This window comes from Pseudothermotoga sp., from assembly GCF_031962025.1.
Lineage (GTDB): Bacteria > Thermotogota > Thermotogae > Thermotogales > DSM-5069 > Pseudothermotoga_B.
Genome location: NZ_JAVRKW010000001.1, coordinates 55,329 through 112,999, shown reverse-complemented (window position 1 = coordinate 112,999; position 57,671 = coordinate 55,329). Strand labels below are relative to the sequence as shown.

The window sequence follows — 57,671 nt, the reverse complement described above, 5'->3', positions numbered from 1 at the left end:
CTCGGCGCTTGCGGCATCGAAAGAGGTCAGGATTCCCGTCTATGTGATTGACAGCAGACTTGCGTCCGCAGCGATGCCACTGCTTGCACGGCGTGCGAGGGAACTTGAGGCAAAAGGACTGAGCACAAAACAGATTTACGAAACACTCATAAAAGATGTTGAGCAGACTAAATACAAAGCGATCTTTTACGTGTCGAATTTCGATTTTCTGGTAAAAGGTGGAAGGGTTTCAAGGATGCAGGGGTTCTTCGGCTCTTTACTCAACATACACGTCGGTGTGTGGATTGATCCTGAGGGAAGACTCGTTCCTTTTGAGAAAGCAAGAGGCACCAAAAGAGCTCAGGAAATGCTGATTAAGAAAAGCCTGAGTTTAGTACCAGAGGGTTCGAAGATCAGAGTGATCATGGTCGATGCCGATGAAAGAGAAAGTACAAAAATCATGCTCGAAATGTTGAAAAAACACTATAATGTTCTGGATGCATCTTTCACAGAGATGGGAAAGGTCATTACAACACATGTGGGACCAGGGACCGCCGGTTTTGGTCTGGAGGTTGTTGAGTGAGACAGTTCATCTTAATCATAGTGTTGATCGCAATCGCAGGGCTTTTGGTTTTGGTTCTGTACTCAAAACAACCAAACCCAAAGATTACAATCTTTGAAGATGGTCAGACCAATTTTCGCAGCGGCATTGAAAGATACATCAGGGAAAATAACCTGAAAGTAGAACTCATAACAATTAGAGTAGACCAGCAAATCGATGAAATTGAAAAAAGTATGCGAAAATATTCCAACTGCTACGCCGTAGGTCCAAGGATCAGCACTGAAGCTATGGCTCTATTGCCATATCTTGATAAGTACCAGATCTTTGCAATAGCACCCTTAGTAACTTCTCCACAGGTCGTTGGAAAGAGCAGGTACTTTATGACTCTGAGCGTTACAGATGACATACAGGCAAAAGGATTAGTTGACCAACTGAACAGCGATTCGAGAAAAAACACCATCGTGATACTGGACAAAAACAACATCGTTTACAGTGAAAATCTTTTTAAAATAATGGTTCAGTATTCATCGACGCCCCTACATTGTTTGTACATAGATTCTGTGGATGAAATGCTGGATTTTGATTTTTCAAATTACGACTCTATAGTACTGGTTTTAGATGGAAGAGTAGCTGGTCTGGTGGCTCAATTGGCTATGAACAAAGGATTCAAAGGGATTATTTATGGTTCTGATTATGCTTACACAGATGCTCTGCTTTCAACAGGTGGTCTGGCGGTTGAGGGAATGATGATATACAATATACAGCCTTTTCGACTTTTCCCAGATGATGAAATCGGGTTTTATGGATCTTCAACAGGCAGGTAGTTATGATACTCTTATGGTTATATGGTCTTTGATCAAATCAAAGATAAAGACAAATGAAGCGTACAATTATCTTCAAAATAAGACATTCAATGGGGCAACAGGGAGTTTTACGGTTAAACCAGATTTATCCGTTTCAAGATCAACGAATTTCGTGACGGTAAAAAATGGACAATTTGTTGAAGAGGTGAAGAAATGAAGCTTGCGGTTGTAGCTCGCAGGTTGTCAAGATATGGGCTTTTTTTGATTCTAATTCTGGTTTTTGTTTTTGTAGTTGGTTTTGTGATAATTTCCGGAAACGTTCACAGGTACTACTCTCAAACTTATTTGCAGGCTGAAAAACGTTTGTTGGAGAACATAATCAATAATGTACTCAAGGGAAAGCAGCAGGTTGATATTCTGACAAGAACCCTGAGCCCTGATCTTGTAGATTTACAAACCGGTGTTGATCTCTCACGTGTACTGACTTACAAAAAATTACCCTGGCTTGTACCAGACTCCAAAGGCTTATTTCTTTCTGGAAACAGCGCCAAACTTCTACTCGAAAGCCACAATGGTTTGTTGTTCATCGAGATACCGCAGAGTTTCTTTAGCAGCTTTCTGACAAGTGAACTTGCAAGCGTGCTTTTAGTTACAGAACAGGGTGAAATCGTTCTGTCAACCCAGATGGAAATGGCAGGTGTTAACGTTGGTATCAAAAATAGATTTGTCAGATTGAACGGTCTTTCTGGATATCTATATCTGGAAGATCTTCCCATTATAAACGCAAAGGCAGCCGTTTTTATACCTTTTAAAAGTTATCTTGTTGTTTTGACACCATATATGATCATTTCACTGGTAGCGCTGATGGGTACGATTATATGGATGATCTTCTTTTCAAGGTTCGAAACCAAACTCATAGGTGCTACTGCTATGGTAGTGGACAACATAAATAAAAGCGCCGTAGAAATCCAGAAAAACAAAGAAGTGAATTACGTGCCCGTGAAAACCCGTATTGATGATTTGAACGAATTACAGGAATCTATCGCAAAACTTCTTGAGATACAGAAGGCTTCACAGGTTGAAATGCACGCAATGATGAACAGCCTGCAGGACACAGTCAATGAACTTGAAGAAATGCAAAGAACCCTTCAAGAAAGAAACACCCAGATAATATCCACTCTCGCTGAAGCTATTGAAATAAAAGATGCGAGCACATTTGGTCACTCCGGCAGAGTGGTCAGCCTCGCACTTGATTTGGCAAAAGAGCTGGGTATAACAGATCCCGCAGATCTGGAAGCAATAAAGTTTGGTGCCCTGCTGCATGATGTGGGGAAAATAGGGATACCTGAACACATACTGAACAAACCCGGCAGGCTCACCTTCGATGAGTTTGAAATAATGAAAAAACATCCGATATACGGTGAAAAGATCGTCAAGAACATATCTGGATGGGATTTAGTAGCAGATATCGTAAGACACCATCATGAGAATATAGATGGCTCAGGTTATCCAGATGGACTGACTGGCGACCAGATAAGTATACGAGCTCAAATAGTCTCTATGGTTGATGTTTTCACGGCATTAATTGAAGAAAGACCGTACAGACCTGCTCTAAGCCTTGACGAAGCACTGAGGATTATAGAAAAAGAAATGCTTGGAACAAAATTCCATCCGGATCTTTACAAGGCATTTTTGAATGTTGTGAAAAGAAGGCTTTCAGAACTTGGATTTTGATTTTTTTGAACTTGCACGACGGCATTTTTCGTGTTAATATTTATAAACAGGGGGCGAACGGTTTCGACGGGTTTGGGATCCCCCAGGAAGCGAGTCGAGGTCTCCACCTCCTCGTAAATAAGGTGGAATAAAAAAGAAGTGCCAACAACGAACTTGCACTTGCTGCTTAATAGATAAGCAGCCGTTCCTGCCGAGTTTGACTGGTGCTCGGACAGGGGCGTGATATAACCAGTCTATCCCCAAAGAATCTGCCTTCCGTTCTTTGGTGGGAAACCAAGGAAGGCTATAGTTCACAAGACCTGCCTGTGGGTATTGTGAACTGAATTGAAAACACAGGCTGCACTCGGAGACGCCTGGGGGTACTCATTCTCGGACGGGGGTTCGATTCCCCCCGCCTCCACCAGGATCATTCATACCTCAGCGCTTCGACAGGATTGAGTTTTGATGCTTTCATTGCCGGAAAGACTCCAAAGAACACGCCAACAGCTACCGAAACAGAAACGGCTATCAGTATCACAACAGGTGTGACAGCAGTTTGAATGGAACCTATAAGAGCTATTGCTCTGGAAAGAAGTATACCCACACCGACTCCGATGATTCCAGCAACCAGCGTCAGAATGATCGATTCAAGCAAAAACTGCGTGAGGATATGTGTTCTATTTGCACCAACTGCTTTTCTAACACCAATCTCCCTGGTTCTCTCTGCCACTGTGACAAGCATTATGTTCATTATTCCTATTCCACCAACTAACAGAGAAATTCCCGCAATACTGCCGAGCATGAAACTCAAAAGCGCCATCGTTTGATTGATTGTTTGTAACATCGCTTCCTGGCTGATTATCCTGTATTTCTCTGAATCCTGGAATCGCGAGTACAGAACAGAGTCAATCTGGGAAACAGCCTCAGCCGCAACCTCTTCTGATTGAGCCTGAGCAATTATAGAAGAAACATAACTTCTCTTAAAAAGACGATTTTCTGCCGAAGAGAATGGAACTAAGATTGATCTATCTGGGTTCAAGAAAAGTAACGTTCCACTTTTTTCAAGAACGCCGATTATCTTATAATTCTGTCGGATCGATTGACTTGATATTTTTATAGTCTTTCCGACTGCGTCGCCATCAGGGAAAAGCGTATCGGCTATCTCTTTACCAATCACTGCTACCCGTCTTCTGCCGTTTTCATCTTCCTGAGTGAAATACTCGCCCTCCTGCAGGTTTAAATTCATCATGTTGAAGATCTGCGGATAGACTGCCAGAATAGTGGAAAAGGTGTTCTGTCGTTCATATTGGACAATGAAATTACCCTGCTGAACAGGTGTAACGTACAAAACTGACGTACAAAACTGCTGGATTTTTTGAGCGTCGTCTTTTGTCAGCAGATCAGAAAGACTTGTTGATACGCGACCTCCCCTACCTCCAGTGAACCCCGGTGAAATCATGATCAGATTTGAACCGATGGCTGAGAGATTTTGCTTTATACTCCGACTGGTTCCTTCCGCCACGGAAACAACTGCTATTACGGCTGCAACACCTATGATTATGCCTATCATCGACAAGGCAGTCCTGAGCTTGTTTGCCGCAATGGATCTGAACGCTTCTTTAAGCATTTCCAACACTTGTTCTCACCTCTTGGGATACTATCTTTCCATCTCTCATGTGGATCACACGCTCGCCGTTTTCAGCCACTTCAGGATCGTGCGTTACGACGATTATGGTTAGACCATCTGAATGCAGATCTGAGAAGATTTTGAGTATTTCAGCCCCACTTTTACTGTCCAGATTCCCCGTTGGTTCATCGGCAAGAATAATCTGTGGTTTATTTGCAAGTGCTCTTGCTATTGCAACTCTTTGCATCTGCCCACCAGAAAGCTGTGTTGGCTTGTGCTCCATTCTTTCAGAAAGTCCGACCATTGCCAAAAGTTCCTTTGCTCTTTTTCGCCTGATTGCTCTTGGTACACCTGCGTAAATCATTGGAAGTTCTACATTTTCAAGTGCCGTCAAACGTGGTAAAAGGTTGAACTGTTGAAAGACAAAACCAATCATTTTGTTTCTCACCTTGGCAAGATCTCTATCACTGAGCTGTGAAACTTTCTGACCTGCTAAATAGATTTCACCGGAATCTGGTTTGTCAAGACATCCCATCAAGTGCATCAGCGTGGTCTTGCCACTTCCAGACGGACCCATGATCACCAGATATTCTCCGTTAAAAACACTCAATGTTACACCATCCACAGCTTTGACTATGTTATCTCCCATTTTATATGTTTTTCGGATATTCTCAACATTTATTATGACATCCATCTTTGCACCCGCTTTCCTATCGTCTAGGGATTGGTGCCGATCCACCCATTGGAATTACTATTCGCTGAGTATTGTTAGAAGAAGATGATGTTCTGTTTATGATAATCACTTCCCCTTCTTTCAAGCCGTCTAAGATCTCATATCCACTTGAGAATCTTTCTCCTACGGTAACCTGCCTTTTTTCAGTTTTGTCTGCGTTTTTCACCGTGACATAAGCCTTACCTGATTCATAAGTAATTGCACCGACTGGAACAACTATCACATTTGTCTTGCTCAAAACGGTTATTTCAGCCTCACAGCAAAGACCAGGTATTATTTTGTTCATCAATTCTTCCATTCTATTTGCACCAGCTCCCACAGATTTTGGAAAGATCAAGCTCAGTTTTATCGGAATTGTGACTATTCCACCTGAATTTTGTGCTTCACTTCCAACATATGTCACCTTTGCGGGAAATTTCACTCCTTCAAATGCTTCAAAGGTTAAAAAAGCTGTTTGACCAACTTTTACCTTTGAATAATCCATTTCTTCAACGGCAGCAGATACATACAGATTTTCAACATTCACGACTCTTGCCACTACATCGACAGCTGTTCCCTTTGAGACATAGTCGTTGACTTCAACATTCAATGCCGTCACTATACCACTCACTGGAGAGGTGATTTTACATCTATCAAGATCTCTTTTTGCGATTTCAAGCTCAAGTTGGCGCTGCTCAATGAGCAGTTTCGAGCCTGAATTTTTCGCCAGTTCATAATTTTGAAGTGCCTTTAAATAAGAAAGTCTATAGTCAGAATCATCCAGCTCTATCAACAAATCCCCAGCCTTTACCGTGTCACCTTCTTTGACGTATATCTTTTTGACAACTCCGCTCACCAGTGCCTGCACTTGGGCAGAACTCTCGGCTTTGATTGTTCCAGAAACAGTCACAGTATCAACCAAATTAGTCCTTTTTACTGTATACTCTGTTGAAGAAGTGGTGGCTGAAGATTGCTGCACATTTCTATTACAGGACCAGAGAAACAAAAATAAGATCGAAACAGATATCAGTATGTAGGTCGCAATGTTCTTTCTCATCTCAGTTACCTCCCGCGATTTGAACAAGATCAACACCAAGCGTCTGGAGTAAATTGATCTTAGCGATCAACAGATTGTAATTTGCCTTGAAAAGCTCTGTTTCAGCATCATTCAGATCTAATTTTGCACTCTCAAGATCACTTTCTGATACGAAAGAAGAAGCATTCAGGGTATTTTCATACTCCATCTTTTTCAGTTGTAAATTGAGTTCGGCTACTTTTTTCGATGATTCAGCAATTCTTATCGAAAGAAAAGCTTTTCGCACGGCTTTTCTCAAGTTATCTATTTTTTCATCGAGTATGCGTTGCTCCAGTGAATATGAATCCTTGGCAGAATTGTATGCGTAATTTTTCTCTCCGCGGTCGAGTATGTTGTAGCCAAATCCAAAGCCGAGTGAGAAAGAATATCCGCTTTCCGAGTTCTTATCCTGTTTGACTGTGAATGAAAAAGTTGGATTTGGCAGCCATTCCTGATAAGCCCTTTCGTTTTTACGTTTTGCAATTTCAACTGCCATCAACTGGGCTTTCAAATCAAGCCGGTTCATAACGAGTTTCTCTGCTTGTTGCTCATCTGGCAGGCTGGCTGTAATCCTCTCAAGGCAGGCGATCATCGTATTAAGCGTATCAGTGGAATACCCCGTAAGAGCTCCTGTGAGATTCTGACTGATTTGATCAAGCTGATTTGTCATCTGGTAGATATTGCTCTGAACCTGCAGTATATCTTCTTTTGATGCAGTGCCAGCCTCGTACGCCTTTTGTAAAGAATTAAACTGATCTTCCAGAATCTTTATCTTCTGTTTTGTGATATCCAGTTTTCTTGTGTAATAATGATAATTGAAAACGTCATTTGCAAGATCCACAAAAACCTTGTTTCGTGCATCAGTCAAATCCCAGGCTGCAGAAGTGTATTCTTGCTGGTTCTGTAAGTCTGTAATATCCCATTTGGAGAAAAGTTCCCTTGAAATTCTCAAAGCCCAGCCGCTGTCGTCCCATTTTTCGCCTTCACTCGAGTAGGTCCAGCTATTTGAAATGGCAAAATCAAACCCCGCGATGTTCTGAAAAACGATGGAAATCGGAATAGACACTGTGTAATTCTCAAAATCTGTTGTAACAGACAATTTATCAGTACCCACATAAGGTATAAAGACATTCCTGGTTTTTGACAAATTGAACTCGGCGTTTTTGTACTTTATAACAGCAGAAAGATAAGAACTGTCTTTTTGAAGTTGCTCCTGCACAAGATCAAAAAAACCTGCGAATGACAAAAGTGGTATCAACAAAAACAAGATCAGAATTTTTTTCATGTTAGATCACCCGCCAAAGATAGAAGAGAGCAGTTGCTGATAATCCAGATTCGCATCAAGGTAGAGCGAACAGAGGTTTTTCAGAAAAGATTTTATGTAGCCGAGCAAGGTTTTTTGAGCTGTGAAGTAGGTGTTTCTGGCTTCAAGCAAATCTTTTTCAGAAGCGACACCCACCTTGTAGTTGTTCTCGGCACTCTCAAGCTGAGATTTTGCCACACTGACAGTCTCTCTCTGAGCCTGAATGGTCTTTTTGAGGTTCTCAGTTGTCAAAAGCAGTGACTGATAAGATTTTTTTGTGCTGTTTTGAGTGTTTTTGAGCTCATTTTGAGCTATTTTCAATACTCTTTCGTACTTGTTCTTTGTGTAAGCTGATGGATTCACAAGGCTATCATAATCCATCTGAGCCACATCGACATCGATCTGCGCAATTTGAATGGCAAGTGATTCTTCAAGCAATTTGTCAATCGAAGGTAGTTTCACATCGATGTTGATTGATGAAGGATCTATAATCTGCACATCTTTGCCTAAGAGAATCAGAAGGTCTTGCTTGGATTGATCCAGGCTCAATTTCGCTTCATCAAGGCTTGCCTGCGATCCAAGTCGAGTTGAGCTCGCACTTTGAAGATCCTGCAATGTCGCGGCTCCTGTTTTGTACAGCTCTTGAGTTTGTTTGAAATCAATCTCAGCTATCTGCAATTTGTTCTGAGCAATTTGAACTTGCAGGGTGTTCTCAAGCACGCCGATGTAAGCGTCAAAAAATTCATTGTAGAAACTCTTCATGGACTGGTTATAGGTCTGCTGGGCTTGAAGCCATGATTTTTGTGCGACAAGCTGCTGTCTTTTGTTTTTTGCTTCGATCATAGCCTTGTCGTAGTCGTTTTTTGCCTGCTCAAAATTCAGTACAGCCTTTAGATAAGTGACACTGTTTTGCTTTGCAAGTTCGATCACATCAACAATACCAGCGAACATGAGAACAACGGTTGAAACCAAAAACAGCACGAATACTTTTCTCACGATACAACCCTCCATTCTGTGTTGATTCAAATGGATTCTAAATCGTATTTGCCATTTAACTTTAAATTTTTAATAATTTTCTAATTTCTAAATCATCCTGCGCCCACCCTGCTGCCGCCAGACCCTCCACCTACTCTACCCCCACTTGAACCAGATCCACCAGAACTTGAAACAGCAGAAACTGCCATACTCCTGAAAGAAGAAAGATCAGCCATTAACATGGGTGAATAATAAACCTTCGAGGCTACGGGAGTTGATGGTGGTTCGGGGTACAGTTTTCTGAGGTTATTTACAACCTGTTTTGCCACACCAAGTGCAGTTGCATAGACTATGTAATCATCCCAGATGGCTATCGACTGGGGAGGATATGTCGACAGCGCGGAAAAGTCCGTTATGAATTTTTCAAAGTTTTTCCATCTCAAATAATACAGTAATCCATCTGAAGTCCAGCGTGAAAAAACTGTTTTTTTCATAAAAAGCACAACTGTTCCTATTACAATAGATGCTCCCATAAGCATCATCGAGTACCTTGAAACTATTTCATAACCTTCAGGAACCTTCGACAACCCAAGGATCACAAATATCGGAATGAGAATACCAAAAACGATGCCAAAAAATTTGGCTAAGGTGTTACCTGTGGTGATCAGATAATTTTTTCCAGCGGCTTGGTGGTACACACTGTCTCTCCATTTATTGATTGCTTTGAGAAATCTCTGCGCGTTGGCCTGATCTTTCAACAGCTTTTTGATGATCTTGAAATCAACAACACCGTCTTTTTCAAACATCCTGAAGGCTTCCAGAAGATCTTGATTTTCCCGATTGACTCTGACTATTTTCAAGCCGATAACTTCTTTTTTCTCATTTTCGAGCAGTTCAACATCGCCTTTTTTCACACAATTGAGTATCGCAGCGGCTATCGCATCATCGTCTGGATGCGAGCAGATCTTTTTGACGATGGCATTGACAACCTCTGGAGGATCGTTATAAGGAATCTCTCTTTCGTAAAGTGAATCGTACTGTATTGATTGCTCTTTACCAAATTTCCTGTATAGAACAACAGGAACAGCTATAACAAGAAACAGGTAGGCTATGCTTCCCGTTACAATCAACAGAGTCTTGATCGAATAAGATCGCTCGATGTCTTTTATCTGTGAAAGATTTATTGATTTCATCATGTATTGAGTACCTGTTCTGAGCAAATTTGGAAAGACAAACCTTCCTTCCACAAAGCAGTTTGCTGGAACGTTTCTGAACTCAGCCTCATAGATGTTCGGACTGATCATACTGCTCTTAACCTGAAGCCCCCACGGGTGATGGTAGACGATTGGTTTTGGGAATTTCTCTGGAAAACTCACACGAACCTTCAGAGATTGTGTTCGAACAGAGGTACCAGTACCTATGTATTTCACAAACAATTGCGTGAAGTCCTGTCCTTCTATGAGCAAATCTTCCAGGTGGTATGAAAATGCCACTTTTATAATCAAACCATCTTTTGGCACTGTGAGGTATTCATTCATGGATCTGCTGAAAATCAGCCTCAGGTTTATGCTGTTTTCGTTTTTCGTATCGTAAAATGGTCCTGTTTGCAACGGTGGCCCCTGAAGAATTTCAAAGTTGAAATTAGATATCCTGGTGGGTCTATCAAAATCTACAGCCCAGCTGACATATCGAAAAGGTTTTTTGAGTTTGTAGGTAACTGTTTCCACAACATCTGCAGAGCCATTTTCATTGACCAGTATCGAATATGTCCTTTCGGGTAGCTCAAAAATGGAAGATGTGAACCTGTCGACAAAGCTAACGATGATACCAAAAGTTGCTAAACCGAAGAAAAAGATCAGCAAAGCCGTTCTTATGAATTTTCCCACAGAGCACACCTCCTGTGTGCTCCAATGATACCACAGCTCAACTCAGTTCATCTAAAATCTGTTTTGCCTGCTCGTAAGTTAACTTACCACTTGCCACAAGGCGCAGAATTTTCTTTTCTATACCATCAGATCTCTCGGTTCTGTTTGTTGACCTGATATCCACATCGCCTGAAGCCGTGCTGACAGTTACTTTCATCCTGCCATCACCAAAAAGGTAATCTCTACCCTCGCGTGTATAGCCAACGTTGGTATTCAATTCACCGCTCGCTGTTCTCATAGTCAATCTCACATTCGGCACACCGACCGTTTCCATGGTCAAATCTCCGCTTGTGGTGCTCACAATCCATTCGCTGTTCTGGCACACCAGATTCTTTATGTTCAGATCTCCACTAACACTGGAAAAAACAAGCCTGGCAATTTTCGGCGAATCCATTGTGATATCCCCAGAAACGGTCTTTATCTGGCAGTCAGAAAATTCCACGCTGTCCATTGAAATGTCTCCTGAGACGGTCTTTACAGATAAAGCTTCACCTTTCATTGAATGTATCGTAACATCCGAGGAAACCCCACTGACCATCAGCTCTTTCAGCTCACAGGGCACCACGAGTTCCATGCTTTCCTGTGAGCTTTGCAGACCAAATATCACAGGACCGAGCAATGAGAAATGCTTATCCTTAGTGCTTATTATCAATGTATCATCTTTATACTCCAAGGAAGGTGGCTGCGATTGGTAAAGAATATAAGTGTCCGCCGACTGAGTGCCGAGTATTTTCACGTCGCTGTCCACGATTTTCACTATAAGCTTTCTGATCTTTGTAAAATCAATTGACTGTCTTTCCACCGTTCTCACCCCTTAAAAGCCCATGAAGATCACAATAACCCATATAACAACCAGTTCACCTGCAAGATACACGATGATGGGCACTATGTTCCCGATGATCAAAAACAGAGCATACAAACCCACAAAAAAAGCATACACGAGCGTAACGGACTTCACTTTCATCTGAAGGAGTTTTGAACCTATGTACATCAACAAAAGTGCTCCTATCACACCGGTTATGGCGAGCGCTATCTTCACTGCTCCCTCAACCTCCTGATTTTCTCGAGTGCCTCCTGTGCCGAAATCTCGCCTTTTTCAAGTTTGTCCAGTAGTTCATCAACCTGTTTCTCTTCCTCAACTTCCTGCGCTTCATAACCAAGTGTCTTGACGATCCCTTCCAGTCTTGATTTTGCAGTTGGGTATGATATTCCAAGCTCCTTTTGCAAATCACTCAAATTGCCTCTTACTTTGATAAAAATCCTCAGAAAATTCAACTGGTCTGGTGTGAGCCTGAAGAATTCTTCAAGTTCAAATTTACCCTTTATCACTGTATTACAGGATGGACAGCTCAGCTCTGTTACAACAAGATTCGATCCACAAATTGGACATTTTGAAATGACTCGAGCCATTGAAATCTCTCCTTTCAATTTTTTCAACTGTACTTGAATATATTTTATATTTCAATTCAATTTTAGTCAAGGTCATATTAAAGTAACAACAAACTTCTTCCTGCTGAGAATATCTCTGATAAAATCTTCTGGGAGGGATCTAAAATGTACAAAAAGGTACTGATAAAACTCAGCGGGGAGGTAATGTGCGGGGAAGGATCAAGGGGATTTGATCAGACCAACATAGATTATCTGGTAAAGCAAATATCTCAAGTTGTGGACTACGGTACGAATGTTGGAATTGTGATAGGCGCCGGGAATATATTCAGGGGTGAAGAGCTGTCAGAGATACCGCATTCACTGGCAGATCAGATAGGTATGCTCGGTACAGTAATAAACGGTCTGTATCTGAAAGGAGCTCTTGAAAAGCATGGCATCAAATGTGTCGTGGTTTCGCAAATATCTTCCTTACCATCGATCAGACCCATTCATTACGATGACATAAATCTCTATTTCGACGCAGGTTACGTTGTTATCTTTGCCGGTGGAACAAGTAATCCATTCTTTACAACAGACACAGCAGCAGCGCTTAGGGCTGTTGAAATGGGAGCATCTGTTTTGATAAAAGCAACGAAGGTTGACGGCGTTTACGACACCGATCCGAAAAAGAACAGTATAGCTCATAGATTTGAAAAAATCTCTTATCAGCAGGCAATAAAACTCGGGTTGAAAGTTATGGATATGGAAGCTTTTTCCATCTGCGGTAGATACAGACTTCCCATAATAGTTTTGAATTTCTTTCAAGATGGAGCTCTGTTAAAAGCTGTCCGTGGAGAAAATATTGGTAGTATCATATTACCTGATTGAGGAGGTGAACGGATGTACAACGAAATAGTTGATATCAAAGCAAGAGAAGTCCTTGATTCACGCGGTAATCCCACTGTTGAGGTCGAGGTTTTTCTTGAAGATGGAACCACATCTTCGGCAATAGTTCCTTCAGGAGCTTCAACCGGAAAATTTGAAGCACTGGAACTGAGAGACAAAGGAAACAGATATCTTGGTAAAGGTGTTCTCAATGCGGTAAAGAACGTCAACGAAACGATCGCGCCAAAAATCATAGGAATGAACGCTTACGATCAGGTTTCTATCGACAAGGTCATGATCGAACTCGATGGAACTGAAAACAAATCCAAGCTCGGTGCAAATGCGATCCTTGGTGTTTCAATGGCTGTGGCGCGCGCGGCAGCAGCAAGCCTTTATTTACCACTTTACAGATACCTGGGCGGTCCCAACGCAAAGGTCCTGCCTGTACCATTCATGAATGTGATCAACGGTGGAAAACATGCCGATAACAGTCTGGATATTCAGGAATTCATGATCGTCCCTGCAGGTGCACCGACCTTTGCCGAGGCACTCAGGTACGGGGCAGAGGTCTTCCACAATTTGAAGAAAATTCTGCACAATATGGGTCATGTAACTTCTGTGGGAGATGAAGGCGGATTTGCACCAAACCTGGCTTCGAATGAAGAAGCCATAAAAGTGCTAATAGAAGCTATCAAAGCGGCTGGCTATACCCCTGGAAAGGATATTTTCATCGCGCTCGACAGTGCCGCATCATCATTCTACAACTCTGATAAAAAGACTTATAGCATTGACAAATCCGAAAAAACCACCGATCAGTTGATTGACTACTACATTTACTTGGTAGAAAAATATCCAATCATCAGTTTAGAAGATCCACTGGACGAGGAAGACTGGGAAGGTTTCGCAAAACTCACATCCAAAATTGGCAAAAAGGTGCAGATCGTTGGAGATGACATATACGTCACCAACATAAAAAGACTCGAAAAAGGCGTACAGATGAAGGCATCAAATTCTATACTGATAAAACTCAATCAAATAGGTACTGTGACAGAGACACTTGACACAATCGAATACGCAAAACAACACGGAATGACCTGTGTCATCTCACACAGATCTGGAGAAACAGAGGACACTTTCATAGCAGATCTTGCGGTCGCAACAAACGCAGGTATGATCAAAACAGGTTCTCTGTCAAGAAGTGAAAGAATTGCCAAATACAACAGACTGCTCAGAATCGAAGAAGAACTCGATTTAGCTTCACAGTACAAAGGACTTGCTGCATTTTACAACCTTTACTGAGTAAGAATAGTGTTATAATCATAATCAATAAAATCAAGGCGCGGTTTAAGCCGCGCCTTATTTGACAGGTGATAGAATGGAAAACAGGAACAAGATCTCTTCAAAAGCTGCTTGGATTGGTGTGTTTGCAAACGCTATTTTAGCGGTAATGAAAATCTTTGTTGGATTGTTTTTCAAAAGTATGTCTGTACTTGCAGATGGAATCGACACATCAACCGATATCTTCACTTCTCTGGTGACACTGGTCTCGAGTAAGATATCAAACCGACCTCCTGATAAGACACATCCCTACGGTCACGAAAGGGTCGAAGCAATAGCGGCAAAGGTCGTTTCCTTTGTCATTTTCTACGCTGGAGCAAATTTGATGATCTCATCGATCAAAAGAATAATAATCGGCAAGCACAATTTGATCGTCGGTGTACTTCCATTGATCGTCTCACTCATCTCTGTAGCAGTGAAAACGTGGCTTTTCATCTACAAATACAGTGTAGGAAAAAGAATAGGAAGTTATGCATTCATTGCAGACGCACTGAACATGAGAAACGATATCCTCATTTCTTCAACGGTTTTTGTCGGTGTTATTCTGAACAAATTTGGTCTTCTGTGGGTAGACGGAATAGTAGCTTTGATCATATCCATAATGATCATAAGAACAGCATTTGAAATCTTCAAAGAGACGAGTTACGAATTAATGGACGGCATGACAAATTTTGATATTTACGATCAAATCTTCAAAGCTGTTAAAAAAGTACAGGGAGCTGTTAATCCTCATAAGGTTAGAGTGAGACAGGTCGGATACAAATACTTTGTCGATATGGACATAGAAGTCAGCGGAGGAATAACAGTTCAGCAGGGTCATGACATTGCAACTGCAGTTAAAAAAGCTATAATTGAACAAAACGATAGAATTGTCGATGTAATGGTCCATGTGGAGCCAATTGGAAATGTGGAGCACGAAGCATACGGATTATCACAGCATCAAATCACAGATGGGGGTGGAAAAGTTGATACTCAAAGGTGAAAAAATCATTCTAAGACCCGTTGAATTATCAGATATCGAACAACTTTTGAACATAAACGATCCAGAAGTCAGACAGAACTTACTGCTGGTTTTTCCATTAAACAGGATAAGAGAAGAAGAGTGGGTGAGAAGTCTTTATTCCAATCAAAAAGATGTGGTCTTTGCTGTGGTACCAACGAACGTAGAAAAATTGGTTGGCACAACTGGATTGCATCAGATCGATTGGGTCAACAGAGCGGCTGAATTTGGCATAGCAATAACAGACAAAAAGTACTGGAATACAGGACTTGGTACAGAAGCGACAAAGTTGACTCTGAAATACGCATTTGAATATCTCAACCTCAACAGAGTATCTTTAAGAGTGTACGAATACAACAAAAGAGCCATACATGTTTATGAAAAATGCGGATTTGTCCACGAAGGAAGATTGAGAAAAGCCAGATATCTGAACGGTCAGTATCACGATGTTTTAGTCATGAGTATACTCAGCGATGAGTATTTTCAGCGTTGACAAGTGTATTGACAATGGAATCAATTAAATCTTCATAGCTGGCACAATCCTGTGCCAGTACGTCTACTTCTACCAGAGATAAATTAAGCTGTTCTGCGACATTTTTAGCTGCCAAAGAATAAATATCCTTTTCGACCACCATGTAGCGAACTTTTTCTTTTTTCAGGATTGAAATTATTTCAGACAATTTCTTTGTTGTGATTCCCTCTTCATGACCAGTTTCAAGAGAAATAACTTGCTTAATACCAAATCGTTTTGCAAAATGTGTTAAAGCGGGATGCTGTTCAAAAATTGATTTGTTTCTGAGCACAGATGTTTTTTCATACCACTCAAAGGTTTTGGCAATGATCGTGTCGGCAAAGTTTTTCCAGTTCTGCTGATATATATCTGAATTCTGCGGTGCAATCTGAGAGAGCCTCTGGTATATAATGTGGGAAAAAATCACCGCATAAATTGGGTCAAGCCACAGATGCCTGTCTTCAGTAGCTATGTGCTCAAAAACATAATCTGAAAAGACCAGGGTTTTTGACCCAAAAAGCTCCTGAACCTTGCCTGCCCAGTCCTCAATTCCAGACAGAACTATCAAATCTGCCTTCTGAAGTAGATTCATATCGCTGATTTTCAATTCGTACAGATGCGGGTTGGTGTTGGACATGATGACCTTGATCTGAACATCCTCTGGACAGATGCTTTGAACTATCAATGCCAATGGTTTTATGGAGACAACTACTATCTGTGCAAGTGTAATGATTGGAATTAAGAACAAACACAAAATGAGCGCCTTTTTCACCTGGATGCCTCCAAAAATGCCTTCTGGTGGAGCCGATGGGACTTGAACCCACGACCTCTACCGTGCCATGGTAGCGCTCTCCCAAGCTGAGCTACGGCCCCAAAAATCAACCAATAACCAAAACTTAAAAAGACCAACTGTTTTGCTCTGGCGCTTATCTTGATACCTATTTTCACAACGCTGAAATCAATTTTATAAACCCTGCTACATTTTTAGTATAGCATCAAGAATGCCATTCAGTTGATTTTGAATGTGTTGCTTTTTATTTAAACCAATGTGTTGTTTTCACCGTGAACTCAAGTGCCAGGCTCATTCAAGACAAACAGTGCCGCATCACACATATTGCTCAAACAACACCAAAAAATCACAGTCTATTTGGTACCTCAGCATGTCCTTGTACCAGCTCAGTTCTAACTACATTGTCAATTACATTGTCAGTGGTGTTTTGGAAAAAACTGAGAACAGAGGTCATATGTTAATGTTTATGTAATGATATTTGAAATTGAAAGAAAAAAAGAGAAACAGGGTTATTTTAAAAGATATTTTAAGAAAAAGAAGAATTTTTATTGAAAACCAGGTACAAAAGCTGTTTTTACTTGTTATTTGTTATATACAAAACTTGACAAAATAAGATGAGCATGACATAAACAAGTTGAGGTTTAGATATAGTTTAATTGATTAAATAATATTGAATCAAAAGATTGGGTGGATTATGAGTAGCGTTCATAAGACTATCCAAATATTAGAGTTGATTTGTTCTGAGAAATCTGGAGTCACAGTTTCGCAGCTGGCTTCATTAACAGGTGAATCGCGACCGAATGTATGTTATTACCTTAAGATGCTTGAGAAAACACGTTACATCTATAAAGATTCCCATAGTGGTAGATACAAAGCATCGTATAGAATAGTAGACCTGGCAAGTAGAGTGCTTAGTAATAATGAACTATATGAGATTGCTTATCCAATACTTCTTAGGTTCAGCGAGGAGGCTCAGTTGACAGTTCATATGGCTGTGAAAGAGGGGGACATGGGTGTATGCATTTTAAAAGTGGGAAGCAGTAAGACAATGCCTTCAATTTCAAGAATAGGCGAGGCTTTCGATTTATATCCAACAGCTTTAGGCAAAGTTATCCTAGCATGGTTACCGGAAGCCGAACTCGATGATTACATTAGACGTATTGACCTTAAACCATATACGCCCTACACAGTAACGGATCCAGAAAAACTCAGAAACCAACTTAAAGAGATTCGGTCTCGAGGATATTCTATTGATCAACACGAACATAGAGTAGGCGTCAGAGGTTTGGGGGTTCCTGTTTTTGATTATACAAACAAGATCGTTGCTGCAATTAGTGTGCTTTTATTACCTTCACACACAGAAGAAGACATACGTGAAATAGCTTTGAAATTGCAAATAGTTGCGGATGAAATTTCTCAAAAACTGGGCTATCGTGCTAAACCCATTTCTGAGTCTTGAGTTTTAACCTCATCAGGAAAGGGGGGAATAATTTGTCAACAACAACCCTAAAAACTCTCGAGGACATCGAGGACTTTGTTCGTGGTTGTACTTTTTTTGGTACTGGTGGTGGAGGTAAACCAGCTGAGGGTATCCAACTACTGAAACAAGTACTAACTGCCAAAGGCTCGATTAGATGGCTTGATGTGAATGAAATCCCAGCAAATGGATATGCCGCATGCCCTTTTCTCATGGGATCCATAGCTCCCCTTACAGATAGTGCTATCAACCAGATGAAGGAATTAGGTTTAAACCAAGAAAGAAAAGCTACAGTTAATCTCTTGACAAAGGCGATTGAAGCACTTGAGAAGTACACAGGTACATCTATCTCTGTCATAGTACCAATCGAATTGGGAGGTGCCAACACACCTGCGGCTATTACAGCAGCAGCAGACCTCGATTTGGTTGTCGTCGATGGTGATTTCACAGGAAGGGCTATTCCAGAAATCGTTCAGACTACTCCATATTTACACGATAAAGAACCATGCCCAATAGCATCGTGGGATCAGTGGGGAAATGTATGTTACATTGAAAAGGCTCTCAATCCTATGGTTGCAGAACGCATCGGAAAGTATTTATCAGCGGCAGCATTTGGTGTAGCCGGTCAAGCTGGATACCTGATGCCTGTTGACGAAATGAAGAAAATATTGATTCGAGGGACCCTAACAGAGTGTCTGGAAGTAGGAAGATTGATAAGGGAAGAGAGGAGTTCAGGTAGGGATCCTCTGGAAAAACTCGTGGAGAAACTCAGAGGCAAGGTACTCTTTACCGGTAGGGTCGTGGAAAAACAGTGGGAAGACAGAGATGGTTATTACTGGGGATATCATGAAATCAGTGGAAACAACCATTTCAGAAATCACAAATTCAGAATATGGTTCAAGAACGAGAATCACATAAGTTGGCTGGATGACAAACCTTATGTAACTAGCCCCGATATGTTGATAGTAGTTACACATCCTGAATGTGAACCGTTGTATAATCCCGATATTCACGAAGGAATGAATGTAGCAGTTATCGGAGTCCCAGCTCGTAATGAATTTCTCAGCAAGAAAGGGTTAGAGGTTCTTGGCCCGAAACACTTTGGTTTCAACATCGACTACAAACCATTCGATCTGGTTACAGGGGGAAGATGATCCGCTGGATATTTTTTGAAAGGGAGGGATCGCGGTGAGACAACTGGTATGTCTGTTTACGGTAGGGTCCTTAGTGTTCCTATTAATGGCTGCCACGTGTTTTGGCCAATCTGATAGCATCATACGCACAACAGAAGATTGGCCAACGTATATCGATCCTGCTGTTGGAAGCGATTTCTCAGACTGTATAGCTATTGTCAATCTATACGATAGTCTCGTATTTCCCAACCCAGATGGGACTGTCAGACCGCATCTTGCAACGGATTGGGAAGTATCAGCAGATGGTTTGACCTGGACTTTTCACCTGAGAAAAGGTGTGAAATTCCATTCAGGCAATGAGCTGACAGCTGAAGATGTCGTTTTTTCTACCAAGAGATTGTTGACCATAGGTGAAGGATTTGCTTACCTGTTTGAACCCTTTATTGAAGATGTGAAAGCCCTTGATCGTTACACAGTTCAGTTTAAGCTGAAAAAACCATGTGGACCATTCCTTAGTATCCTTGTGAGATTATATATTCTAGAGAAAGATGAGGTGCTGAAACATATTCAACCCGGTCCATATGGTGAATATGGTGATTACGGTCGCAAGTGGTTACTTGAACATGATGCGGGAAGTGGTCCATACGCAGTCGTAGATGTCAAGATGGAAGAATATGTGCTGGCAAAGAAGTTTGCAGACTGGTGGGGTGGATGGGAAGCTAATGCTCCAGAATACTTCAAAGAAATGGCAACCGCAGACCCGGTCACCATAAGAACTATGGTTGCAAAGAAAGAGCTTGAGATAACTGACGAAATCCAACCCATGGAAAGTTATGAAGCTATGGCAAAAATGCCTGGAGTAGAGGTAATACGCTTCGTACCAGGTGGTATGAACCTTAATGTTATGATTCATACGCGGAAACCACCTACTGATGACATTCATTTCAGGAGAGCATTAGCATATGCAACTGATTATAAAACAGTTGCAGAAAAGATCTTTCCAGGTTCCCTTGTACCACGTGGTCCTGTGCCACAAACTTTACCGGGCCATGACCCGACGTTACAACCGGCTGAGTTTAACCTGGACAAAGCACGCGAAGAACTTAAGAAATCCAAATATTATGGACAACTTGATAAGTATCCCCTCTCTTTGTCCTGGTGTGCCGAAGTCCCAGAGGAAGAAAAAATTGCACTCATGCTGCAAGCAAATTTTGCAAAACTGGGTATCAAAGTTGAAATCACAAAGAAACCATTTGGTTCAATGATAGCTGATGCTCAAAATATTGAAACTACGCCACATCTCTCGATCATATTCGTGGCAGCTCATTACATGGAAGCCGGTGGAATGCTGGCCACACGCTATCATTCAAAATCCACCGGCACGTGGGAACAATGTGAATGGTTGCTCGATCCAGAGATAGACGCGATGATCGAGGATGCTTTGGCAACAATTGATACACAAAAGCGATATGAGAAATACTATGCTATTCAGAGAAAACTGGTTGATCTGTGTCCTACTATATGGTTGATAGATCGTGCGGAAACAAGAGCCTATCAGGCATCCTACGTTTACTGGCCTGTTGCAGACTGGCTGAAACAGGGTAAAAAAATCGCATTACCACTTGGTTACACTCTTTACGCACACGATATGAAAGTATTCCCGGAAAAGAGAAAGTAAGGATATTTTCATTTACCTGGATAGGGTTGGGCCCCTATCCAGGTTATGAAATCTAGCGGTGGTGAGTGTCATGTCCTTAGCAAAGTATTTCATCAAACGTCTGATTTACTCAGTGGGGGTTCTTCTAGGTGTTTCTGTTCTGATTTTCTTGATTTCCAACATTGTTCCTGGCGATCCCGCTCGTATGGCTCTGGGCCCAAGGGCTCCAGAATGGGCTGTTGAAGCATTGAGAAAGCAAATGAATCTTGACAAACCCCTGGTGGAAAGGTATTTTCTTTGGTTATCAAACTTATTGAAGGGTGACCTTGGTGAGTCATTGCGGTCGAGACGTTCAATAAAAGTAGATATCGCGGAATATCTACCGGCATCGCTTGAAATAATATGCCTTTCAGCGGTTTTCATGGCTATCATTGGAATCAATCTGGGAAGGTTGTCGGCAAGATTTGCCAAAACATGGTTGGATGGTGTGATCAGAATAATGTCTTACGTTGGAATAGTTACACCTGCTTTTGTCTGGGCAATTTTGTTCTCTCTAGTATTCTCATATATCATTCCGATTTTCCCAACTATTGGAAGGTTAAGTTCAAATCTAACTCCTCCTCCGAGAATCACTGGGATGTACACCATCGACGGTCTGCTAACAGGGCGGTTCCGCGTTGCTCTCGATGCACTATGGCACATTATCCTTCCTTCGTTAGCATTGGCTATGGGAGGAGCGGCACAAGCGGCAAGAATGACTAGAGCTAGCATGGTCGATAATGCCGAAAAAGATTACATTCTGGCAGCCAGGGCATATGGTATACCCGAAAAGTTGATCTACAAACGCCTTCTGTTGAAACCTTCGCTCGTAGCTCCTGTTTCGATAATGGCTCTTGATATCGCCGCATTACTCGGTAATGCTTTCCTGGTTGAACTGGTCTTTCTCTATCCTGGCTTCTCAAGATATGGTGTTGAGGCAATGTTGAACAAAGATCTTTTCGCAATCATAAGTGTAGTTTTAATCATAGGCATTGCTTATACTGTCGCAAATATCATCATAGATGTCATAATAGCATATCTTGATCCAAGAGTGAGATTTGGGGGGAGCAAAGTTGCGTGAAGGACATGCAATAGGGGAGTTAACCGTAGGTTCTGCATACAAAGAGAGATTGAAGCGTGCATGGTATCGCTTTTCGAGGAGTAAGCTTTCTGTTCTCGGCCTAGTTATGGTATTAACCATAGTATTCATTGCTGTATTTGCTCCTTTTGTAGCACCATTCCCTGAACACGCTGGCCCATTTGTGGATTTTGGAAACACCTGCAGACCACCAAGTCTGACCCATCCTTTTGGAACAGATGCTATGGGGCGCGACATACTAAGCAGAGTGTTTTTTGCCTTCAGAGGAGCATTAATAATGGGATCAGTAGTCCTTGCAATTGTTGTACCACTTGGGACAGTCGTTGGACTGATTGGTGGCTATTTTGAAGGAACTTGGTTCAGTACTGTTATTATGAGGATAACAGACGTGTTTTTGGCAGTACCACCTTTGGTTCTTGCTTTGGCGATTGCTGCTTTACTCAAACCGACACTGACAAATTCAATGATCGCGGTTTGTGTTTCCTGGTGGCCTTGGTATGCTAGGCTGGTATATGGAATGACAATTTCGATCAGAAATGAACCATTTATCAAAGCCACAGAATTGATTGGAATGAGTCGGCTCAAAATCATGTTTTCAGAAATACTGCCAAACCATCTTGGTTCTATCCTTACAAAGATGACACTCGATGTAGGATGGGTTATTCTTACTGGCGCCTCACTCAGCTTTGTCGGCCTTGGTGAACAACCACCAACTCCCGCACTCGGAACCATGGTTTCTGACGGTGCAAAATATTTGCCCACATACTGGTGGATATCCGTGTTCCCAGCCCTTATGATAGTAGTTATAATACTCGCTTTTAACCTACTGGGAGATGGAATCAGAGAAATGTTGACGTCGGGGGAGTGAGTGCATGACTATCGCTGATATTGCATTGAAGATTGAGAATTTGAGCGTTTCTTACAAGGTTTACAAAGGTATGTTGAAAGTTCTGGATAGAGTGAATCTGGAAGTCAAAAAGGGAGAAAAAGTTGGACTAGTCGGTGAGACTGGTTGCGGGAAGACTACCACATTGAAGGCTGTAATGGGAATCCTGGCGCATAATGCTATTCTGACCGATGGCAGAATAACAGCGAACGACAAAACCATATTGGAAGTGACGAGGTATCACGTGAGAAGAGAACCAGCTCGAAGAATAGCAATGGTATTTCAGGATCCAACAGCATCACTTAATCCTGTATTCACTATTGGCGAGCAATTGGAACTTGTGATAAAGTATGCCGCTGGCCGTACTGAAAAGACAGCACAAGCCGCTGTCAACGCGCTGCGGCTTGCACGTCTTCCTGATGCAGAGAGACTCTATTCTAATTTTCCATTCCAATTGAGCGGTGGTATGAGGCAACGCGTTTGTATTGCTATGGCACTTGCTGCGGAACCAAATATAATATTAGCCGATGAACCAACAACCAATCTGGATGTAACAATCCAAGACCAAGTGCTCAAGCTTATAAAGCATTTGTGTCAGGAACAACAACTTGCCCTAGTTCTTGTAACTCATTCTCTTGGAGTTGCTCGGGAAACATGTGACAGGATATATGTGATGTATGCTGGAACCATTGTCGAACATGCCGACAGTTATCAAATTTTTGAAGATCCATATCATCCCTATACGAAAGGATTGCTGACTTCACTGCCTAGGTTGACAGGTGAGGGTATAGCAGAAGGTATCAAAGGAAGAATTCCAGATTATTTGAATCCACCTCAAGGTTGTAGATTCGCTCCAAGGTGTGAATACGCAATGGATAAATGTTTTGTTGAGAAACCTCATTTCTATCAAGTTACAGACAATCACCAAGTTGCTTGTTTTCTTTACGAAGAGAGAAAGTGAAGAGGAGTGATGAATATAGTGCAAGTGATCTTACAAATTCAGAATCTCAAAAAGTATTTTCCAACCAAGAAAAAAGATATCTACGTGAAAGCCGTGGATGGTATAGATTTCAATGTAAACGAAAAGGATGTTTTTGCTTTAGTTGGTGAGTCAGGCTCAGGGAAAAGTACAACTGCATACACGATAGTTGGTATGTACGAGCCTACGGCGGGCAAAATTATTTATAAAGGGAAAGATATCAGTAGAATCCACTGGAAGCGCTCTGCAGATTTGAAGAGAGAAATTCAGATTGTTTTTCAGGATCCTGGAACATCTCTTAACCCAACTAAATCTATTGCCCAAATTGTTGCAGCGCCGATACTGGTTCATGATAGGATAAGCGGAAGAGAATTGAGAAAGAGAATTACAAAGTATATTGAAATGGTAGAACTGCCATTGGATTATCTTTACAAATTGCCCCGAGATATCGGGGGAGGAGAGAAACAGCTCGTTGCGATTGCACGAGCCCTTGCTTCCCAACCATCATTTATAATTCTCGATGAACCTACCTCTGCATTGGATGTTTCAATACAAGCCAAGATAATACGCACTCTTCTTAAACTAAAAGAAGAACTGGGATTAACATATCTTTTTATAACTCATGACCTCAGTTTGGTTCGAAATATATCAAATAGAATAGCAATCATGTATTTGGGCAAGATAATTGAACAAGGACCAACACTGGATGTGTTTGCCAAGCCCGCGCATCCATATACGCAAATGTTGCTATCTTCCATCCCTGTTGTAACAGAAGCCGAGGAGGATCTCAAGCCCAAGAAAATTCAGTCAACTGGTGAAATACCAAGTCCAGTAAACGTGCCTCCGGGCTGTTCTTTCCATACAAGATGCCCGTTCGCCTGGGAATTATGCAAACAGCGGGAGCCTGAAAATTATGAGATAACCTCTGACAGATTTGTGAAATGCCATTTATACTCAAAAGAAAAGGTAACTTCTCTGGGAGGAGTTTTGAATGGAAGTTAAAGATGCTATTTTCAGAAGAAGAAGTATACGTTCTTTCATAGACAAACCGGTGGAAAGTACCGTATTGCACGAAATCATGCTTGCTGGAATCTATGCTCCCTCTGCTGGTAATTTGCAACTATGGGAGTTTTATTGTTATCACAATCCTCATTCGATTGAACTCATAAGAAGTGTCTCACCGGGCATTCTAAGTAATCCCAAAGCAGTGATTTTGCTATGTCTGAATGAAGCAAAAATGGAAGCCCTCAAACTGAAAGAGTGGCATTTGAATTGTATTATGGACATTGCCATGGCATGCCAAAACATGATGTTGCGAGCTTTCGAGCTTGGACTTGGCACATGCCCTGTTAGCTCTTTTGATTCAGATTCACTTCGCGCTATTCTTCAACTTCCGGATGGTATAAAACCCGTGTTACTGGTTACTGTGGGGCATTATAAAGAATTGCCACCTCCCCCACCCAGAAATGAAGCTGTGATTCACATCGAAGCGGACGAGATCGAACAAAATGAGGAGGTTGATCTTCATAGACAGACTGTTCAATCGTTAATGGAATTGCTCGTTTTTCTGGTTACCTCAGCCAAAATTAGCTCGGTTGAACCATCGAATTATGGAATGATTAGACTCATGGAAGCAGCTCTCAAGGTGTGTGATTACCTGATTCGTATAAAGCACAACAATTTCCATATGTTAGAGGTGTACAGGAATGATCTGGAGAAAGCTGTTACATTGTGCTTTCATAACGAACCTGAATTCATGATTTATCTGGAAAGATTTCTCAATCAATATATTCATACTTATGCGAGGCAAGAAAGCCATGACTAACACACTGGGAGGTGTTTTCATGATGGATGTGTTTGAACTTGAGGTTGCAAAAGCAGCTTACACAGTAGTATCAGAGCTTTGCAGGGTAAAAGCAGGTGAATCTGTTCTCATAACAATCGATTCTGCAATGGATTTTAAACCAGCTGAAGAAACAGCTAAGGCTGCCGAAGCAATCGGGGCAAAAGTTATGGTGGCGTGGCACACTACACCGCGTGGCTATGGTAAGATAGCCGATGAACAGCTACCAGAATCCCTGAAAGCAGCCATTCCAGCTGCTGATGTCTGGATTGAGTACAACAATCAATGGTTACTCTACAATACCGCTTGGACGCAAGCAATGTCAAACGGACGCACACGGTATTTGTTCTTAGGGGGATTAGATCGCGAAAGGATTACTCGATGCATTGCTCGTGTGAATTTAACTCTTCAAGAGAAATTTCAAAACACGGTTGTTGAACTAACCAAGAAAGCACGAAAAATAAGAATTACCACACCAGCTGGTACGGATGTATCTTTTGAGAATGTACCTGGAAGGCCCGTAACAAATGAGTTACGCGCAGATGTGCCAGGACCCCATTTTCTGCTTGGACAGATTGGATGGGCACCACTTGAAGAAAGCATTAATGGAGTTATAGTCTTTGATGGTTCTTTCTCTGGTGGTGGAGAAGCTGATCTTGGCATACTTGCACATCCGATAGAGCTTGTAGTTAAACATGGGAAAATTGTTGAAATAAAAGGTCAGGAAGAAGCAAAATTCGTTAGAAGATGGCTTGAAAAGCTTCAAGATCCAAGAATGTATTACTTAGCTCACGTTTGTTATGGATTTAATCCTGGTGCGAAACTGAGTGGTTTGTGCACTGAGGACGAACGAGTTTGGGGATCAACTGAATGGGGATTTGGCTACCAGGGGCCAGCTTTTAAGGGAAAACTTGGTGAAGCCGTTTCTCATGCTGATGGAATATGCCTGAATTCAACTGTCTGGCTTGACGATCAACTGCTCCTTAATGAAGGAGAGGTTGTTCACCCAGACTTGGCTGATATAGCACGAGCAATGGGAAAATAAAAATTAAACAAGATGTTTTTATAGTATTTTCCTCACATACAGTGAGATTTTTAAAACTAAATAACAGATACTGTTAGTATCTTCCGATTTTCGTAAACTGCAAAATCCATATTTTATTTTTTCATGGTATATCCTGGTGACCAGGGAGTAACCCCTATATCCGCATAAGCTTCCCTCGGTGAAAGGGGAAGCCCACCCGCTTCAGGGATGGGAGGAGGTCACAGAGATCAGGTATTTCTTGCCTGTAAAACGATGGAGAGAACAAAAGAAGGCGCATGGAAAGAGCTGAACGAATCTCTGAAAAGACTTAACACCGACCATTTCGACCTCTATCAGTTCCATGCCGTGACCACACTGGACGAAGTGGAAGCCATCTTTTCACCGAATGGAGCTATAGAGGCCTTTTTGAAAGCAAAAAAAGAAAGATTGATAAGGTACATCGGTTTTTCTGCTCACAGCGAAGAAGCAGCACTTGCGATGTTAGAAAGATTCGATTTCGACACGGTGCTCTTTCCTCTGATTTGGGCAAGCTGGCTGGGAAAGGGATTCGGCAAAAAACTCCACGTTTCACACTCTCACTACCCGTCACCGCAGCGGTGAGCCCAAGTCACCAGGAATTCCTCTGGTGGATGTGTGATATCGTGGAAAATCAGGGAACAAAAACCTGTTTTCCCACTTGGTCATTCATGAATCATGTGGTGCATTATTCTCTCCAGCCTTCTTCTCACTCTGCCGTCCTCTTCACACCAGAAAGCAACAAACAGGGGCTGAAACTTGAGAGAATACCTCCTTGCAAACTCCCTCACCACATCCGGTCCCTTTAGCCTGATGCCAAACCTCACTCCATCGTACCTTCCATAGTTTCTCAGAAATCTGTCAAGGAGTTTTCTGTCGGATTCTTTCATCTCGATGTATCTCAGAGCAAATCTTTCCAGTTTCTCTCCTTTCATCCTTTCAAGGGCTTTCTTCACCACCTCTTTCCTTCCTTCAATGAAAGGATGAGCCTTCATTATTGAAACAACAAATTCCATGGTCTGGTGATCTTTTGCCATGAAATCAGCGAACGGTTCAATATCTTCAAGGAGTGTGTATGCTTTTTTGAGTCTTTCTTTCCTTGAAAGGAATTTTCTATCAAGAAGAGCCATGTAGGTGGAAAGAAAAAGGACTCGTTTCTGATGAAAGGGGAACTCTTTAAGCTTTTCTGACGACTCCTTGTATTTTCTTTCAATCTCCATCTTTATCCACTCGTTCCAGACAGGAAAGGGTACCCCTGTATCAACACCAGATGTCAACAGTCTTCTTATCGTATCTGCACGAATCATTTTTGTTTTTCCTTTCAATATATCCGAGATACCTTTGGAACTGAGAGTTTTTCCTTTCCAAGCGACCCTTTCAACATATCTTCTCAACTGACTTGTGTTCGGATAAGTTGATCTTGTGTAGTCCAACACAAATTTCCTCGCTTTTTTGAGCAGAGACAGATAATCCTCTGGTACAGAAAGCGAAACAATGATATGCGCAGTGCTGTGGATAGACGGTGAATCAATATCTTTTTCCACAACAAACAGAGTATCCAGCGCTCCAAAGAGATTTCCTGGTTCTTCTCTATAGTATCCAAGCCAGAAAACAGCTCCTTGAGAAAGGTCATAGGCAAGTCTTGGATGTTTTTCTTTAATATCCCATGCAAGATCGTTCAAGGAGGAAAAAATGCAGGTTGGGTGGGGAACCTCCCTGGATAGTCTGTAAGCCTGTATGTAATCATGTACCGCCTCAGAAAGTCTTCCAGAATCTGCTTCCCTTCTTGCCAGGGAAAGATATAAAAAAGAAAGTGTGGATTTTCTGTAATCGTTTTTCCACACCCTCACATTCCGCAGTGACTTCACTCCGCTTGCTTCAAAATTTATTAAAGTAACGATCACAGTGTCTCTTATTGATTTTGGCATTTTGGGGAGGTTTCTTTTCAGGTACCTGTACAGATTCATATCTAATTTGCCTGTATATTTTAAAAATGCTAGTTTGTTCGCCAAAAGAAAATATTTCGCTGCTTTGGATTTGCAGCTTTTCAAAATTTTATCTATTCTCTGGACTGCTTCTTTGAAGTTCCCTTTCCATGCAAGTTTCAGTATACAGAGAACCTCTCTGCACTCTTTTGAAAGGTTTTCTTCGCAAAGCATGTAATTCACTGCTGGAAGAGAAAAAGCACCGTACCTGAATGTCTCTTTCAAGCCCTCTATACTTTTCATCTTTACTCCCTCTGTTATAGTTATATCTCAAAAAATCAAATTGTTTCAAAGTCCATAAAATTTGGTGTTAGAAACGTTCTTCTAAAGAGGATCTCGGAACAGCCAAAACTTGAAAACCATATAAGGTTTGATAAAGTGATGACAGGTGATCAGAAATGCGAAAGGTTTTGATGATTATCCTTTCGATACTCGTCCTCCTGTCTGCAACCATTTTCGCTGACAAAGTGAAGACAGATAACGAAACACATTCCTGGAAAAGCGAGATTGCGGAACTGGTTCAGGTTGCACCCAAAAGCACAGTTGCTTGCGAGGTTACTTCCAAAGATTTAACTGTTGAAAACCAGGGTTTCTAACCCTTGTTCTGCATAAGAAGAGGTAGTTGAAGTAAAGGGAAAAGAAGGAAAAAAGATGGGTGGTTGCAAACGTGCCAGGCTATCATCCAACAAAATGCGTAAATACATTGAAATTTTTGGGAATAAAATTTTAACATAGAAAGGGGGTGAGCAAAGTGAAAATTCTACGAAAAGCCCTACAAATTAATAGCACTTCTGGTATCCATGAATGGGAATGTGCTCAGTTTACTGGTTTTTGCTGCTTAAGCGGCGCTTGTTGTAGATCTGTACTAACTGGATAATTACAAGAAAGGGGAGCACTCCCCCTTACCATTGTTTTTACTGAATCACTGTTGTCAAACAATCGAACTAAGGAGGGAAAATCTTGAACCTCAGGATTATCCGGAAGATTCTTCGCTTTTACTCTCTAATTCGAAAGCATTTTTTGGTGCTCATAGTTATAGGTGGCTTTCTTGCAACATCTTCTGTTGTGTTCGATTTCTTCATCCCTCTTCTTGTGCGAGATGTCATCGATGGACTGGCAGGACTGGAGCTGAGACTGAACACGATCTATCTTCTTGGATTTCTCTATGCATTGTCTTTCGTTCTTACGTACGCTGGAGACCAGATCTACCTGAAAGCAAAGTACAGAGCCGTAGCAGATCTGTCCAGTCGCATCTTCAGTCAGTCGTTTTTCTTTCCCTGGCAAAAGCTAAAACAACAGGGTTCTGCCTACTATGCCACTCTGATAAATCATCAACTCAACGACGCATTTTTCCTGCTTGATTACGGATTTTTCCAGAACGTCCTGGTGATAATACGTAGCGTATTCATACTGGCAACTGTTTTTGTGTGGAGTAAAGCCTTTTTTGGCCTGTTTGTGGCGAATGCTGTGATAGTCGGAATTTATCTGAACATCATCGGCAGAGTGACCGAGCGGCCGTACGCGCAGATGTATGAAACTTTACGTCGTGTAACGGGTTTCATCACCGAAACGTTTGAAAACATCCACGAAGTACTAGCCGGAGAAGCCCAAAAGAAACGTCAGAAAGAGTGCGAGACGATGTATCAGCAGGTGGCGGACACCGTTTTGAAAGCAGAACTTCCCCGCTCAAGATTCGATAAACTGATGGTGAACCTTCCAGAATATTTCACACGGCTCTTCATTCTCACCTATGGAGCATACCTTGTAATAGACGGGAAAATGACCGTGGGAACGATATGGGCACTGTGGACATACTTTTCTTTTGTAACGGCACCCCTGTACATGTTCAGAGAACTGGCTCGTGTCATAACACGAGTGTCGGCGAACCTCGATGCTGTACTTGATTACTTCGATGAAGTAAGACGAGCCGAAGAAACCTTCAAAAAGCGTGAAATAAAACCCGTTCCTGGAAGCCCTGTTTATGAACTGGTGGATGTTACCTTTGGCTTTGAGCCAGGAAAACCCATTTTAAGGCAGGTCAGCTTCACGATTCAACCCCGTGAAATCGTTGCCATAGTGGGTCTCTCTGGAGAAGGAAAGTCCACTCTGTTGAACATACTGCTTGGCCTGGAACAGAACTATGAAGGTGTGGTGAGATTCTTTGGAAACGATTTAAAGCAGGTAATGCCCTCGGCTGTTTTCGAACATGTCGCTTTTTATTCCCAGAACGTCGGTATATTCAACGATACCCTTGAAAACAACATAGTTCTTGGAAGAGAGAACGATGAGAAAAAACTCGAAAGAATCATAAGGGAACTTGGAATAGAACATCTGAGAGGAAGAAAACTGGGGGAAGGAGGAAGCTTCGCCTCAGGAGGAGAAAAACAGAGGATACAACTTGCCAGGATCTTCTATGCAGACAAATCTGTCGTTGTTCTGGATGAACCTCTCACGAATCTGGACACAATAACAGAAAAATTCTTACTGGAGAAATTGATAGAATTTTTGAAAGAAAAAACAGCCATCATGATATCGCACAAGCCCAATATCATTAGGGTTGCAAGTAAGATAATCTTCCTTGAAAATGGAAAAGTTTCTTCTATCGGAAGGTTCGAAGAGTTGATGCAAAACAACGCAACATTCAGAAGGATAATAGAAACGTACGTGAATGAATCAAAAAAGATCACTGATAAGGATGTCTGACCCAATTTTGAAGTTTTTCTAACCCAGGGGGAATGGGGGTTGTTCAATGAAAGGTATCTCTGACCTTATGTTTTCCTCTCACAGTCTTCGGATTTTCTCATTGCGTTATTCTCAATTCATGGAAAATGATTATACTGACAACGAGTGTAAGGACTGTATCTATTATGTAATGGTGTTCGTGAAAGGGTGAAATTGATATGAGAAGAGTGGTGGAAGTTGTCGGTATCAAAAAATCGTTCGGGAAGCTTCGGGTTCTTGATATGGTCGATTTTTACGCAGAAGAAGGAGACTTCAAAGTAATCGTTGGTGAAAACGGTTCAGGAAAGAGTACTCTGCTGAAGATCATGATAGGGTTTTTGCTTCGTATACCGTTGTGACCGATCGTTTCCATCATTTGCCGTCAGTCTGAACCCAAGACGCCCGCCTTTCATTCCACCTTTAAAAGGGTTGGCTTTCCCAGCGGGAGATCGTAAATTTCCTCTCTGACTCGACAGTTTGATTATTAATCAATATCTAGGGGGTTTATAAAAAACAAAAAGTCCGGACAAAGTGACCGGACTGAAAATCCACATATTGGTAAACAAAACTGGTGGCCAGGGGCGGAATCGAACCGTCGACACCTGGATTTTCAGTCCAGTGCTCTACCAACTGAGCTACCTGGCCACTCCTTTGGTGGGTGCGGCAGGACTCGAACCTACGGCCTTCTGCTCGTAAGGCAGACGCTCTTCCTCTGAGCTACGCACCCACCGTAGCAACCATTGATTATCCTATCATACGGCTCAATTTTTTTCAAGTCCCTTCACTTAACTGTTCTTGATTGAGTTGATCAAAGCTTTGAACAATGGATGTGGAGCGCCTACTTTTGTTTTCAATTCTGGATGATACTGTATTCCAATGAAATATGGATGATCTTCCAGTTCAATTGCCTCGATAAAATTTGACTGTGCACTTATAACAAGTTTGTTTCCTTCCTGACCCGGCAGTTTGAACAGTTCAGGATAATCATCGTAATTGACTTCATAGCGATGTCTGTGCCTTTCAGCTACCTGTTCAATCTCACCATATATCTGCCATAATCTGGTACCTTTCAAGATTTTCATGGATTGTGAACCGAGCCTCATTGTTCCACCAAGCTGCAAGATTTTTTTCTGTTCCTCCATGAGCGTTATAACCGGATAAGGTGTGTCTGGATCAAATTCCGTAGAGTTGGCATTTTTATAACCAAAAACATTTCTTGCAAATTCGATCACCATTAACTGCATACCCAGACAAATTCCAAGAATTGGTTTTTTGTACTCTCTTGCAAAATGAATTGCCCTTATTTTACCTTCTATGCCTCTTTTTCCAAATCCACCGGGTATTATCAAGGCATCGTAATCGCTAAGGGTTTCACATACCTGCTCCCAGTCCATCTCCTCGAGAATCTGCGCATCAACAATCGATGGTTTAACACACCCCGATAAGAAAACAGATTCGATGATGCTTTTATATGCATCATCAGTACCAAGATATTTTGCCACAAGTGCTATCTTGTAAGTTTTGAATGTTTTGGGATAATCCCATCTGAAATTCGATTCATCAAGGTTTATTTTCAATCTCATAGCCACTTTCCTGTGTACTTCGTAATTTTTCAGTATCTCAACAACAGAATAGACATTCGGCACATCAGGCAGATTTATCACCATGTCAATTGGCACTCCACCAAAGAGAGCTACCTTTTTGAGGCTGTCGCCATTCACGGGATTTTCAGATCTGATAACTATCATGTCTGGATTGATACCAGATCTTCGAAGCAGTTGAACCGATTGCTGTGTTGGTTTGGTTTTGAATTCATTTGAAGCTCTCAAATACGGCACGTATGTAACGTGTATGAACAAAAAATCATCTGAAGATTTTTCCAGTGCAAGCTCGCGAACACTCTCCAGGAACACTTCACTTTCTATGTCTCCAACTGTACCACCTATCTCGATGACATTTACCTCTCCTTCGAGCGACTCAATTCTTTTTTTGATCTCTCCTGTTACATGAGGGACTATCTGAACAGTTGAACCAAGGTAACCCCCTTCTCTTTCTCTCTGTACAACAGTTGAATAAATCTGTCCTGCCGTTATGTTGTTCTTTCTGCTCATATTTTCACCGAGGAATCGCTCGTAATGTCCGAGATCTAAATCTGCTTCATAGCCGTCTTCTGTTACAAACACCTCTCCGTGCTGATTGGGATTCATCGTTCCAGCATCCACATTCAGATACGGGTCTATCTTAAGAACATTTACCCTGACACCGCATTCTTTGAGTAATCTTGCAAGAGATGCAGAAAAAATACCTTTTCCGACACCACTCAGTACTCCACCGGTCACAACAACGTATTTTTTCAAGCGCTCACCTTCTTTTCAAAAGATGTTTGTAAGATCTCTTTCCCCTGCTTTTGTGAGAAATTCCATTAGCTCTTCCTTGGTTGGACTTGCACTGGAGGTGCCCTGTCTTGTGACGGAAATTGCCGAAGCCGCAACGGCGAGTTTTAAAGTGTCTCTCAATGAAAGTTTTTTCATTTTGCCTGCGATATACGCTGCGTTGAATGCATCTCCGGCACCCGTTGTGTCAATCACATCAACTTCGTATGCATCTATGTGAAGTGATGTTTTCTCAGAGAACAAACTGGCACCTTTCGATCCAAGTTTAACGACAACTTCTTCAACACCAAAAGACAAGAGTTTTTTGGCTGCCTTTTCTATGTCTGTTTCTTTCGTCATCTTGAAGAGTTCGAATTCATTTGGAGCTATCGTATCGGCATACGCAACTATCTCCAAGATGGACTCATCTACAAATCCTGCCGGATCGATGTAGACATATTTTCCATTGCGTTTCGACATTGTTATGACTTCCCGAACCGTATCGGCTGGTATACCAAATTGAATGAAGACCGCAGTTGATTTTTCCAGAAAAGTCCAATCTATCATCTCGGGATTCAGATAGCTATTTGCTCCCAGGATGTGGAACATCGTGTTTCTACCCTTTGACTCAACAACGACAAATGTCTTACCAATCTGAGCAGCACAGGATTTGATGAATGAAGTGTCAACACCAAATTTCTCCAGCTTTTTGAGAACATTCTGTGAGATGCTGTCAGTTCCCACACAGGCTATTAGATAGCTATCCACACCGAGTTTTGCAAGACCTATAGCGGTGTTTGCGCCTTTTCCGCCTATATCCACGAGCGTTTGCTGACACAGGTGATTTTCCCCTATCTGGAGTCGATCAATGTACAAAATCGTATCCACATTGACCTTCCCGAAAACTGCCACCTTTTCACTCATGTGCTCAGCTCCCTGTTTTTCTAATCATTTTGTAGTATAACTCAGCTGAAAAGATTTGAATCCAGTGCAAAACATTTTTCTGCAAAAGAAGAAAGATCTTCTTCAATTTTCATGTCACACATGTGATCAAAGCCAGTTTCACCTTTGTTTAAAATCACAACCTTTGCGCCTTTCATTTTTGCGATCAAAGGAAGCTGTGCCGCTGGATAGACAACAAGAGAGCTTCCAAGTACAATCATCAAGTCACACCTTGCTGCATATTCCTGCGCGCTATGAAGGGCTTTTTCATCTAAAGGTTCACCGAAAAAAACGATCTTTGGGCGAATCAAACCAGAACAACTACAAAACGGCACTTTTGAAGATTCAAGCATCTTTTTAATCGATGAAAGATCAAATTTTTTCGAACACTTGGTACAGTAATACTCATATACACTGCCGTGCAGTTCTATGACGTTTTTGCTTTTAGCTTTCTGGTGGAGACCATCTATATTTTGCGTGATTGTTGCTTTCAAGATGCCCTTTTGTTCAAGCTTTGCAAGCATGATGTGTGCCAAATTTGGTTTTACATCAGTCATCGGTAACAGGACTTCTTTACAGAACCTGTAGAATCCCTCTGGATCGCGCTGAAAATATTCTATATCGAAGATATCCTCGGGATACTTCGAATAAAGCCCAGTTGGACTTCGAAAATCAGGTATACCGCTTGGTGTACTGATCCCCGCACCAGTCAGGGCAACAGCATATTTGGAAGATCTGAGCAGTCCAAGAAAACGGTCTATCAATTTTCTCCACCTTTCCTGAAAACAACCTTTGGAAAAGCCATGGAAGCCTGGCTTGGTTGCCAGTAAATCTGGTTTGAAACAACCTTGGTGGGTGTTGGTTCTATGGTCAGTATCTGTGCATCGTGTGGAACAACAACTTTGATCTGAGAGTCGCTGACCGAATATATCGAAATATCTTTCAACGATGTGTCAACGACACCGTCTTGCACAAGTGCAGCGTTTGATAATCGGGCAATTTCGAGCACCTCGAGTATGCCAGATCTCTCGGTAATAGTCGAATTCATTGAGATCACATCTATCTGCCTTCCGATCTTTTTGCTGACTTCGTCAAAGTAACTCTTAAAGGTTGATACAGAAGCCTGCTGGTACTGATTGATATACTGCTGCTGCTTGGATTTATCTTTGAAAAACAGGCCAGCCGTTGCTGTGAATGTCGCCTGGCCTGTGTAATCGTATTCCATTTCACTCCTGTAATAAGCTATTTCAAAAGGTGGCTTTTGCGTAAGAGTTGTGACTAACTGTGTGACAATGAAAAACACTATGAATGCAATGAGTATATAAAACAACGTTTTCTGATTCACTGATTCTCCTCCCTTCTAAGATATGTTACCACAGGAGGAGAAATTAGTCGACCTGAACTATCACCTTAGTACCGGCTTTAATCTCTTTGAGCAATTGCAAACCTTCTTTTATCTTGCCGAACACATTCACCGCACTGGCTGGCCTTATTTTGTCATCGCTTATCGGTGTTTTACCAAAGAAAATGCATATAGCTTTGCCGGGTATCCAGAATGCAACGTCTCCTTCTTCTACCGTTTCTTTGCTGTTCTCATCCAATGCGAGTTTTACAGGTGTTTCGAAATAAATCTCGTCACCCCATCTGTTTATGATGCTTTTAATCGGTAAACACTTTTTGATCGCATCGATAGTTACTGGAGCTTTGTCTTCATAAAGTTCAGCCACAACTTCACACGTACCAAAGACAAACTTCAGACGCATCACACCACCTCCATTTATATATGGTATTGATTGTTCGCAATCTTGACAGAGGTGGTCTGGGTGTGTTCAAAGGGATGCTCCGAGTTTTTTACAAATCTCATGCGCTGTCTTAACAACTTCATTTGCAACGATATCGATGGCTTGTTGGCTGAAAGAACTAACAGCCCCTGTAACACTGATGCCTCCTATTACATTACCTGTGTAATCAAACACGGGTGCTCCAATACACATTATACCAGGCTCATTTTCCTCTCTGTCAACAGCATAACCTTTTTGCCTGACGATGGAAAGTTCCTTCTTCAGCAATTTCACATCGACTATCGTATGTTCGGTTTGCTTTTCAAGTTTCACTTTGGAAAAGTAATCTTCGAGCTCTTCTTCTGGAAGAAATGCCAGGATTGCTTTGCCAAAGCCGGTTGAGTAGAGCCTCATCTTCATACCTATTCGAGACACGGTCGGAATTGTTCGATCACTCTCTATTTTGTCAATGTACACTCCCTCATAACCACTTTTAAGGGCAAAATGAACGGTCATGCCGGTTTTTTCCATGAGATCCACTAAAAACGGATGGGCTATTTCCCTGACCTGCACATTCCTGAGGATTATACTGCCAAGTTCGACTATTTTGTAAGATGGCAGATATCTATGGCTGTGTGGTTCTTTGAAAACATAACCTGCCTGAACAAGGGTTTCAAGATGCTTGTACACAGCAGGAGAAGATATTTTCAGATGTTGTGCAATATCCTGGATTCGCGCACCATTTTTTCTCAGTATTATGAATTCCAGAATTTTCAAAGTCTTTTCAACAGATCCTATCGCCATTCATCTCACCACTCGCCCAGTTCCTTCACCTTTTGCCAGATTCTTCACCTCTTGCAGGGTCACCTGATTAAAATCGCCGACTATCGTGTGTTTCAAACAGGAAGCCGCAACGGCAAAGTTCAGAGCCTGTTCGGGTTCCATGTTGTTGATAATTCCATAGATTAAACCGGCTGCAAACGAATCACCTGCACCCACTCGATCAACAATGTGAACTGTATACTGTTTGCTGTGGTAAAAATTGTCACCATCCAGAAGGACACCCGACCAGCCGTTTATGTTTGCCACAATACTTTCTCTCAGACTTATGGCAACTTTTTTCAAACCAAAGGTATCTCTCAATCTGCGACACACCTGTTCATATCCCTTTAAGCTCAGTTTCCCTTCGACGATGTTTGAATCATCTGCACGAATTGCAAAAACTTTTTCTGCATCTTCCTCATTTGCAAAAAGTACGTCCACGTATTTAACAAGTTCAGTCATCACCTGTCTTGCTTTTTGCTCACTCCAGAGTTTCGCACGATAATTCAAATCACAAGAAACAGTTATGTTCCTTTCTTTTGCCTTTTGAAGAGCCTGTCTGCAGGATTGCACAAGATTATCTGAAAGTGCCGGTGTTATACCGGTAAAGTGAAACCAGATGGCATCTTTAAAAATCTCATCCCAATTGAAGTCTTCAGGTTTTGACAGCGCGAAAACAGAATTTGACCTGTCATATATCACTTTTGATGGCCTTTGGGAAAAACCCGTTTCGAGAAAATACAATCCCAACCTTCCATCGGCAAAGACAACATGAGAAGTGTCAACACCGTACTGCCTGAGAGTTCTCAGAGCTGCCTGACCCAACTCGTTATTGGGCAATTTAGTGACATAGGCGACATTTAAACCAAAATTTGCAAGTGAAACGGCTACATTTGCCTCGGCTCCCGCGTACGTAATCTCAAATCGATCAGTCTGAACTAACCTGAGATAACCTGGCGTCGCAAGTCTCATCATGATTTCACCGAAAGTTACCACCTTTGGCATTCAATCACCTCCGATTTCCTAATAGATAATTAATTACACCATAGATAAATTTTTTTCTATTATAACACGCCATTTTTCAGAAAAATGTTGACAGTTAAGAGCCACGATGATAGACTTTTCAAGGGTCCTTTAATTTGCTCCTGAGAGGGCAGAAAGGAGGATTAAAAATGCAAACTCAGGTATTGCTCGTTCAGCAGTGTGTAACTGGCTGGAAGTATTTTGTTCTTTCTTTTCAACACTTTGTGGCAATGTTCGGCGCGACGGTGTTAGTTCCTCTACTCACCGGTCTTGATCCACTTGTAGCACTTTTTACTGCTGGTCTTGGAACACTGATCTTTCATCTATTCACCGCAGGAGTTGTCCCGGTTTTTCTTGGATCGAGCTTTGCTTTCATAGCACCTATAATTATGGTAAAAGAAAAGTTCAACGATCTTTCGTATGCTACTGGAGGCATTTTTGCGGCAGGGCTTGTATATTTGTTGTTTGCACTGGCTGTGTGGTTGCTCGGGATCGAAAGGGTTAAAAAATTATTTCCACCTGTCGTTACAGGACCAATGATCGTTGTGATAGGTCTCACCTTGAGCCCCGTTGCGATTCAGATGGCAAGTACAAACTGGACAGTCGCAATTGTGGTTATCGTAACAGTTATACTGGTCTCTACCCTTTTGAAAGGTTTCTGGAGTCTGGTGCCAGTTCTGTCGGGGGTCGTTGTGGGTTATATTTTTGCACTTCTGACCGGGCAGGTTGATACATCTATTTTGAATCAAGCCAGCTGGTTCAGCGTTCCAAAATTCATCTTGCCCAAGTTTGATTGGACGGCTATAGCAATGATAGCTCCTGTTTCAATAGCAACTTTCATGGAACATATAGGTGATATCACGACCAACGGTGCTGTTGTAGGTAAGAATTTCTTTGAATATCCCGGTTTACACAGAACTCTTATAGGCGATGGGTTAGCGACTTCCATAGCCGGGTTATTCGGGGGACCAGCAAATACAACATACAGTGAAAATACAGGTGTCCTTGCCCTAACGCGTGTTTATGACCCAAGAGTACTCAGAGGTGCCGCGGTGATTGCGCTGATCGTGGCTTTCATTTCAAAATTCGGTGCCCTGCTCAGAACAGTGCCAGCTTGTGTCATCGGTGGTATAAGTCTGATTCTCTTTGGGATGATCGCTTCAGTTGGTATAAGAACACTTGTAAACGCAAAGGTCGATTTTTCAAAAGCAAAAAATCTTCTTGTGGCTTCTTTGATACTTACAGTTGGAATTGGTGGAGCATCTGTGAAGATCGGGCGTGTTGAATTAAAAGGATTGAGTCTGGCTGCAATAGTTGGCATCATCGCAAATCTGTTGATTGTAGACAAAAAAGATGAGTGAAAATCAAAAAGAAAATACCGGCGGCTTTCAAGCCGCCTTTTTTGGTAAAATTCTATCTGGAGAGTGATTGGTTGAACATAAAAAGAGCATTGATAAGTGTATGGGACAAAACCGGTGTGGTGGATTTTGCGAGAGAACTTTCAAAAAAAGGGGTGTCGATAGTCGCCACGCATGGCACCTTCGTTTTTTTGAAAGAAAATGGTATAAATGTAACACAAGTGGAGCAACTGACAGGCTATCACGAACTACTCGACGGAAGAGTGAAGACACTTCATCCAAAGATCTTCGCGGCAGTACTTGCGAAGCTTTCCAGTCAAGAACATCTGCAACAACTTTACGAACTCGGTGTCCAGCCAATTGACATGGTTGTTGTTAACCTTCGCCCCCTGGTACAGACTTTTGATGAAAAAGCACTGCTTGAATCAGTCGATATAGGTGGACTTGCGTTGCTCAGAGCTGCAGCAAAAAATTACAGAGACGTAGTACCAATATGCGACCAAAACGATTATGAACCTGTCTTAAAATCAATAGATCAATGCGGCGATGTGGTTCTGCAGCAAAGAAGAAAATTGTGCGCAAAAGCCTTTTTGTTATGCAGTGAATATGACCGGGCTGTGTACAGAGCGATGTGTGAACTTTTTGCCATTGAAAATGATTTGTGATAGAATCAAGCCGAAAGTTTTTGAATGATTTATTCTAAAAACCCGAGGTTGTAAAAGTTTGGAGTTGATCGAGTTACTTTTCCCAAATCACTGTCTTTTGTGCAACAAGCAGATAAAACACAGTGAACTGCTCTGTGAAGATTGCCTAAATGACCTTTCGAGCAGTCCTATAGCTCTACATGAGAATGGAGAGATTTTTACAGCGTATTTTTATGGTAGATACGACTCAAAATTGCGTGATTTGATCTTATTGTACAAAAATTCCCATCACTGGCGTTTGAACAAAATACTGGCTCAGTTTCTGGTGAAAACCATGAGCACATATCCTTCCTGTGCAGAGATTATCAGTTGGGTTCCATCGAGTCTGTCTTCATTAGAAGAACGGGGTTTTGATACAATGGCTCTGATAGCCAAAACTGTATCCAAGATGACCGGTATTCCGGCTAAAAAAACACTTGAATCTCTTTCCAAATCCAGCAAAAGGGGTATGACTTTAGAGCAGAGGCGAAATTCAGTGAAGGGTTCCTTTCGTGCTATTTGCAGAATTTATAAGAACATAGCGTTGATTGATGATGTTTTCACAACTGGTTCCACGATCAGAGAATGTGCAAAGGTTCTAAAGAACGCCGGAGCCAGGTCTATTACCGTTTATTGTATTGCTCGTGCCTGAGGGAGGTGTGGTTAAGTGTCAGTGCGCGCCAAGATAATCTTACTGGTTGTGGTTTTTGTGGTCGCTGGAATTGGAGTTGTTACTGTGCTGAATATCATCTCAATGCAAAAACGCTTAACAGACTTTGCAGTTAGTGCCATGCAGCAGAAAGTCGAAAGGGAATCACTGGTGCTGGATCACTGGTTAATGCAAAGATCATCAGAGATTTCTACGATTGCATCAAACTTTGAAAGCTATTTGATGATTTTCGAAAAAACGATGGTTGTTATGGCGTTGAAATCGCACAAAGAAACACTCGAAAAACTCGGTTTTGTCGATTATTTATTGTCAAATCTGCAAGGAAAAGCATTTACGTACACCGAACAGGAAATAGATGTGTCAAAATACAACTTCTTTCAGGCAATTACTCTGCAAAATAAAGATTTCTATGTTCAGGATAACTTCGACTGGCAGGGAACCAACTGTGTTGTTCTTGCAAGCAAAGTCAAAGATTACAGTGGAAACACTGCGGGTTTGTTCGCCGCTCTGATACCACAGGAAAAATTCTGGCAGATGATCAAAACCATCAATTACGGCAAAACTGGTTATGCCTTCCTATCAGATCTTGATGCAGTTGTGCTGGCTCATCCAAAGCAAGAATACGTTGGAAAAACACTAAGTCAGATCAGCAGTTCTCTTAAAACACTTGAGGACGAAATCAAGAAAGCACAGCCCGGCGTTGTAATCTACAATTTTGACGGAGAAAAGAAGATAGCCACGATTTCACCAATTTTGTCGGCAAACTGGATGTTAGCCCTAACAATGCCATACAGAGAAATACAGGAGGTATTCTTTCAAACTCTGTGGACATCGTTGATGGCTTCGGCGATAGTTATATTCATAAGTATAGTCGTTGGTATGATTTTCACAGGAAGAATTACAAAGCCATTAAGCATTTTAACGTCAGTTGCTGAGCAAATTGCGCACGGCGATCTGACAGCATCCCAGAAGATTGAAAGTAAAGACGAGATAGGTAAACTTTCCAAAGCATTCTCACTTGTCAGTGAAAGTCTAAAAGATAGTGTGGCAAAAATCAAAAGACTCGGCGAACAGATTGAAGGCTTCTCTGACCGCATGAGTAAGAGTTTAGAACAGGCGACCTTTGTATCAGATCAGGCGCAAAAGTCAGCCGAAAAGGTCAACAAAAATGTAGAAGAAATTGTTTCATCTATCTCGGAAGTCAATTCGGGAATGGAAGAAATAGCCTCTGGTGCTCAAAACACCGCAAAAAATGCTTCAAAACTTGCCGAAGGATCTGAAAAACTCAAAAACAGTGCCTTTTCGACTGAAAATTCTATGAAAGAACTCACCAGATCCATGAAACAAACGGCAGAACGCGGTCAGATGTCCATGCAATTTGTACAAAAACTGGTTGATCTTTCCAATCGCATTGGAGAAATAACAGATGCAATATACAATATTGCAGAGCAAACAAATTTACTTGCGCTGAATGCCGCCATAGAAGCAGCAAGAGCGGGAGAAGCAGGAAGAGGTTTTGCGGTTGTTGCAGACGAGATAAGAAAACTCGCTGAACAGAGCAGGAGCGCAACTGGGGAAGTAACAGATATTTTGAAACAGATCAAATCGCAAAGCCTCTTGGTAGCTCAGGGAGGACAGGAAGTCGTGAATCAAATACAGGACTCTCTGAGTGTTTTGAATGAAAGTGCACAGCAAATAGAAAATATGGTAAAAGATATAGAGGAATTCACTCTGGCAGCAAATGATCTTGCTGCAACCAGTCAGGAACAAAGTGGTGCAATAGAGGAAATAAGCACGGCTGTCGACAGAATTACCAAAAACATTGAAGCAGTATCAAGAATAACCGGCGAAGTAGCACAATCTGTCATTGAGCAGGCAAGTAATACAAAGGACCTGTCAGAAAGAGTTGATGAACTGACGAATATGGTAATGGAGTTAAAAGCTCTGTCAGATCGATTCAAGATTTGATCGGGAGGTGTGATCTTTGGTTGCGTACATCATAAGAAGACTTTTGCTGCTACCCCTGATCCTGTTCGGGATATCACTCATCGTCTTTGGAATGATTCAAAGTCTCGGATCAGACAGACTTCTGGCGGCTTATGTCAACCCGGGACTTTTGGACAAACTGACTCCAAACCAATTAGAAAAGATAAAAGAGAAATACGGGCTAAAGGATCCAATGATTGTCAGATACGTGAAATGGCTGAAAAATACCCTGAGCGGCGATCTGGGCTGGTCTGTCGTGGGTAAAGAGCCGGTCAAAGACGCTATTTTAAACAGATTACCCTGGACAGTTGAATTGGCTCTTTATTCGATAATTCCGGTGGTATTCGTCGGAGTATGGCTGGGCATAATCGCGGCTGTGAATCGCGACAAATTCATAGACCATTTTGTTAGAATCTTTGCTGTAATCGGCTGGAGCTTTCCAGATTTCGTTTTCGGGTTGCTTGTGCTGATGATTTTCTACAGCGTACTTGGCTGGTTCCCACCTGGAAATCTGAGCTTTTGGGCTGATACGGTTGTGAAGTCACCTGAATTTAGAAGATTTACTTCATTGGTGACGGTGGATGCGTTGCTCAATGGAAGATTTGATGTCTTTTTAGATGCCATTCAGCACATGATTGCTCCCATTATAACTCTTTCGTGGTTGTGGTGGGCGTATTTGCTGAGAATTACACGTTCCAGCATGCTCGAAGTGCTGACAAAAGAGTATATTCGAACGGCAAGAGCCAAAGGACTGGCTGAAAATGTCGTGATCAACAAGCATGCACGTAAGAATGCAATGATACCTGTTATCACAGTTGGCGGCGGAATGGTGATACAGCTCTTTGCGGGTACGGTTATCGTTGAGATGGTTTTCAATCGAACCGGTATGGGTAGCTTCACTGCAACTGCCGCCACACAGCTTGATTACGCTTCAATCATGGCTTCTACACTTTTCTATTCGCTGATTCTGGTCATAGGCAATCTTGTAATAGACATACTTTACGCTGCTGTCGACCCAAGAATTCGTTTTAGCTGAGGAGGTAACAATCGTGAGAACAGAAACCAAAAGAATGATAAAAAGATTGATGAGAAATCCTTCTGCTGTGCTTGGTTTTTCGCTGCTGATATTTTTCACCGTCATTGCTATAATTGCTCCATTAATATGTCCGCCACAGTCTTACGATCCATACATGATTCCAATAGTCACGTGGGACAAAACGCCACAACCGCCAACGAGTGAGCATCCGTTTGGAGTTATAGATGGAAGAGACATTTTTTACGGAGTTATATGGGGTACAAGAACAGCTTTCAAAGTTGGATTGATCGTTACTCTCACTTCAACACTCATAGGGTTGTTAATAGGTTCTATTGCCGGGTATTTCGGTGGCTGGCTGGATGAGATCTTGATGAGGATAACCGATGTATTTCTATCGATCCCATACATACTGGCGGCAATCGTTGTGACCGCGTTTTTGGGTATGGGGCTGAATAAGGTCATGATCTCTCTGATCATGTTCGGCTGGATGGCAACAGCAAGACTCATAAGAGGCAACATCCTGCAGGTTAGAGAAGAACAATATGTACTGGCTGCAAGAGCACTGGGAGTAAATGATTATCTGGTGATACTCAAACACGTCTTACCGAACACGATCTTTCCTGTGATCATACAGGCAACGATGAGAATCGGGTCACTGGTTATAACGGCTGCTGCTCTGAGTTTTCTCGGTCTTGGCGCTCCTGTTGGCTATGCAGACTGGGGATCCTTGCTCAATTTTGCCAGAAACTGGTTGCTCGGTGCATCTGGTGAAGCATTCAAATACTGGTATGCGATTGTTTATCCTGGAATTGCCATGGTTCTTTTTGTTCTTGCGTGGAATCTGGTGGGGGATGCGTTGAGAGATGTCTTTGATCCGAGGCTTAGAGGATAAGGAGTGATAGTGTGAAACAGCCAATACTCACCGTAAAGAATCTAAAGACATATTTCTATACAGAAGATGGAATTGTAAAGGCTGTAGATGGTGTGGATTTTGAGGTTTTCCAGGGTGAGACACTCGGAATCGTTGGTGAATCAGGATGTGGAAAAAGCGTTACTTCACTTTCAATACTCCGAATACTAGATGAAAAAGGAAAAATCGTTGAAGGTTCGGTTGTCTTTGACAACATCGATTTAACTAAAATACCGGAAGAAGACATGAGAAAAATACGAGGTAAGGACATCGCTATGATCTTTCAAGAACCGATGGTTGCACTCAATCCTGTTTTCACCATAGGAGAGCAAATCGTCGAAGCCATTGTTCTGCATCAAAAAGTCGATGAAGCAACCGCAAAAAAAATGGCAGTAGACCTGCTCAGAAAGGTTGGTATCCCCGAACCAGAAAAAAGAGTGGACGAGTATCCCCACGAGTTATCCGGAGGTATGCGTCAGAGAGCTATGATAGCAATGGCACTGTCCTGTAAGCCAAAGATTCTCATAGCAGATGAACCCACAACAGCTCTTGATGTGACTATTCAAGCGCAAATAATGGAGCTCATGAAACAACTTCAGAAAGAGTATGGAATGGCGATAATTCTGATCACACACGATATGGGCGTGATCGCCGAAAACGCTGATCGTGTCGTTGTAATGTATGCTGGAAAAGCCGTTGAATATACCGATGTCAAGACATTATTCAATGATCCAAAGCACCCGTATACTTGGGGGCTTTTGCACGCCATACCAAGGCTCGATGTGGAACAAACCCGCTTATACAACATTCCCGGTGTAGTACCAAATCCTTTGAAATTCCCGAGTGGTTGCAAATTCCACCCAAGATGTGAATTTGCACAGGAAAAATGCAGTACTGAAGAACCTGAGTTGATAGAGGTCGTAAAAGGACATTTTGTGAGGTGCTTTTTCTGGGAAAAAGTAGAACAGGCAAAGAAAAAAGAGGCTGGTGATGGACGATGAAACCACTTGTCAGAGTGGAACGACTTGTCAAATACTTTCCGATCAGGGCAGGAGTTTTCAAAAGAATCGTGGCATGGGTCAAGGCAGTTGATGATGTCTCATTTGATATCTTTGAAGGTGAGACAGTTGGTCTTGTCGGTGAGTCCGGTTGCGGTAAAACAACGATTGGTATGACGTTACTGCGTTTGTATGAACCTACCTCAGGAAAGATCATCATTGGCGATGAGGATACAACATATTACTTTCTTTCGACAGCAAAAGCAAGAGCTTATCTGAAGAAAAACTACACCCAGAAATTCCATAAATTGTTATCAGAGAAAGGCTCAATAGACTCTGTATTGAATTCCTTAGACGGTGTGGATCGCCGTTATGCCGAAATCTTTTTCAACGACGCAAAAGGCTCGGCATCAAAATTTTTGTCTATGATGCTTTCAAATATGGATGAAAAAAGAAAAAAGTTCAGAAGGGATCTTCAAATAGTCTTTCAAGATCCTTATAGTTCCCTCAACCCGAGGCTTCGCATAAAAACCATTGTGGGTGAAGGACCCATTACCCACAAACTGGTGAGAAATGAAAAAGAAGTAATCGAAAAAGTGAAAACAGTCTTAGAAGATGTCGGTATAAGCGGTGAGTATATATACAGATTTCCACATGAATTCTCCGGTGGGCAGCGCCAGAGAATTGGTATAGCAAGAGCGTTAGCACTATCACCAAAACTCATAATAGCCGATGAAGCCGTTGCGGCACTCGATGTATCAATACGATCGCAGGTGATAAATCTGATGAAAGATCTCCAGAAAGAGCACAAATTGACTTATCTGTTCATATCTCACGATCTGTCCGTGATCAAATATGTCAGCGACAGAGTCATAGTGATGTACCTTGGAAAGATTGTAGAATCAGCACCAAAAAAAGAACTATTCGACAATCCACTTCATCCATATACAAGAGCTCTCATGAGCGCAATACCCATACCCAATCCAAACATCAAAAAAGAACGAATTATACTCAAGGGAGACGTACCAAGCCCGATAAATCCTCCATCAGGATGTCGTTTTCATACAAGGTGTTACATGGCAACTGAGGAATGCAGCCGTATCGAGCCTCAGTTGAGGGAAATAAAACCAGATCATTTTGTATCCTGTCACCTTGTAAAATGAAAACTTACAAACTTGGCTGGATTGGTATTCTTACTTTTTTGGTACTGATTTTGCTGGTGTACAGATATTCAAAACCAGGAAAAATTAGTGTGTATTTCAACTGTGATGAGCAGACAAAAACTGCTTTCGAGCTGGCGTTGAAAAAACTCAAAGTTGACTACAAGCAGAGCGATTCTGAAAAATCATCATTAATCGTCTTTGACGATCAGTTGATTTATCACGGACAGATTTTCAGATTTTACTGGGATGAAGAGCTTGAAAAAAAGATCGTGGATGTGGTATCATCTCATATCAAAGCAGTGGGCGATCTACAATCTAATCTGCATCGGTTTGAACAGTTGATCAGAGTACCGGTAGATGATCAAAGAGAGATTTTATATACCGCAAGACCACAGGCAGACAGTTTTGACGAAATAGTGTATAAAATAATAAAGGATGTTCTAAAAGGATATGAAGGAATTTTCGAAAATGGGTATCTTGTGGTACCATTGGTAATAGAGGTAGATGGTAAAAAACTAATGGTTTACGATTCAAAGGATGATCAAGTTTATATGCTCTTGGAATCGGGAGGTAGTTGAGCTTGGAAAACATCCTGTCGGTGAAAAACCTTTCGACGTATTTTTACATGGATGAAGGGGTTGTTGCAGCCGTTGACGATGTCAGTTTTGACCTTGCACCAAAAGAAGTACTGGGAATAGTTGGTGAAACCGGATCTGGCAAGAGCGTAACTGTCAAATCGATCATGAGACTGATCAAATATCCGGGCAAGATCGTGAATGGCCAGATCATATACAAGGGCCAGGATATACTCAAGTACGATGAAAAAGAGATGTACAAGATTCGCGGTAAAGAAATCAGTATGGTATTTCAGGATCCGATGACCTCACTGAATCCTCTGTATACAATAGGGGATCAATTGATGGAAACAATCATTCAGCACCAGAAAGTGTCAAAACAGGAAGCATACAAGAGGGCTGTTGAAATGCTCGGTCTGGTTCAGATACCAGAACCAGAAAAAAGAATGAGGTCTTATCCGTTCGAATTCAGCGGCGGTATGAGACAGCGCGTAGTGATTGCCATCGCTTTAAGCTGTAACCCATCGATCCTGATTGCCGATGAACCAACAACCGCACTCGATGTTACAATACAAGCCCAGATACTTGACCTGATGAGAGACCTTCAACAGAAGTTAGGAACAGCCATGATATTCATCACCCATGACCTTGGAGTAATAGCTTCTATGGCTGATCGAATCATAGTAATGTACGGTGGAAAGCAGATGGAAATGGGGAGTTCTGATGATATTTTCTATCATCCCACACATCCCTATACCCACATGCTGCTCAGGAGTATTCCAAGAATCGACAAGAAAATCGACAGGCTCGAACCAATTCCAGGACAACCCCCAAGAATGATAGACATACCAAAGGTTTGTCCTTTCTTACCCAGATGTCCCAGGAGTGTAGATGAATGCAATCAGAAAATCCCGGATATGGTTGAAATTTCCAAGGGACATTTTGTACGCTGTTTCAATCCAGTTGGAGGTGGCAAGTAAAGTGGACGAGATTCTGCTTAAGGTAAAAAATCTTAAGAAATACTTTCCAGTCAAACAAGGATTTTTGATAAAGCGTACTGTTGCAGAAATCAAAGCCGTGGACGATGTGAGTTTTGAAATAGAAAAAGGTAAAACTTTTGCTCTTGTCGGTGAATCTGGATGTGGCAAAACGACTGTGGCGCGAACTATTTTAAGACTCACAGATCCAACTGATGGGCAGATATTCTTTGAAAACACAGACATTTCAAAGTTCGGGTACAAAGAACTGCTCCCATTCAGAAGAAAGATGCAAATTGTCTTTCAGGATCCAATGAGCTCACTTAACCCCAGGATGACAGTTGGTCAGATCGTCACCGAACCCATGATTTTTCACAAAGTTGTGAGCACAAAGCAGGAAGCGTATGAAAAGGCAAAAGGTCTCATGGAAATGGTCGGATTGAAGACTTTCCACTTAGACAGATATCCCCACCAGTTCAGTGGAGGTCAAAGGCAGAGAATAGCTATAGCTAGAGCTATTGCCATAGAGCCAGAGTTTCTTATTCTTGATGAGCCAACTTCATCCTTGGATGTATCGGTGCAAGCTCAGATAATAAATCTATTTCTCGATTTTCAAGACAGATTCAAATTCAGTTATCTTTTCATCTCGCACAACCTGGGTCTTGTCAGATTCATCAGCCACAGAGTTGGTATAATGTATCTGGGTAAGATTGTAGAGCTTGGTGAAACAGATGAAGTTTTTGAGGAACCACTTCATCCTTACAGTAGAGCGCTGCTCTCAGCTACACCAATTCCCGATCCAAAAGTAGAACGATCAAGACAAAGGATCATACTAAAAGGTGGCGTACCGAGTCCCATCTCAAGACCAAGTGGTTGTTTCTTCAGTCCAAGGTGTCCTTATAAAATGCAGATATGTGAAAAAGAATATCCTGAATTTCGAAAGATATCACAAAACCGCTGGGTGGCATGCCACCTGGTGAAATAGGGGGTGTATAAGCATGAGGAAGGTCTTTTTAGTGGCATTGGTGCTGGCATTAGTTGTCCTCAGTTTTGCAGCCGAGAAATACGTCTACTTTGACGAAAAGACACCGTACCTGGGAGCAAATTCCACTGGTAAAATGGGCGGAACTTTGATCGCTCCACAACTTGGTAGTGGCCCGAAGACGATGAACCCGGTTGTTGCACAGGAAACAAGCTCCACTGCTGTTATTAACGTTTTTCTGATCGGTTTGATTGAGCTGGACAATTACGCAAGAATGCACCCTGCACTTGCAGAAAGATGCGAAGTAGAAGTGACAGATGATCAGAAAATGATCATCACTCTCAAAATCAGAAAAGGTATCAAATGGTCTGATGGGGCACCGTTTACAGCAGATGACTATGTCTTCAGTTTGAATGACATTTACTGCAACCCGGATATACCAAACGATATGGCTAATTTGCTTGAAGACTCTCAGGGAAGACTTCCTGTAGCTGAAAAAGTTGATGATTACACTGTCAGAGTCATTTACCAGGAACCATACAGGCTTGCAGTCAGATATGCAGCTGGTATTCAAATCCTTCCAAAGCACGTTGCAGAACCGTGGGTAAAAGAGGGTAAGTTCAAAGAAATGTGGACAGTTGATTCCATAAACAAAAAAGAGCTCGTTGGTCTTGGACCATTTATTCCAGTTGAGTACGTGCCAGATCAATTTGTGAGAATGGTCAGAAACCCGTATTACTACAAGAAGGATGCAAATGGTCAGCAACTTCCATATCTTGATGAATATGTTCTGAAGATCATACCAGATCTGAACGCAATAAGACTGGCTTTTGAAAATGGTGAGATCGATGTTTATGGTGTAACAGCCCAGTTCTATCCAGATATCAAGAACAAAGCAAAAGAAAAAGGCTGGATTGTTGGAACAGGTGGACCAACCTTTGGTACCACATTTGTAACTTTGAATTTCAACTGCCCGGATCCAGTTAAGAGAAAATGGTTCAGAAATGAATTCTTCAGAAAAGCTATAGCCTATTCAATGGACAAAGATGCAATGATCGATACACTGCTGGCTGGTCTTGGTGATGCACAGTGGGGACCAATAAGCGCTGCTGCAGCTGCTTTCTACAACGATGATGCTCTGAGAAAGTACCCATATGACCTTGATTATGCACGCATGATGCTTCAAATGGGTGGATTCAGTTGGGATAAAGATGGCAACTGTATCGATGAAGATGGTAACAAAGTCGAGTTCATACTCATGACCAACGCAGGAAACACCCAGCGTGAAGGAATCTGCAACATACTCAGAGATGAACTTGCAAAACTCGGTATCAAGGTTGTTTTCACACCAATAGATTTCAACACGCTGGTTCAAAAGATGACTTCAACCGGTGACTGGGAAGCCATAGTCATTGGTTTGACCGGTTCTGATGAACCACAGGGTGGCGCTAACGTCTGGAAGCTGGATGGTGCTCTGCACTTCTGGAATTACAGTCCAAAGGTGAAGAGCTTTGTGAGCCCAGATATTTACGAGGCACCTGACTGGGAAGTAGAAATAGACAAGATCTTCAGAGAAAACGTCAGAGTACTCGATCAGAAGAAAGTGTACCAGATGTTCTCAAGATACCAAGAACTGGTTTCTGAACACCTGCCTTTGATCTACACAATACAGCAAAAATACCTGTACGCCTACGTAAACAAACTGCAGAACTTAGAACCAACTGCTTTCGGTGGTATGCTCTGGAATATAGATTGGATCTGGAAAAAATAATAACGGCAAAGGGGGCACTTGCCCCCTTTGGATTTTGAGGTGATGAGTTTTGCTCAAGTACATTGGTAGAAGACTTGTCATAGCTTTGCCGGAACTTTTGGTAATATCTTTGATGATTTTTTTGATCATGTATGCTGCTCCAGGAGATTTTCTCGATCAATACAGACTTGATCCATCTGTCTCTCCTCAAAGACTCAAAGCAATGGAAGAAGAATTCGGATTGAACAAGCCCGCGATCGTTCAGTATTTGACCTGGTTGAAAAATGTTTTGAAGGGTAACTTAGGGTATTCTTTTTATTACAGAAGACCCGTTTCAACATTGATCTGGGAAAGAGTTGCTGCAACGCTGATTCTTTCACTCATTTCACTGGCAAGTTCCTGGATCCTTGGAATCGCACTTGGTGTTTTCACCGCATTGAAAAAGTATTCAATTGGTGATAAGATCATGACTTTTCTTGCTTTTGGGTTTGTCGCCATTCCGGAATTCTTCTTGGGTTTGGTTTTGCTGTATTTCGCAGCAAAAACCGGCTGGTTCCCAATTTCCGGGATGAAATCCGTGTATTATTCTTCTCTGACCACCTGGGCGAGGTTCAAAGATATTCTCTGGCACCTGATTCTACCAGCCACGGCTTTGAGCCTGGGTTCTTTTGCTGGTTTGATGAGATACATGAGGGGTTCCTTACTGGATGTTTTGAACGAAGATTACGTTGTTTTTGCAAGGGCTAAGGGTATGCCGGAAAGAGTTGTCATTTTTAAACATGCCATGAGGAACGCTATAAACCCAATGATAACCTTTCTTGGCTTTAGCATATCTGGTCTTCTTGGAGGTGCCCTTTTTGTTGAAAATGTCTTTGGTTGGCCTGGAATGGGAAGACTCGTATATCAAGCCCTGATTCAACAGGATATGTATATAGTCATGGCAAGTGGATTAATCAGTGCAATTCTTCTGGTCATAGGTAATCTGGTGGCTGATATTCTGCTTGCACTGGTTGATCCAAGGGTCAGACTCAGTTAACAGGAGGTCTTTGAGATGGCCGAAGCAAAGAACAATCAAAAGATAGAGTTCGAAGAGAAGTATTTAACAAGAGGTCAGTTGATCTGGAGAGCATTTTTGAAGCACAGACCAGGTGTAATCGCGCTATGTATTTTAATTGCGCTTTACATCCTGGCTATTTTTGCAGATTTTTTTTCACCGTATAACCCCATTGAGCAATCACTGAAACACACCTATGCTCCTCCAACAAAAATACACAGAACATACAAAAACACCAAAACCGGACCATATATTCTGCCGATGATATCGTACGTCGATAAGGTAACATACGAAAGAACATACAAAGAGATGCTTTTCCCAAATAGGCTCGTGCTGGAAAAACCAGATGGTTCTGTTGTTACCTACGAACTTGGCAAAGATGGCGTGGAGAGCTTTAAATTTTCTGTCAATTCTGTGGAAAGTATAAAGATAGACGGTCAATGGTATGATGTCAAAAAATCCCCAAGGACAACAGATTATTTCCTTTTCGGGTATAACGAGGAAACACTTTCAAAAGGATCGAGTAGAGTGGAGACCACCTCTGCTGTGGCTCAGGAAATGTACTTCAAGAGCTATTCATCAAAATACGGTCTTACAAGTGAATATCAAATAGAAGCTGTAGCTGTCAGCGAAACACTCGATACAATAGTTGTGAAAAAGGATGGAAAATTTGAAATGATCAAAGCAAAAGTCATTGATTATGATTATAAAACTTACCCGGTTAAGTGGTTCGTGAAAAGCTGGACTGGAAAATTACTTTGGATCTTTCCGATGAATGTTCATCTGTTTGGTGTGGACAACTACGATAACAACCAGTATGTCAAGCTCTTTATTATGGGATCAGACCTGTATGGTAGAGATGTGTGGTCCAGAATAGTTTTTGCATCGAGGATTTCTCTGTCCATTGGAATCATCGGGATGATCATCACATTTGCCTTTGCACTGTTATTTGGTGGCATCTCTGGATATTATGGTGGATTAATCGACGAAGGATTGATGAGATTTGCTGAAATAATCATGTCCATACCCGGATTCTATCTGATGATCATGCTTCGTGCCATGCTTCCACTGGATTTACCATCAACCCAGATATACATACTTCTGGTATTCATCCTGTCTTTCATAGGCTGGGCTGGCACTTCCCGTGTTATCAGAGGTATGGTTCTCTCAATAAGACAAAGAGAATTCGTTGAAGCCGCTATAGCCATAGGTCTGCCAAACAGTAAAGTTCTGGCAAGACATGTTCTTCCAAATACGGCAACTTATTTGATCGTGAATGCAACTTTGAGAATACCTGGTTATATCCTTGGAGAAGCTGGACTGAGTTTTCTTGGGCTTGGTATAAGAGAACCCTATGCATCATGGGGACTGATGCTTGCACAGGCTCAGGATGTCTACATCATGACAAAAGCTCCCTGGCTTCTGATACCTGGAATATTCATATTCATAACGGTGATATCCTTTAACTTTGTGGGAGATGCACTGAGAGACGCTTTAGACCCAAGATCACTTGGATAAAAAAGCTGACCTAATGGTCAGCTTTTTTATAGTTTTCAACAAACTTCTGAGAGACTTTTATAATATCACCAGCTCCAACAAAGAAATACACTGTATTTTTCTGAGGCTGGAAAGCGTTCAACAGATCTTCAAGCCTTGGGAAGTACTGTGCTTTTTTACCGTAACTTTCCAAGCCTTCAACTATCACCTTAGCCGAGAGCTGTGGAATGGCTTTTTCAAAAGCACTGTAGACCTCTGTAACGTAAATTTCATCGGCATCCTTTAGGGCTCTGGCAAAATTACCATCTTCTCTCAGTAACCTACTATATCTGTGAGGCTGGAAAATGACAACCTTTCTCTGTTCTGGGAAAATCTCTTGAGCCGCATTAATGAGTGATCTTATTTCGTCTGGTGTATGGGCGTAATCATCAACAACATAAGTTTTCTGTCTTTCATCCAAAATTGTTATATCAAAACGCCTGCGAGTACCGACAAATCCTTTTAAGGCTTCCAGTACCATATTCGGGTCATATCCTGCCGCCCAGAAGAGTGTTACCACAGCCATTGCATTCAAAACATTGTGTTCACCTGGTAATCTCAAGATCATCTGATACTGTTTTCCATCGAGCTCGATTGTAGCCGTCTGATAGAGATCTTTCACAACTCTATTCAACAATCTGCACGTACCAGAAGATCTTCCAAAGGTATAGGTGCCAAGATGGGATGTATTTTTGTCATCTATGAAAGTTACAACTACTTTTCTTGTCTTATTTGCGAGTTCTTCAAAGCATGATCTGTAAAAGTTCTCATCGTTATTGTAATTCTCAAGATGGTCTCCACGCGCATTTGTAATGATCAAATAATCGGGGCAAAAACTCGCAAATTCTGGTTGACTTTCATCCAGTTCATATACGACAGGACCTTTTCCTGAACGATAGTTACCAAACTCCAAGGATCTGTGCACACCACCAAGGAAAACTGTCGGGTCCTCACCAAAAGTTTTAAGACAGTGTGCGACCATGGCAGTCGTGGTGGTTTTACCATCTGAACCGGTTACGGCGAACTGCGTTGCTCCGTCGAGGATCTGCCTTAAAAATTCCGACCTACTGACGACTTTGACGCCTTCTTTTTTTGCCCGGATTATTTCGGGATTATCAAAATGAACTGCAGGTGTGTGAACCACAAGGTCCGGGTTTAGCCAGTTGTTGTAATCATGCCCTACAAAGACCCTTATTCCAACCTTTCTTAAAATCTCCGTTTGCTCGTTGTCGCATATATCGGAACCGTATACATCGTCTCCGTTGATTTTACAGTGCAATGCCAAGGAACTCATACCAATGCCACCAATTCCAACAAAATGGATTCTCATTTCAATTCCTCCAGAATAATTTTAGCAATCAGCTCTGCCGGATTTTCTTTTTGATCTACTTTCTTTCCAAGTGAAATAACACAAGAAAGTTTTTCCTTCAAAAGTTCAGGCGTGAGATCTTTTTCTCTTGCCACTATTCCCCTGCCGAGTTTCTCAACATGTATGGCATTGAAAAGCTGATGGTTTCCCGCCGAGCCCTCCCACGGTATCAACAAACCCGGAACACCATAATAGAGCATCTCACTTACGGCAATGGCACCAGCTCTGCTCACAACAGCCTTTGCTCCTTTCCACGCACAAGCCATGTCGTGTATGTAATCGAAAGCCTGAACATTTGGATAAGCACTGAGTCTGCGAGTCCAGTTGCTGTCTCCTGTACTGTGAACAAACTTCATCTGTTTTTCTACTTTGTAAATTTGCTCCATCAGGCTGTTTATGAATTCACTTCCCCTACTGCCACCAAGCACCAGTACGTAGTCTTCACCAAACTTTTTTTCAGCGCATTCTCTCACTCTTATTGGGTTCCCGCTAACCACGATCTTTTTGCGAACAGACCTTGGAAAGTGCTCTATACTTTCTTCAAATGCAACGAAAATCCTGTCTGCTTTCAAGCTCAAAAATTTATTTGCAAGTCCTGGTATTACATTCTGTTCCTGAACAAAAACAGGTATTTTTTTCCTGGCACATGCCCTTGCCACTGGGTATGAAACATACCCTCCTGTCACAAAACCAAAATCACAACCTTCTATTTCCAAAGCTATAATACTCTCATTTTGAAATATTTTCAATAGTCTTGTGAAATTCACCGGATGAAACACCGGCCTTTTTAAACCCATCAGATCAACAGTCACCGTTCTGTATTCTGGATGTTCCTGTGGAATGATTCTGCTCTCAAGTCCCCTTCTCAAACAGAAGTAGGTCACATCGATTTTTTCTACTTTTGCAAGACTTTCAAGAACGGCAAGTGCTGGATACAAGTGACCACCTGTTCCTCCTCCTGCCGCTGCTACTTTCAATTTTCATCACTTCCACGAGTTACGATGTTTATTATTACACCAAGACCACCTAACATCGTGATGATCGAGCTACCTCCATAGCTGAGAAATGGCAATGTCACACCGGTCACTGGTAAACTCCCAGTCACAACCCCGAGGTTGACCAGTACCTGAAGGATGATCAAAAATGAAAATCCGCTGATATAGGACGTAGCAAATGCATCCTGCAACCTTTCAGCGAGCTTCAGTAAAATCGAAACAAGCACAAAAAACAAAGCGGTTATCGCAATTATGCCAATCATACCAAATTCTTCACCTGCCGCTGCCAAGATAAAATCGGACACAATAGCCGGAACTGAGAGTTTTACCTCACCTAGACCAATACCCTTACCTGCCAGACCGCCTTCTCTAAGTGCCTGTATGGCTTTAGAAACCTGTTCAGAATAATTGCCCTCAAGAAATGTCCTCAATCTCCAGAGCTGATAATCTTTCAAAAAAAAGCCCGTTTTCAGAGCAAGGTAAAACACGATAAGGAGCATACACACTGTCATAAAAATATAAACACCACGTGTTCCGTGTGAATAAAGCATCAAAAGCACCAAAAATAACATTACAAGCGATGTACTCAAATCTGGTTCAGCCAAAACCAGAGCAAGAAGAGGTAAACTCAAAAGAACGGGTTTTAAAAATCCCCTGTAGAATTCTTTCATGTGGTCTTTATTGTGTGAAATGTAAACAGATACAGATATTATCAGGGTGATTTTGGCAAATTCGGATGGCTGAAAGGTAAAACCAGCGAACTGAATCCATCTATTTGATCCATTCACCTCTGGCAGGAAAAAAGGCATTAGCAAAAGACCTACTGTCAGAAAATAGTAGAATTGAGAAAGCTTTATGTGAAATTTATAATCTATCACCATTGTCAGTGCCATCAAAAATACGCCAATTATCAATTTAATGACATGGGAATACAGCAGATTTCTGGAAACATTACCAAAGACATTCATCTGTGAAGCTATATCAAAGCTTGCAATCAATATGAGACCGATGGATATCAAAATCGACACTATAAGAAGAACTGGCACAGCATTTGACAACTATCCTTCATCCCCCATCAATGATTTTACCACACGGACAAAATCATCACCGCGTTCAGAGTAATTTCTGTACATATCGAAACTCGATCCGGCTGGACTCAAAAGAACAACATCACCTTCATTAGCCATCTCAAAAGCACTATAGACAGCTTGCTTCATGTTTTCAACAACGGTGAAAGGAAAACC

General features: G+C 41.8%; 57 protein-coding genes, 3 tRNA genes and 1 other RNA gene (2 of these 61 cut by a window edge). 36 read left to right on the top strand and 25 right to left on the bottom strand.

Features of this window, described 5'->3' with window-relative positions:
• From AC4E92_RS00665 to ssrA, 5 genes are all read left to right on the top strand, one after another.
• A protein-coding gene (locus tag AC4E92_RS00665) for a DegV family protein (RefSeq protein ID WP_490238652.1) crosses the window boundary here: on the top strand, positions 1-562 show its 3' portion. Its footprint begins 302 nt before the window's first position; the window shows 562 of its 864 coding nt (coding positions 303-864); the start codon falls outside the window, past its left edge; its stop codon occupies positions 560-562.
• Complete coding sequence (locus AC4E92_RS00660) at positions 559-1,365, top strand: type 1 periplasmic-binding domain-containing protein (protein ID WP_490238651.1); 807 nt, start codon at positions 559-561, stop codon at positions 1,363-1,365. Before AC4E92_RS00665 ends, AC4E92_RS00660 begins: the two co-directional genes overlap by 4 nt.
• Complete coding sequence (locus tag AC4E92_RS00655) at positions 1,343-1,561, top strand: hypothetical protein (RefSeq protein ID WP_490238650.1); 219 nt, start codon at positions 1,343-1,345, stop codon at positions 1,559-1,561. The genes AC4E92_RS00660 and AC4E92_RS00655 overlap by 23 nt, the downstream gene beginning before the upstream one ends.
• A complete protein-coding gene (locus AC4E92_RS00650) occupies positions 1,558-3,078 on the top strand; it encodes an HD-GYP domain-containing protein (protein WP_490238649.1) in 1,521 nt (506 codons plus the stop codon). The genes AC4E92_RS00655 and AC4E92_RS00650 overlap by 4 nt, the downstream gene beginning before the upstream one ends.
• A 49-nt stretch (positions 3,079-3,127) precedes the next feature.
• Positions 3,128-3,481: a transfer-messenger RNA gene (gene ssrA, locus AC4E92_RS00645) on the top strand.
• Between the two features lie 3 nt (positions 3,482-3,484).
• Here ssrA and AC4E92_RS00640 read toward each other — a convergent pair.
• The 9 genes from AC4E92_RS00640 to AC4E92_RS00600 form a co-directional block, all read right to left on the bottom strand.
• Positions 3,485-4,684, bottom strand: coding sequence for an ABC transporter permease (locus AC4E92_RS00640; RefSeq protein ID WP_490238876.1), 1,200 nt, complete (start codon positions 4,682-4,684; stop codon positions 3,485-3,487).
• Positions 4,677-5,378, bottom strand: a complete 702-nt coding sequence (locus AC4E92_RS00635) for an ABC transporter ATP-binding protein (protein ID WP_490238648.1) — start codon at positions 5,376-5,378, stop codon at positions 4,677-4,679. Before AC4E92_RS00635 ends, AC4E92_RS00640 begins: the two co-directional genes overlap by 8 nt.
• Before the next feature lie 16 nt (positions 5,379-5,394).
• Positions 5,395-6,453, bottom strand: coding sequence for an efflux RND transporter periplasmic adaptor subunit (locus AC4E92_RS00630; protein ID WP_490238647.1), 1,059 nt, complete (start codon positions 6,451-6,453; stop codon positions 5,395-5,397).
• Between the two features lies 1 nt (position 6,454).
• On the bottom strand, positions 6,455-7,756 hold the full coding sequence (locus AC4E92_RS00625; protein ID WP_490238646.1) for a TolC family protein: 1,302 nt from the start codon (positions 7,754-7,756) through the stop codon (positions 6,455-6,457).
• A gap of 6 nt (positions 7,757-7,762) precedes the next feature.
• A complete protein-coding gene (locus AC4E92_RS00620) occupies positions 7,763-8,770 on the bottom strand; it encodes a TolC family protein (RefSeq protein WP_490238645.1) in 1,008 nt (335 codons plus the stop codon).
• A gap of 92 nt (positions 8,771-8,862) precedes the next feature.
• Complete coding sequence (locus AC4E92_RS00615; RefSeq protein ID WP_490238644.1) at positions 8,863-10,635, bottom strand: DUF2207 family protein; 1,773 nt, start codon at positions 10,633-10,635, stop codon at positions 8,863-8,865.
• A 37-nt stretch (positions 10,636-10,672) separates the two neighbouring features.
• The gene (locus AC4E92_RS00610; protein WP_490238643.1) at positions 10,673-11,476 is read right to left on the bottom strand and encodes a DUF4097 family beta strand repeat-containing protein; all 804 of its coding nucleotides are present in this window, start codon (positions 11,474-11,476) and stop codon (positions 10,673-10,675) included.
• Between the two features lie 12 nt (positions 11,477-11,488).
• On the bottom strand, positions 11,489-11,713 hold the full coding sequence (locus AC4E92_RS00605; protein ID WP_490238642.1) for a hypothetical protein: 225 nt from the start codon (positions 11,711-11,713) through the stop codon (positions 11,489-11,491).
• A complete protein-coding gene (locus AC4E92_RS00600) occupies positions 11,710-12,084 on the bottom strand; it encodes a DUF2089 domain-containing protein (RefSeq protein WP_490238641.1) in 375 nt (124 codons plus the stop codon). The genes AC4E92_RS00605 and AC4E92_RS00600 overlap by 4 nt, the downstream gene beginning before the upstream one ends.
• A gap of 144 nt (positions 12,085-12,228) precedes the next feature.
• Here AC4E92_RS00600 and pyrH point away from each other — a divergent pair, with 144 nt between their 5' ends.
• The 4 genes from pyrH to AC4E92_RS00580 all read left to right on the top strand — a co-directional run bounded on the left by pyrH (position 12,229) and on the right by AC4E92_RS00580 (position 15,758).
• Positions 12,229-12,930, top strand: a complete 702-nt coding sequence (gene pyrH / locus AC4E92_RS00595) for a UMP kinase (protein ID WP_490238640.1) — start codon at positions 12,229-12,231, stop codon at positions 12,928-12,930.
• A 12-nt stretch (positions 12,931-12,942) separates the two neighbouring features.
• Positions 12,943-14,226, top strand: a complete 1,284-nt coding sequence (gene eno, locus AC4E92_RS00590) for a phosphopyruvate hydratase (RefSeq protein ID WP_490238639.1) — start codon at positions 12,943-12,945, stop codon at positions 14,224-14,226.
• Positions 14,227-14,302: 76 nt separating this feature from the next.
• The gene (locus AC4E92_RS00585) at positions 14,303-15,247 is read left to right on the top strand and encodes a cation diffusion facilitator family transporter (RefSeq protein ID WP_490238638.1); all 945 of its coding nucleotides are present in this window, start codon (positions 14,303-14,305) and stop codon (positions 15,245-15,247) included.
• The gene (locus AC4E92_RS00580) at positions 15,222-15,758 is read left to right on the top strand and encodes a GNAT family N-acetyltransferase (protein ID WP_490238637.1); all 537 of its coding nucleotides are present in this window, start codon (positions 15,222-15,224) and stop codon (positions 15,756-15,758) included. Before AC4E92_RS00585 ends, AC4E92_RS00580 begins: the two co-directional genes overlap by 26 nt.
• On the opposite strand, the gene AC4E92_RS00575 is transcribed toward AC4E92_RS00580, so the two are convergent.
• Both AC4E92_RS00575 and AC4E92_RS00570 read right to left on the bottom strand, forming a co-directional pair.
• The gene (locus AC4E92_RS00575) at positions 15,733-16,548 is read right to left on the bottom strand and encodes a metal ABC transporter substrate-binding protein (protein WP_490238636.1); all 816 of its coding nucleotides are present in this window, start codon (positions 16,546-16,548) and stop codon (positions 15,733-15,735) included. The two genes, AC4E92_RS00580 and AC4E92_RS00575, sit on opposite strands and share 26 nt — an antisense overlap.
• A gap of 24 nt (positions 16,549-16,572) precedes the next feature.
• A tRNA-Ala gene (locus AC4E92_RS00570) sits at positions 16,573-16,649 on the bottom strand.
• Positions 16,650-17,260: 611 nt separating this feature from the next.
• Here AC4E92_RS00570 and AC4E92_RS00565 point away from each other — a divergent pair.
• From AC4E92_RS00565 to AC4E92_RS00520, 10 genes are all read left to right on the top strand, one after another.
• Complete coding sequence (locus tag AC4E92_RS00565; protein WP_490238635.1) at positions 17,261-18,025, top strand: IclR family transcriptional regulator; 765 nt, start codon at positions 17,261-17,263, stop codon at positions 18,023-18,025.
• Positions 18,026-18,057: 32 nt separating this feature from the next.
• On the top strand, positions 18,058-19,197 hold the full coding sequence (locus AC4E92_RS00560; RefSeq protein WP_490238634.1) for an S-methyl thiohydantoin desulfurase family protein: 1,140 nt from the start codon (positions 18,058-18,060) through the stop codon (positions 19,195-19,197).
• 34 nt (positions 19,198-19,231) lie between these two features.
• Positions 19,232-20,854: an ABC transporter substrate-binding protein gene (locus tag AC4E92_RS00555; protein ID WP_490238633.1), complete on the top strand. Its 1,623-nt coding sequence runs from the start codon at positions 19,232-19,234 to the stop codon at positions 20,852-20,854.
• Between the two features lie 70 nt (positions 20,855-20,924).
• Entirely contained in the window at positions 20,925-21,953 is a 1,029-nt protein-coding gene (locus AC4E92_RS00550) for an ABC transporter permease (RefSeq protein WP_490238632.1), read from the top strand.
• Positions 21,946-22,839: an ABC transporter permease gene (locus tag AC4E92_RS00545; RefSeq protein ID WP_490238631.1), complete on the top strand. Its 894-nt coding sequence runs from the start codon at positions 21,946-21,948 to the stop codon at positions 22,837-22,839. Before AC4E92_RS00550 ends, AC4E92_RS00545 begins: the two co-directional genes overlap by 8 nt.
• Positions 22,840-22,843: 4 nt before the next feature.
• Positions 22,844-23,818: an ABC transporter ATP-binding protein gene (locus AC4E92_RS00540; protein WP_490238630.1), complete on the top strand. Its 975-nt coding sequence runs from the start codon at positions 22,844-22,846 to the stop codon at positions 23,816-23,818.
• An 84-nt stretch (positions 23,819-23,902) separates the two neighbouring features.
• The gene (locus tag AC4E92_RS00535; protein WP_490238629.1) at positions 23,903-24,838 is read left to right on the top strand and encodes an oligopeptide/dipeptide ABC transporter ATP-binding protein; all 936 of its coding nucleotides are present in this window, start codon (positions 23,903-23,905) and stop codon (positions 24,836-24,838) included.
• Entirely contained in the window at positions 24,828-25,661 is an 834-nt protein-coding gene (locus AC4E92_RS00530; protein ID WP_490238628.1) for a DUF6092 family protein, read from the top strand. Before AC4E92_RS00535 ends, AC4E92_RS00530 begins: the two co-directional genes overlap by 11 nt.
• 19 nt (positions 25,662-25,680) lie before the next feature.
• Complete coding sequence (locus AC4E92_RS00525) at positions 25,681-26,724, top strand: 2,5-dihydroxypyridine 5,6-dioxygenase NicX family protein (RefSeq protein ID WP_490238627.1); 1,044 nt, start codon at positions 25,681-25,683, stop codon at positions 26,722-26,724.
• A 252-nt stretch (positions 26,725-26,976) separates the two neighbouring features.
• Entirely contained in the window at positions 26,977-27,324 is a 348-nt protein-coding gene (locus AC4E92_RS00520; RefSeq protein ID WP_490238626.1) for an aldo/keto reductase, read from the top strand.
• Between the two features lie 80 nt (positions 27,325-27,404).
• Here the strand turns inward: AC4E92_RS00520 and AC4E92_RS00515 are convergent, their stop codons facing one another.
• On the bottom strand, positions 27,405-28,967 hold the full coding sequence (locus AC4E92_RS00515) for a hypothetical protein (protein ID WP_490238625.1): 1,563 nt from the start codon (positions 28,965-28,967) through the stop codon (positions 27,405-27,407).
• Positions 28,968-29,122: 155 nt separating this feature from the next.
• Here AC4E92_RS00515 and AC4E92_RS00510 point away from each other — a divergent pair, with 155 nt between their 5' ends.
• From AC4E92_RS00510 to AC4E92_RS00500, 3 genes are all read left to right on the top strand, one after another.
• Positions 29,123-29,320 carry a hypothetical protein gene (locus AC4E92_RS00510; RefSeq protein WP_490238624.1) on the top strand — a complete coding sequence of 66 codons (198 nt, stop codon included), beginning with the start codon at positions 29,123-29,125 and terminating at the stop codon, positions 29,318-29,320.
• A gap of 364 nt (positions 29,321-29,684) precedes the next feature.
• Entirely contained in the window at positions 29,685-31,427 is a 1,743-nt protein-coding gene (locus AC4E92_RS00505) for an ABC transporter ATP-binding protein (RefSeq protein ID WP_490238623.1), read from the top strand.
• 197 nt (positions 31,428-31,624) lie between these two features.
• The gene (locus AC4E92_RS00500) at positions 31,625-31,804 is read left to right on the top strand and encodes an ATP-binding cassette domain-containing protein (RefSeq protein ID WP_490238622.1); all 180 of its coding nucleotides are present in this window, start codon (positions 31,625-31,627) and stop codon (positions 31,802-31,804) included.
• Between the two features lie 210 nt (positions 31,805-32,014).
• Here the strand turns inward: AC4E92_RS00500 and AC4E92_RS00495 are convergent.
• The 9 genes from AC4E92_RS00495 to AC4E92_RS00455 form a co-directional block, all read right to left on the bottom strand.
• Positions 32,015-32,090, bottom strand: a tRNA-Phe gene (locus AC4E92_RS00495).
• Between the two features lie 7 nt (positions 32,091-32,097).
• Positions 32,098-32,172, bottom strand: a tRNA-Val gene (locus AC4E92_RS00490).
• 58 nt (positions 32,173-32,230) lie between these two features.
• A complete protein-coding gene (gene pyrG, locus AC4E92_RS00485; RefSeq protein ID WP_490238621.1) occupies positions 32,231-33,802 on the bottom strand; it encodes a CTP synthase in 1,572 nt (523 codons plus the stop codon).
• A 15-nt stretch (positions 33,803-33,817) separates the two neighbouring features.
• Positions 33,818-34,741: a carbohydrate kinase family protein gene (locus tag AC4E92_RS00480; RefSeq protein WP_490238620.1), complete on the bottom strand. Its 924-nt coding sequence runs from the start codon at positions 34,739-34,741 to the stop codon at positions 33,818-33,820.
• Between the two features lie 41 nt (positions 34,742-34,782).
• Positions 34,783-35,520 (bottom strand): NAD-dependent protein deacylase, encoded by a 738-nt coding sequence (locus AC4E92_RS00475; RefSeq protein WP_490238875.1) that lies wholly within the window; start codon positions 35,518-35,520, stop codon positions 34,783-34,785.
• Entirely contained in the window at positions 35,520-36,104 is a 585-nt protein-coding gene (locus AC4E92_RS00470; RefSeq protein ID WP_490238619.1) for a DUF4897 domain-containing protein, read from the bottom strand. The genes AC4E92_RS00475 and AC4E92_RS00470 overlap by 1 nt, the downstream gene beginning before the upstream one ends.
• 43 nt (positions 36,105-36,147) lie before the next feature.
• Entirely contained in the window at positions 36,148-36,522 is a 375-nt protein-coding gene (locus tag AC4E92_RS00465) for a cyclophilin-like fold protein (RefSeq protein ID WP_490238618.1), read from the bottom strand.
• A 66-nt stretch (positions 36,523-36,588) separates the two neighbouring features.
• Complete coding sequence (locus tag AC4E92_RS00460) at positions 36,589-37,344, bottom strand: IclR family transcriptional regulator (RefSeq protein ID WP_490238617.1); 756 nt, start codon at positions 37,342-37,344, stop codon at positions 36,589-36,591.
• Positions 37,345-38,367, bottom strand: a complete 1,023-nt coding sequence (locus AC4E92_RS00455) for a PfkB family carbohydrate kinase (protein ID WP_490238616.1) — start codon at positions 38,365-38,367, stop codon at positions 37,345-37,347.
• A 167-nt stretch (positions 38,368-38,534) separates the two neighbouring features.
• Here AC4E92_RS00455 and AC4E92_RS00450 point away from each other — a divergent pair, with 167 nt between their 5' ends.
• From AC4E92_RS00450 to AC4E92_RS00385, 14 genes are all read left to right on the top strand, one after another.
• Positions 38,535-39,746, top strand: a complete 1,212-nt coding sequence (locus AC4E92_RS00450) for a uracil-xanthine permease family protein (protein WP_490238615.1) — start codon at positions 38,535-38,537, stop codon at positions 39,744-39,746.
• Positions 39,747-39,817: 71 nt separating this feature from the next.
• Entirely contained in the window at positions 39,818-40,408 is a 591-nt protein-coding gene (locus AC4E92_RS00445; RefSeq protein ID WP_490238614.1) for an IMP cyclohydrolase, read from the top strand.
• A gap of 58 nt (positions 40,409-40,466) precedes the next feature.
• A complete protein-coding gene (locus tag AC4E92_RS00440) occupies positions 40,467-41,078 on the top strand; it encodes a ComF family protein (protein WP_490238613.1) in 612 nt (203 codons plus the stop codon).
• Between the two features lie 15 nt (positions 41,079-41,093).
• Entirely contained in the window at positions 41,094-43,064 is a 1,971-nt protein-coding gene (locus AC4E92_RS00435; RefSeq protein ID WP_490238612.1) for a methyl-accepting chemotaxis protein, read from the top strand.
• 16 nt (positions 43,065-43,080) lie between these two features.
• Positions 43,081-44,118, top strand: a complete 1,038-nt coding sequence (locus AC4E92_RS00430) for an ABC transporter permease (RefSeq protein WP_490238611.1) — start codon at positions 43,081-43,083, stop codon at positions 44,116-44,118.
• A 13-nt stretch (positions 44,119-44,131) separates the two neighbouring features.
• Positions 44,132-45,010, top strand: a complete 879-nt coding sequence (locus AC4E92_RS00425; RefSeq protein ID WP_490238610.1) for an ABC transporter permease — start codon at positions 44,132-44,134, stop codon at positions 45,008-45,010.
• A gap of 11 nt (positions 45,011-45,021) precedes the next feature.
• Positions 45,022-46,029 (top strand): ABC transporter ATP-binding protein, encoded by a 1,008-nt coding sequence (locus AC4E92_RS00420; protein WP_490238609.1) that lies wholly within the window; start codon positions 45,022-45,024, stop codon positions 46,027-46,029.
• Positions 46,026-47,189, top strand: a complete 1,164-nt coding sequence (locus AC4E92_RS00415; protein ID WP_490238608.1) for an ABC transporter ATP-binding protein — start codon at positions 46,026-46,028, stop codon at positions 47,187-47,189. Before AC4E92_RS00420 ends, AC4E92_RS00415 begins: the two co-directional genes overlap by 4 nt.
• Positions 47,190-47,227: 38 nt before the next feature.
• Entirely contained in the window at positions 47,228-47,767 is a 540-nt protein-coding gene (locus AC4E92_RS00410) for a hypothetical protein (protein ID WP_490238607.1), read from the top strand.
• 2 nt (positions 47,768-47,769) lie between these two features.
• Entirely contained in the window at positions 47,770-48,744 is a 975-nt protein-coding gene (locus AC4E92_RS00405) for an ABC transporter ATP-binding protein (RefSeq protein ID WP_490238606.1), read from the top strand.
• 1 nt (position 48,745) lies between these two features.
• Positions 48,746-49,726 (top strand): ABC transporter ATP-binding protein, encoded by a 981-nt coding sequence (locus AC4E92_RS00400; protein WP_490238605.1) that lies wholly within the window; start codon positions 48,746-48,748, stop codon positions 49,724-49,726.
• A 13-nt stretch (positions 49,727-49,739) separates the two neighbouring features.
• Positions 49,740-51,494: an ABC transporter substrate-binding protein gene (locus tag AC4E92_RS00395; RefSeq protein ID WP_490238604.1), complete on the top strand. Its 1,755-nt coding sequence runs from the start codon at positions 49,740-49,742 to the stop codon at positions 51,492-51,494.
• A gap of 49 nt (positions 51,495-51,543) precedes the next feature.
• Positions 51,544-52,509 (top strand): ABC transporter permease, encoded by a 966-nt coding sequence (locus AC4E92_RS00390; RefSeq protein WP_490238603.1) that lies wholly within the window; start codon positions 51,544-51,546, stop codon positions 52,507-52,509.
• Positions 52,510-52,524: 15 nt separating this feature from the next.
• Complete coding sequence (locus tag AC4E92_RS00385; protein ID WP_490238602.1) at positions 52,525-54,045, top strand: ABC transporter permease; 1,521 nt, start codon at positions 52,525-52,527, stop codon at positions 54,043-54,045.
• A 10-nt stretch (positions 54,046-54,055) separates the two neighbouring features.
• On the opposite strand, the gene murC is transcribed toward AC4E92_RS00385, so the two are convergent.
• The 4 genes in view from murC to murD are tightly spaced (each overlapping or abutting the next) and all read right to left on the bottom strand, a layout consistent with a single transcriptional unit that may run on beyond the window.
• Entirely contained in the window at positions 54,056-55,393 is a 1,338-nt protein-coding gene (murC, locus tag AC4E92_RS00380; protein WP_490238601.1) for a UDP-N-acetylmuramate--L-alanine ligase, read from the bottom strand.
• Positions 55,390-56,409 (bottom strand): UDP-N-acetylglucosamine--N-acetylmuramyl-(pentapeptide) pyrophosphoryl-undecaprenol N-acetylglucosamine transferase, encoded by a 1,020-nt coding sequence (locus AC4E92_RS00375; protein ID WP_490238600.1) that lies wholly within the window; start codon positions 56,407-56,409, stop codon positions 55,390-55,392. The genes murC and AC4E92_RS00375 overlap by 4 nt, the downstream gene beginning before the upstream one ends.
• Positions 56,406-57,485: an FtsW/RodA/SpoVE family cell cycle protein gene (locus AC4E92_RS00370; protein WP_490238599.1), complete on the bottom strand. Its 1,080-nt coding sequence runs from the start codon at positions 57,483-57,485 to the stop codon at positions 56,406-56,408. Before AC4E92_RS00370 ends, AC4E92_RS00375 begins: the two co-directional genes overlap by 4 nt.
• A protein-coding gene (gene murD, locus AC4E92_RS00365) for a UDP-N-acetylmuramoyl-L-alanine--D-glutamate ligase (protein ID WP_490238598.1) crosses the window boundary here: on the bottom strand, positions 57,486-57,671 show its end. The gene runs 1,104 nt beyond the window's last position; only the last 186 of its 1,290 coding nucleotides appear in the window; its start codon lies off the right edge, out of view — the gene reads right to left on this strand; it ends in the stop codon at positions 57,486-57,488.

Excerpts from the sequence above, each read along its gene's own strand:
- AC4E92_RS00515 (WP_490238625.1), bottom strand. The coding sequence starts at position 28,967 with ATGAAAAGTATAGAGGGCTTGAAAGAGACATTCAGGTACGGTGCTTTT.
- AC4E92_RS00520 (WP_490238626.1), top strand. The coding sequence starts at position 26,977 with ATGGAGAGAACAAAAGAAGGCGCATGGAAAGAGCTGAACGAATCTCTG.
- AC4E92_RS00630 (WP_490238647.1), bottom strand. The coding sequence starts at position 6,453 with ATGAGAAAGAACATTGCGACCTACATACTGATATCTGTTTCGATCTTA.
- AC4E92_RS00640 (WP_490238876.1), bottom strand. The coding sequence starts at position 4,684 with ATGCTTAAAGAAGCGTTCAGATCCATTGCGGCAAACAAGCTCAGGACT.
- AC4E92_RS00530 (WP_490238628.1), top strand. The coding sequence starts at position 24,828 with ATGGAAGTTAAAGATGCTATTTTCAGAAGAAGAAGTATACGTTCTTTC.
- AC4E92_RS00625 (WP_490238646.1), bottom strand. The coding sequence starts at position 7,756 with ATGAAAAAAATTCTGATCTTGTTTTTGTTGATACCACTTTTGTCATTC.
- AC4E92_RS00655 (WP_490238650.1), top strand. The coding sequence starts at position 1,343 with ATGGATCTTCAACAGGCAGGTAGTTATGATACTCTTATGGTTATATGG.
- AC4E92_RS00525 (WP_490238627.1), top strand. The coding sequence starts at position 25,681 with ATGATGGATGTGTTTGAACTTGAGGTTGCAAAAGCAGCTTACACAGTA.
- AC4E92_RS00565 (WP_490238635.1), top strand. The coding sequence starts at position 17,261 with ATGAGTAGCGTTCATAAGACTATCCAAATATTAGAGTTGATTTGTTCT.
- AC4E92_RS00650 (WP_490238649.1), top strand. The coding sequence starts at position 1,558 with ATGAAGCTTGCGGTTGTAGCTCGCAGGTTGTCAAGATATGGGCTTTTT.
- AC4E92_RS00455 (WP_490238616.1), bottom strand. The coding sequence starts at position 38,367 with ATGCCAAAGGTGGTAACTTTCGGTGAAATCATGATGAGACTTGCGACG.
- AC4E92_RS00500 (WP_490238622.1), top strand. The coding sequence starts at position 31,625 with ATGAGAAGAGTGGTGGAAGTTGTCGGTATCAAAAAATCGTTCGGGAAG.
- AC4E92_RS00395 (WP_490238604.1), top strand. The coding sequence starts at position 49,740 with ATGAGGAAGGTCTTTTTAGTGGCATTGGTGCTGGCATTAGTTGTCCTC.
- AC4E92_RS00540 (WP_490238630.1), top strand. The coding sequence starts at position 22,844 with ATGACTATCGCTGATATTGCATTGAAGATTGAGAATTTGAGCGTTTCT.
- AC4E92_RS00460 (WP_490238617.1), bottom strand. The coding sequence starts at position 37,344 with ATGGCGATAGGATCTGTTGAAAAGACTTTGAAAATTCTGGAATTCATA.
- AC4E92_RS00550 (WP_490238632.1), top strand. The coding sequence starts at position 20,925 with ATGTCCTTAGCAAAGTATTTCATCAAACGTCTGATTTACTCAGTGGGG.
- murC (WP_490238601.1), bottom strand. The coding sequence starts at position 55,393 with ATGAGAATCCATTTTGTTGGAATTGGTGGCATTGGTATGAGTTCCTTG.
- AC4E92_RS00415 (WP_490238608.1), top strand. The coding sequence starts at position 46,026 with ATGAAACCACTTGTCAGAGTGGAACGACTTGTCAAATACTTTCCGATC.
- AC4E92_RS00510 (WP_490238624.1), top strand. The coding sequence starts at position 29,123 with ATGCGAAAGGTTTTGATGATTATCCTTTCGATACTCGTCCTCCTGTCT.
- AC4E92_RS00450 (WP_490238615.1), top strand. The coding sequence starts at position 38,535 with ATGCAAACTCAGGTATTGCTCGTTCAGCAGTGTGTAACTGGCTGGAAG.
- eno (WP_490238639.1), top strand. The coding sequence starts at position 12,943 with ATGTACAACGAAATAGTTGATATCAAAGCAAGAGAAGTCCTTGATTCA.
- AC4E92_RS00635 (WP_490238648.1), bottom strand. The coding sequence starts at position 5,378 with ATGGATGTCATAATAAATGTTGAGAATATCCGAAAAACATATAAAATG.
- AC4E92_RS00385 (WP_490238602.1), top strand. The coding sequence starts at position 52,525 with ATGGCCGAAGCAAAGAACAATCAAAAGATAGAGTTCGAAGAGAAGTAT.
- pyrH (WP_490238640.1), top strand. The coding sequence starts at position 12,229 with ATGTACAAAAAGGTACTGATAAAACTCAGCGGGGAGGTAATGTGCGGG.
- AC4E92_RS00480 (WP_490238620.1), bottom strand. The coding sequence starts at position 34,741 with ATGAGTGAAAAGGTGGCAGTTTTCGGGAAGGTCAATGTGGATACGATT.
- AC4E92_RS00465 (WP_490238618.1), bottom strand. The coding sequence starts at position 36,522 with ATGCGTCTGAAGTTTGTCTTTGGTACGTGTGAAGTTGTGGCTGAACTT.
- AC4E92_RS00600 (WP_490238641.1), bottom strand. The coding sequence starts at position 12,084 with ATGGCTCGAGTCATTTCAAAATGTCCAATTTGTGGATCGAATCTTGTT.
- AC4E92_RS00585 (WP_490238638.1), top strand. The coding sequence starts at position 14,303 with ATGGAAAACAGGAACAAGATCTCTTCAAAAGCTGCTTGGATTGGTGTG.